Source organism: Xenorhabdus littoralis, from assembly GCF_033949345.1.
In the GTDB taxonomy this organism is placed as follows: domain Bacteria; phylum Pseudomonadota; class Gammaproteobacteria; order Enterobacterales; family Enterobacteriaceae; genus Xenorhabdus; species Xenorhabdus littoralis.
Window position 1 is genome coordinate 115,344 of sequence record NZ_VCDP01000025.1, and the last position, 57,671, is coordinate 173,014.

50 protein-coding genes and 3 pseudogenes (2 of these 53 cut by a window edge) are annotated in these 57,671 nt (G+C 44.2%); 25 read left to right on the forward strand and 28 right to left on the reverse strand.

Features of this window, described 5'->3' with window-relative positions; all coding sequences use genetic code 11:
• Positions 1-2,014 carry the 5' portion of an SbcC/MukB-like Walker B domain-containing protein gene (locus FE394_RS07590; protein WP_319925792.1) on the reverse strand. The gene continues 1,667 nt to the left of window position 1, outside the view, so only the first 2,014 of its 3,681 coding nucleotides appear in the window; its start codon is at positions 2,012-2,014; its stop codon lies beyond the left edge, outside the window.
• 17 nt (positions 2,015-2,031) lie between these two features.
• Positions 2,032-3,249 carry an exonuclease subunit SbcD gene (sbcD, locus tag FE394_RS07595; protein WP_319925890.1) on the reverse strand — a complete coding sequence of 406 codons (1,218 nt, stop codon included), beginning with the start codon at positions 3,247-3,249 and terminating at the stop codon, positions 2,032-2,034.
• 273 nt (positions 3,250-3,522) lie between these two features.
• On the opposite strand from sbcD, the gene phoB reads away from it, so the two are divergent.
• The 3 genes from phoB to brnQ all read left to right on the forward strand — a co-directional run bounded on the left by phoB (position 3,523) and on the right by brnQ (position 7,298).
• A complete protein-coding gene (phoB, locus tag FE394_RS07600) occupies positions 3,523-4,212 on the forward strand; it encodes a phosphate regulon transcriptional regulator PhoB (RefSeq protein ID WP_319925793.1) in 690 nt (229 codons plus the stop codon).
• Between the two features lie 40 nt (positions 4,213-4,252).
• A complete protein-coding gene (gene phoR / locus FE394_RS07605; RefSeq protein WP_319925794.1) occupies positions 4,253-5,563 on the forward strand; it encodes a phosphate regulon sensor histidine kinase PhoR in 1,311 nt (436 codons plus the stop codon).
• Positions 5,564-5,945: 382 nt separating this feature from the next.
• Positions 5,946-7,298 (forward strand): branched-chain amino acid transport system II carrier protein, encoded by a 1,353-nt coding sequence (brnQ, locus tag FE394_RS07610; RefSeq protein ID WP_319925795.1) that lies wholly within the window; start codon positions 5,946-5,948, stop codon positions 7,296-7,298.
• A 163-nt stretch (positions 7,299-7,461) separates the two neighbouring features.
• Here the strand turns inward: brnQ and ggt are convergent, their stop codons facing one another.
• The 3 genes from ggt to FE394_RS07625 form a co-directional block, all read right to left on the reverse strand.
• Positions 7,462-9,222: a gamma-glutamyltransferase gene (gene ggt / locus FE394_RS07615; protein ID WP_319925891.1), complete on the reverse strand. Its 1,761-nt coding sequence runs from the start codon at positions 9,220-9,222 to the stop codon at positions 7,462-7,464.
• Positions 9,223-9,519: 297 nt separating this feature from the next.
• A complete protein-coding gene (locus FE394_RS07620; RefSeq protein ID WP_038238524.1) occupies positions 9,520-10,122 on the reverse strand; it encodes a peroxiredoxin C in 603 nt (200 codons plus the stop codon).
• Positions 10,123-10,278: 156 nt separating this feature from the next.
• Positions 10,279-10,902: an acyl carrier protein phosphodiesterase gene (locus FE394_RS07625; RefSeq protein ID WP_319925796.1), complete on the reverse strand. Its 624-nt coding sequence runs from the start codon at positions 10,900-10,902 to the stop codon at positions 10,279-10,281.
• Positions 10,903-11,163: 261 nt separating this feature from the next.
• On the opposite strand from FE394_RS07625, the gene queA reads away from it, so the two are divergent.
• The 11 genes from queA to pgpA all read left to right on the forward strand — a co-directional run bounded on the left by queA (position 11,164) and on the right by pgpA (position 21,205).
• Positions 11,164-12,249 carry a tRNA preQ1(34) S-adenosylmethionine ribosyltransferase-isomerase QueA gene (gene queA, locus FE394_RS07630; RefSeq protein WP_319925797.1) on the forward strand — a complete coding sequence of 362 codons (1,086 nt, stop codon included), beginning with the start codon at positions 11,164-11,166 and terminating at the stop codon, positions 12,247-12,249.
• 111 nt (positions 12,250-12,360) lie between these two features.
• A complete protein-coding gene (gene tgt / locus FE394_RS07635) occupies positions 12,361-13,485 on the forward strand; it encodes a tRNA guanosine(34) transglycosylase Tgt (protein ID WP_319925798.1) in 1,125 nt (374 codons plus the stop codon).
• 155 nt (positions 13,486-13,640) lie between these two features.
• Positions 13,641-13,979, forward strand: coding sequence for a preprotein translocase subunit YajC (yajC, locus tag FE394_RS07640; protein ID WP_319925799.1), 339 nt, complete (start codon positions 13,641-13,643; stop codon positions 13,977-13,979).
• A gap of 28 nt (positions 13,980-14,007) precedes the next feature.
• The gene (gene secD / locus FE394_RS07645; protein ID WP_319925800.1) at positions 14,008-15,855 is read left to right on the forward strand and encodes a protein translocase subunit SecD; all 1,848 of its coding nucleotides are present in this window, start codon (positions 14,008-14,010) and stop codon (positions 15,853-15,855) included.
• Between the two features lie 10 nt (positions 15,856-15,865).
• A complete protein-coding gene (gene secF, locus FE394_RS07650; protein WP_319925801.1) occupies positions 15,866-16,834 on the forward strand; it encodes a protein translocase subunit SecF in 969 nt (322 codons plus the stop codon).
• Between the two features lie 136 nt (positions 16,835-16,970).
• Positions 16,971-17,420: a transcriptional regulator NrdR gene (gene nrdR, locus FE394_RS07655; protein ID WP_273553189.1), complete on the forward strand. Its 450-nt coding sequence runs from the start codon at positions 16,971-16,973 to the stop codon at positions 17,418-17,420.
• Positions 17,421-17,451: 31 nt separating this feature from the next.
• Positions 17,452-18,558, forward strand: a complete 1,107-nt coding sequence (gene ribD / locus FE394_RS07660; protein ID WP_319925802.1) for a bifunctional diaminohydroxyphosphoribosylaminopyrimidine deaminase/5-amino-6-(5-phosphoribosylamino)uracil reductase RibD — start codon at positions 17,452-17,454, stop codon at positions 18,556-18,558.
• 98 nt (positions 18,559-18,656) lie between these two features.
• The gene (gene ribH, locus FE394_RS07665) at positions 18,657-19,127 is read left to right on the forward strand and encodes a 6,7-dimethyl-8-ribityllumazine synthase (protein ID WP_319925803.1); all 471 of its coding nucleotides are present in this window, start codon (positions 18,657-18,659) and stop codon (positions 19,125-19,127) included.
• 29 nt (positions 19,128-19,156) lie between these two features.
• Positions 19,157-19,573 carry a transcription antitermination factor NusB gene (gene nusB / locus FE394_RS07670; protein ID WP_319925804.1) on the forward strand — a complete coding sequence of 139 codons (417 nt, stop codon included), beginning with the start codon at positions 19,157-19,159 and terminating at the stop codon, positions 19,571-19,573.
• A 101-nt stretch (positions 19,574-19,674) separates the two neighbouring features.
• Positions 19,675-20,721: a thiamine-phosphate kinase gene (thiL, locus tag FE394_RS07675; RefSeq protein WP_319925805.1), complete on the forward strand. Its 1,047-nt coding sequence runs from the start codon at positions 19,675-19,677 to the stop codon at positions 20,719-20,721.
• Positions 20,714-21,205 carry a phosphatidylglycerophosphatase A gene (pgpA, locus tag FE394_RS07680; protein ID WP_319925806.1) on the forward strand — a complete coding sequence of 164 codons (492 nt, stop codon included), beginning with the start codon at positions 20,714-20,716 and terminating at the stop codon, positions 21,203-21,205. Before thiL ends, pgpA begins: the two co-directional genes overlap by 8 nt.
• Before the next feature lie 130 nt (positions 21,206-21,335).
• Here the strand turns inward: pgpA and pcp are convergent, their stop codons facing one another.
• From pcp to FE394_RS07695, 3 genes and pseudogenes are all read right to left on the reverse strand, one after another.
• Entirely contained in the window at positions 21,336-21,983 is a 648-nt protein-coding gene (gene pcp, locus FE394_RS07685) for a pyroglutamyl-peptidase I (protein WP_319925807.1), read from the reverse strand.
• Positions 21,983-22,398: pseudogene (locus FE394_RS07690) on the reverse strand (DUF3156 family protein). The gene pcp and the pseudogene FE394_RS07690 overlap by 1 nt, the downstream one beginning before the upstream one ends.
• Positions 22,391-22,778, reverse strand: a pseudogene (locus FE394_RS07695) (APC family amino acid permease); the annotation flags it as partial. The pseudogenes FE394_RS07695 and FE394_RS07690, both read right to left, overlap by 8 nt.
• Positions 22,779-22,833: 55 nt before the next feature.
• Here FE394_RS07695 and FE394_RS07700 point away from each other — a divergent pair.
• Positions 22,834-23,091 (forward strand): annotated as a pseudogene (locus tag FE394_RS07700) (helix-turn-helix domain-containing protein); the annotation flags it as partial.
• A gap of 4 nt (positions 23,092-23,095) precedes the next feature.
• Here the strand turns inward: FE394_RS07700 and FE394_RS07705 are convergent.
• The 9 genes from FE394_RS07705 to xseB form a co-directional block, all read right to left on the reverse strand.
• Entirely contained in the window at positions 23,096-24,115 is a 1,020-nt protein-coding gene (locus FE394_RS07705) for a DUF979 domain-containing protein (RefSeq protein ID WP_319925892.1), read from the reverse strand.
• A complete protein-coding gene (locus FE394_RS07710; protein WP_319925808.1) occupies positions 24,112-24,840 on the reverse strand; it encodes a DUF969 domain-containing protein in 729 nt (242 codons plus the stop codon). Before FE394_RS07710 ends, FE394_RS07705 begins: the two co-directional genes overlap by 4 nt.
• Positions 24,841-25,459: 619 nt before the next feature.
• Positions 25,460-26,686 carry an MFS transporter gene (locus FE394_RS07715; protein WP_319925809.1) on the reverse strand — a complete coding sequence of 409 codons (1,227 nt, stop codon included), beginning with the start codon at positions 26,684-26,686 and terminating at the stop codon, positions 25,460-25,462.
• A 14-nt stretch (positions 26,687-26,700) separates the two neighbouring features.
• Positions 26,701-27,417 carry a 2OG-Fe dioxygenase family protein gene (locus FE394_RS07720; protein ID WP_319925810.1) on the reverse strand — a complete coding sequence of 239 codons (717 nt, stop codon included), beginning with the start codon at positions 27,415-27,417 and terminating at the stop codon, positions 26,701-26,703.
• 12 nt (positions 27,418-27,429) lie between these two features.
• Entirely contained in the window at positions 27,430-28,791 is a 1,362-nt protein-coding gene (locus FE394_RS07725; RefSeq protein ID WP_319925811.1) for an ATP-grasp domain-containing protein, read from the reverse strand.
• A 98-nt stretch (positions 28,792-28,889) separates the two neighbouring features.
• Positions 28,890-30,059: a KamA family radical SAM protein gene (locus tag FE394_RS07730; protein ID WP_319925812.1), complete on the reverse strand. Its 1,170-nt coding sequence runs from the start codon at positions 30,057-30,059 to the stop codon at positions 28,890-28,892.
• Positions 30,060-30,396: 337 nt separating this feature from the next.
• The gene (dxs, locus tag FE394_RS07735; protein WP_319925813.1) at positions 30,397-32,262 is read right to left on the reverse strand and encodes a 1-deoxy-D-xylulose-5-phosphate synthase; all 1,866 of its coding nucleotides are present in this window, start codon (positions 32,260-32,262) and stop codon (positions 30,397-30,399) included.
• 163 nt (positions 32,263-32,425) lie between these two features.
• Complete coding sequence (gene ispA, locus FE394_RS07740; RefSeq protein ID WP_419836317.1) at positions 32,426-33,343, reverse strand: (2E,6E)-farnesyl diphosphate synthase; 918 nt, start codon at positions 33,341-33,343, stop codon at positions 32,426-32,428.
• 4 nt (positions 33,344-33,347) lie between these two features.
• Positions 33,348-33,605, reverse strand: coding sequence for an exodeoxyribonuclease VII small subunit (xseB, locus tag FE394_RS07745; protein WP_319925814.1), 258 nt, complete (start codon positions 33,603-33,605; stop codon positions 33,348-33,350).
• A gap of 242 nt (positions 33,606-33,847) precedes the next feature.
• On the opposite strand from xseB, the gene thiI reads away from it, so the two are divergent.
• A complete protein-coding gene (gene thiI / locus FE394_RS07750) occupies positions 33,848-35,296 on the forward strand; it encodes a tRNA uracil 4-sulfurtransferase ThiI (RefSeq protein ID WP_319925815.1) in 1,449 nt (482 codons plus the stop codon).
• A 70-nt stretch (positions 35,297-35,366) separates the two neighbouring features.
• Here thiI and yajL read toward each other — a convergent pair whose 3' ends face one another.
• The gene (gene yajL / locus FE394_RS07755; RefSeq protein ID WP_319925816.1) at positions 35,367-35,963 is read right to left on the reverse strand and encodes a protein deglycase YajL; all 597 of its coding nucleotides are present in this window, start codon (positions 35,961-35,963) and stop codon (positions 35,367-35,369) included.
• Positions 35,923-36,843 carry a 2-dehydropantoate 2-reductase gene (gene panE / locus FE394_RS07760; RefSeq protein WP_319925817.1) on the reverse strand — a complete coding sequence of 307 codons (921 nt, stop codon included), beginning with the start codon at positions 36,841-36,843 and terminating at the stop codon, positions 35,923-35,925. The genes yajL and panE overlap by 41 nt, the downstream gene beginning before the upstream one ends.
• 175 nt (positions 36,844-37,018) lie before the next feature.
• Here panE and FE394_RS07765 point away from each other — a divergent pair, with 175 nt between their 5' ends.
• Positions 37,019-37,510 (forward strand): YajQ family cyclic di-GMP-binding protein, encoded by a 492-nt coding sequence (locus FE394_RS07765; protein ID WP_319925818.1) that lies wholly within the window; start codon positions 37,019-37,021, stop codon positions 37,508-37,510.
• A gap of 186 nt (positions 37,511-37,696) precedes the next feature.
• Here FE394_RS07765 and FE394_RS07770 read toward each other — a convergent pair whose 3' ends face one another.
• The 9 genes from FE394_RS07770 to FE394_RS07810 all read right to left on the reverse strand — a co-directional run bounded on the left by FE394_RS07770 (position 37,697) and on the right by FE394_RS07810 (position 47,559).
• Positions 37,697-39,064: an MFS transporter gene (locus tag FE394_RS07770; RefSeq protein WP_319925819.1), complete on the reverse strand. Its 1,368-nt coding sequence runs from the start codon at positions 39,062-39,064 to the stop codon at positions 37,697-37,699.
• 143 nt (positions 39,065-39,207) lie between these two features.
• Positions 39,208-40,092 carry a heme o synthase gene (cyoE, locus tag FE394_RS07775; protein ID WP_319925820.1) on the reverse strand — a complete coding sequence of 295 codons (885 nt, stop codon included), beginning with the start codon at positions 40,090-40,092 and terminating at the stop codon, positions 39,208-39,210.
• Positions 40,093-40,104: 12 nt separating this feature from the next.
• Entirely contained in the window at positions 40,105-40,437 is a 333-nt protein-coding gene (locus FE394_RS07780) for a cytochrome o ubiquinol oxidase subunit IV (RefSeq protein WP_319925821.1), read from the reverse strand.
• Entirely contained in the window at positions 40,437-41,048 is a 612-nt protein-coding gene (locus tag FE394_RS07785) for a cytochrome o ubiquinol oxidase subunit III (protein WP_319925822.1), read from the reverse strand. Before FE394_RS07785 ends, FE394_RS07780 begins: the two co-directional genes overlap by 1 nt.
• On the reverse strand, positions 41,048-43,030 hold the full coding sequence (cyoB, locus tag FE394_RS07790) for a cytochrome o ubiquinol oxidase subunit I (protein ID WP_319925823.1): 1,983 nt from the start codon (positions 43,028-43,030) through the stop codon (positions 41,048-41,050). Before cyoB ends, FE394_RS07785 begins: the two co-directional genes overlap by 1 nt.
• 4 nt (positions 43,031-43,034) lie before the next feature.
• Positions 43,035-44,000, reverse strand: a complete 966-nt coding sequence (gene cyoA / locus FE394_RS07795; protein WP_319925824.1) for a cytochrome o ubiquinol oxidase subunit II — start codon at positions 43,998-44,000, stop codon at positions 43,035-43,037.
• A gap of 348 nt (positions 44,001-44,348) precedes the next feature.
• Positions 44,349-45,116 (reverse strand): nucleoside-specific channel-forming Tsx family protein, encoded by a 768-nt coding sequence (locus FE394_RS07800; RefSeq protein WP_319925825.1) that lies wholly within the window; start codon positions 45,114-45,116, stop codon positions 44,349-44,351.
• Positions 45,117-45,370: 254 nt separating this feature from the next.
• Positions 45,371-46,900: a muropeptide MFS transporter AmpG gene (ampG, locus tag FE394_RS07805; protein WP_319925826.1), complete on the reverse strand. Its 1,530-nt coding sequence runs from the start codon at positions 46,898-46,900 to the stop codon at positions 45,371-45,373.
• A 71-nt stretch (positions 46,901-46,971) separates the two neighbouring features.
• Entirely contained in the window at positions 46,972-47,559 is a 588-nt protein-coding gene (locus FE394_RS07810; RefSeq protein WP_319925827.1) for a lipoprotein, read from the reverse strand.
• 239 nt (positions 47,560-47,798) lie between these two features.
• On the opposite strand from FE394_RS07810, the gene bolA reads away from it, so the two are divergent.
• The 8 genes from bolA to FE394_RS07850 form a co-directional block, all read left to right on the forward strand.
• A complete protein-coding gene (gene bolA / locus FE394_RS07815) occupies positions 47,799-48,122 on the forward strand; it encodes a transcriptional regulator BolA (protein WP_319925894.1) in 324 nt (107 codons plus the stop codon).
• Between the two features lie 381 nt (positions 48,123-48,503).
• Entirely contained in the window at positions 48,504-49,808 is a 1,305-nt protein-coding gene (gene tig, locus FE394_RS07820) for a trigger factor (protein ID WP_319925828.1), read from the forward strand.
• A gap of 262 nt (positions 49,809-50,070) precedes the next feature.
• The gene (gene clpP, locus FE394_RS07825) at positions 50,071-50,694 is read left to right on the forward strand and encodes an ATP-dependent Clp endopeptidase proteolytic subunit ClpP (protein WP_319925829.1); all 624 of its coding nucleotides are present in this window, start codon (positions 50,071-50,073) and stop codon (positions 50,692-50,694) included.
• Between the two features lie 152 nt (positions 50,695-50,846).
• Positions 50,847-52,118, forward strand: coding sequence for an ATP-dependent protease ATP-binding subunit ClpX (gene clpX / locus FE394_RS07830; protein WP_319925830.1), 1,272 nt, complete (start codon positions 50,847-50,849; stop codon positions 52,116-52,118).
• Positions 52,119-52,450: 332 nt separating this feature from the next.
• Complete coding sequence (gene lon / locus FE394_RS07835) at positions 52,451-54,805, forward strand: endopeptidase La (protein WP_319925831.1); 2,355 nt, start codon at positions 52,451-52,453, stop codon at positions 54,803-54,805.
• Positions 54,806-55,061: 256 nt separating this feature from the next.
• Complete coding sequence (gene hupB / locus FE394_RS07840; RefSeq protein ID WP_319925832.1) at positions 55,062-55,337, forward strand: nucleoid-associated protein HU-beta; 276 nt, start codon at positions 55,062-55,064, stop codon at positions 55,335-55,337.
• Between the two features lie 175 nt (positions 55,338-55,512).
• Positions 55,513-57,393, forward strand: coding sequence for a peptidylprolyl isomerase (ppiD, locus tag FE394_RS07845; protein WP_319925833.1), 1,881 nt, complete (start codon positions 55,513-55,515; stop codon positions 57,391-57,393).
• 148 nt (positions 57,394-57,541) lie between these two features.
• Positions 57,542-57,671 carry the start of a ComEA family DNA-binding protein gene (locus tag FE394_RS07850; protein WP_319925834.1) on the forward strand. Its footprint extends 263 nt past the window's final position, so 130 of the gene's 393 nt are visible here — the first part of the coding sequence; the start codon lies at positions 57,542-57,544; its stop codon lies off the right edge, out of view.

Genomic DNA, 57,671 nt, shown 5'->3' on the forward strand with positions numbered 1-57,671 from the left:
ATTCGGCCAGTTTAGCGCTAAATTGTGTCATCTTTTGCTGTAACTGTTCGCTATGTTGCTGCTGAATCTGTTGTTTCTGCTGTAGGGCTGTGCGATTTTCTTGTAGTTGCTCGATCTGTTGACGTAGGATCTTCAATCGTTCTTCTGATTGTGGCAGAGCGATGTTTTGATATTCGCTGATTAGAGGGTGGTGAGTTGAACCGCAGAGAGGGCAGGATTCCCCCTCTTTTAATTGTGTCCGTTCTTTTTCCAGACTGGCGATCCGCTGCTCCAGACGAATGCGATTGTTGAGATCATCATAGTGTTGCTGCTTTTCTGCTAATTGTTGATTAAGGCCTGTTATCTGATCCGGTAATGATTTCACTAATTCCTGTGATCGTACCCATTGAATTTGATCGTCATTGATCGAGGCTTGTAACTGCTGGATCTGTGGGAGTAAAATCTCCAACTGGTTCTGTGAAACCAGTTTTTTCTGATAATTTAATAAATGATTCTGTAACTGCTCCAATGGGTGTTTTTTCTGTAAAGCAGCGAGCTGACTTTCGGCGGTGCCAAGGTTATTGTGCAGTGTTTGGCTCAGTTTTCTTTGCGTTGCGAGTTCGGCATCTAACGTATTTAAATGATTGGTTGTGCGGCTGATTTCCGTCGTGATTTGCTGGCTATTTTGTATAAGTTGATTGATTTTTGTTTGCCGTTCTTTCTGACGGGTAAATAATTGCTTCCATTCAGGCAGTTTACTGTCCAGATTTCGGTAATAGGGATGTTGCTCGTAGTAAGATTCCAGCTCTTTTTGTTCTTTGTGCAACGTCTCAGTATGTTTCTGCGCAGCTTGGTATTGGGAATGAAGATCAGAATATTCGCGGTTTTGCCCTGAGGTGTCTTTCTCAAGTGTCAGGAGATCTTTGGTTTGAATATCAATTTTATGATCGAGCGGCATAATTTGCTCTAAGATGAGCTTTTCCTGCTGATTCTGATATTGTTGGTGCTCTCCCCGCGCTTTTTCCAATAGCGTAAGTTGTTGTTCGATTGGGCGCAGTAGTGCAATCTGCTGCTGGCGTTCATGTTCTATTTTTGTGCGCTGTTCAGTGAGTCGCTGTTTTTCATGAAGGCTGCGATTTTGTGTTTCCCACAATGGACGGATTTTTTCTGCCGGTTCACTGGCTGCCAGTTGTTGTAATTGAGGTTGTGCCTCTTGAATTGCAAGCGCAGATTGCTGCAAAAGAGAGGTATTGTTTACCTGCGATTGCTGAAGTTCATTGCGCCTGAAAAGCCACTGTTCGGCAACTTGTAATGCTTTAATTTGCTGGCTGAGCAGGGTTTCTTCTGCAATAAGCTGTTGTTGCTGGTTTTGGTACGCTTGTTGTTGTTCTGGTGTGAGTAATTCAATGGAAGACGCTTTGGCCTGTTGAATATTCAGCTCTGATTGTGCCTCTTTATGGCGCTGATAAATTTCCTGGGACAGAATGCCGTAAATTTCTGTGCCTGTTAACTCTTCCAGTAGATCTGCCCGATCTTTATCCTGAGCATTCAGGAATGCAGCAAACTCGCCCTGCGACAAGAGCATGGATTTGGTAAAGCGACTAAAGTCCAGTCCTGTTATTTCAGCGATTTTTTCTTTTTTCTCTGGGATCTTGTCGGCTAAGATTTTTCCATCTTCTTTGAGCGCTAACTCTCCTTTTGGCTGTTGGAGCTTGCCATCGGCTTGGTTACGAGCGCGACGCTGACTCCAGAATGCCCGATAAACGACGCCTTTGACTTCGAACTCTACTTCCGCAAGGCATTCAGCGGTATGGTGGGTCATTAACTCATTTTGTGATAGGGAGATAGTCTTGAGCCGTGGTGTTTCATGATACAGCGCGAGACAAATGGCATCCAGCAAGGACGTTTTTCCTGCGCCAGTTGAACCAATGATGGCAAATAACCCGTTGCTGGCAAAAGGTTCTGCCGTAAAGTCAATTTTCCATTCACCTTTCAGAGAATTGATATTTTTCAGCCGTAAGCTAAGAATTTTCATGGCATAGGTTCTTCATGTTATTGCTGAGAAATATCATCCAGCGTTTGCTTAAACAGGGTGGTCAGGCGTTGTTTCTGAGTTGTGTCGTCTATTTCAGCCAGTGCCAAACGTCGCTCAAAGACTTCATTTACACTCAATTCGGTGAGGGTTTCTTTATTTTTTTCAGCCAGTGACAATTGACGGGCGCTTTTGCTGCGGCGTAACAGGATGATTTCAACGGGCAGATCTTCACTCAGGGTTTGGATGCGTTTTTGGATATCGTGTAGGTAATCTTGTGTCGCCACTTCAATATCCAACCAGACAGGACGCTCTCCTTGATAATCCTTGAAAACCTGTAATTGTTTTTCTATTTGTTTCAAATCGCCACGAATAACCTGCATTGGCTGATAACGAGGGATCGGCAAAAGCGTGATGCAATCGAGTTTGTCAGCCCTGAAGTCAACTAAGCAGACACTTTTTTCCTGACCCACTTCATCAAAACTCAGCGGAATAGGAGAGCCACTGTAACGAACATGCTCCGATTTACCGATAACTTGTGGTCGGTGGATATGCCCCAGTGCGATGTAATCGGCCGGGGGGAAAGCTTGGGCGGGGAAAGCATCCAATGTGCCAATGTAAATATCTCGAACGGAATCTGTCGTGGAAGCCCCCACAGTAGTGAGGTGCCCTGTGGCAATAATCGGCAGTGGCTGACCCATTTTTTCTCGCAATGCGCAGGCTCGTTGATGGAGCTGGTGATAGTATTCGGTAATGGCATCCTGTAGCGCGTGCTGTTTTTGTATACCTGATTGCCCCGCCTTACTGGTCATGATGTCTCGTGGACGGAGGTAAGGGATCGCGCAAAGAATTGCTCCCGCATTGCCGTCCCGGTTATTCAATACTTTTATTTGTTGCTCTATTTCTTCAGTGTCAGCATGGGCGATCACTGTTGTATTCAGGTAGGAGAGCAGGGCTTTTGACTCATTGAGCGTAGCAACTGAATCATGGTTACCCCCAAGAATAACAAGCTGGCAGCCTGTAGGCTGTAGGGCGACGATGAATTGGTTATAAAGCTCACGGGCATAACTGGGCGGAGCGCCTGTATCAAAAATATCTCCGGCAATAATCAGTGCATCAACCTGATGCTGCATGATTTGTGCAATAAGCCACTGCAAAAATTGCTTATGCTCTGCGGCACGGCTTTTGGTAAAGAAGTGCTGGCCAAGATGCCAGTCGGATGTATGAATGATTCGCATGTTTTCCTGCCATTGCCGGTGTGGTCCGCTCATTATAAGCGCTAATTATAATGGGTGCGTGAAGGATGTCCTGTGTAATTCAGCTCCCATTATTGAATTTTCGAGACGATTCGCATTCAAAATGAAATATGACAAAGGTGTAATACATTTTCTGCGAGTCAGGTTGCAGCTTGCTGATTGAGAGATAAGGGTTTTCATAAAATTGTCATAAAATTGACTCATAATGACCTAAAGTAAATCTCTCTGACTTCAATAATATTGACAGGATTGACCATGGTTAAACGTATTTTGGTAGTTGAAGATGAAGTGCCGATTCGTGAAATGGTTTGTTTTGTACTGGAGCAAAACGGTTATCAGACTGTTGAAGCCGAAGATTACGATACAGCAATAAGGCGTTTGTCAGAGCCTTATCCTGATTTGGTGTTATTGGACTGGATGATTCCCGGTGGTTCGGGAATTCAGCTTATTAAGCAAATGAAGCACGATAATAATACCAAGACGATTCCTGTCATTATGGTGACTGCTCGCGCAGAAGAAGAGGATCGGGTGCGTGGCCTTGATGTCGGGGCGGATGATTATATCACCAAGCCTTTTTCACCCAATGAATTGATCGCACGAGTCAAAGCGGTCCTGCGTCGTATTGCGCCTATGGAAGCGGAAGATATTATTGATATGGAAGGGTTAATACTGAACCCATTATCTCATCGCGTTTCCAGTCAGGGGCAGGATGTGGAAATGGGACCAACCGAATTCAAACTCCTCCATTTTTTCATGACACACCCGGAGCGGGTCTATAGCCGCGAACAGTTACTCAATTATGTGTGGGGAACGAATGTTTATGTAGAAGATCGTACTGTTGATGTCCATATCAGGCGTCTTCGCAAGGCTCTGGAAGTCGGAGAGCACGATAAAATGGTGCAGACTGTTCGTGGTACAGGATATCGCTTTTCTACCCGTCATTGATGGTTCTCGTTCCTAATGTTTTCATGCCGGAGAAAATAGCGTGCTTGAACGTTTATCTTGGAAAAAATTGGTATTGGGACTCGTGTTTTTCTGCTTTCCTGCGGTCATTTTGTCTCTTTTTGTTGGTTATTTAGCATGGTTGCTGGTTATTGCGCTATTTTTAGCTTTGGTGTGGCATGGTTATAATTTGCTGAAACTATCCGATTGGCTATGGTTGGATCGCAGTATGCTCCCCCCTGCGGGGCAAGGTGGATGGGAACCCATCTTTTATGGTATTTACCAAATGCAGCAGCGCAATCGCAAACGACGTCGTGAGCTTGCGTTATTGATAAAGCGATTCCGTAGTGGTGCAGAGTCGCTGCCGGATGCCATCGTGATGATGACCACGGAAGGCAATATTTTCTGGTGCAACCGTCTGGCCCAGCATTTACTGGGGTTTCGCTGGCCGGAAGATAATGGGCAGCATATTTTCAACTTACTTCGTTATCCCGATTTCAGTCGCTATATCATCGCGAGTGATTTTTCCCGTCCTTTAACCATCGAATTGAACAACGGCAATATGGTGGAATTCCGGATCATGCCTTATTCAGAAAGGCAGTTATTGATGGTGGCTCGTGATATTACCCAAAAGCGATTGCTGGAAAATTCCCGCCGGGATTTTTTCGCCAATGTCAGCCATGAACTCAAGACACCACTCACTGTACTGCAAGGCTATCTGGAGATGATGGATGGTCAGGAGCTGAACAGTAAGGTCAACCAGAAAGCGGTCGGTACGATGCAAGAGCAAATCCGGCGAATGGATAGTCTGGTTACGCAACTGCTGCATCTTTCTAAAATTGAAGTGGGGCCACAAGTGGATATGAATAAGGTGGTTGATGTTCCAATGATATTAAAATTATTGCAGCAGGAAGCGGTGGCTTTAGGTCATAACCAGTACGACATTGTATTTAATATTGATAAAAAATTGAGAGTTTTCGGGAATGAAGAGCAATTGCGCAGTGCCATGTCGAACCTTGTTTATAACGCGATTAATCACACTCCGGCAGAAACACGGATTGAGGTTAGTTGGCGCAGTGTCCCTCAGGGAGCGCTATTTAAAGTGGAAGATAATGGCGGCGGAATTAGCATAGAGCATTTGCCACGCCTGACAGAACGTTTTTATCGTGTTGATCGTGCCCGCTCGCGGCAAACAGGAGGGAATGGATTAGGGCTTGCGATAGTGAAACATGCGTTGCATCACTATAATACCCATCTCGATATTTCGAGCGTATTAGGAAAAGGTTCTACTTTTAGTTTCCTATTGGCATCCCGGCTGATTGTGTCCGACAAAAATAATTTGATTAAAAAATGATAAGTTTAAGGAAGTTAAATGGTAACAATACCGATAAAAAATTATTTATTAATCAATGTGGATGTAAAAAGTACAAATCATATAGGGTGTATTCAGTGATAGATAACCATAACCACTAATTTTAAAAATTAGTTTGAAATATTGTTCTGGTTTTTGGATTGCCGCTTGCCTTTTGGCACTATAAAAGTTTTACTTGGGGGCAGTTGTTGGCGATTCTAGCTGTAATTACCACTATCATTCTGTATCTTGCGATTATCAGTGAATATTATATTGATCACTGACTGTTAAATCAGAATTCAGTCTCGCCAGTGAAAATTCAAGTATTTGTGATACTTGCTATCGCATATGCAATTCTTTTGGCAATCATACATTAATAATCATTATGGCATACCGTTTATCATCTAAGGATATTTGGGCATTAGGTTTTATGACCTTTGCCTTGTTCGTTGGTGCGGGAAATATCATTTTTCCGCCTATGGTTGGCTTGCAAGCGGGAGAACATGTTTGGACCGCAGCTCTTGGCTTCTTGCTAACTGCTGTTGGCCTGCCAGTCATTACTGTGATTGCGTTGGCAAAAGTTGGCGGTGGCATTGAAGCGCTTAGCTCTCCGATTGGTAAAACCGCAGGTTTGATTCTGGCGACTATCTGCTATATGGCTGTTGGCCCGCTGTTTGCAACACCCAGAACAGCAACGGTTTCTTTTCAGCTGGGAATTGCACCACTCACCGGAACTGGTGATCTTCCTCTATTCATCTATAGTGTTATTTATTTTTCATTGGTGATCCTGATTTCACTGTATCCGGGAAAATTGCTGGATACCATTGGGCATATACTGGCTCCAATCAAAATTCTGTCTCTGGCAATTCTGGGTATCGCTGCGCTGCTGTGGCCTGCTGGTAGCCCTATTCCTGCTGTTCAACGCTATCAGGAAACGCCATTCTCAAATGGTTTTGTGAATGGTTATCTGACCATGGATACACTGGCCGCAATGGTGTTCGGTATTGTGATTGTCAATGCAGCCCGTTCCAGAGGTGTTGAAACTTCCACTCTCCTGACCCGCTATGCTATGTGGGCGGGCCTGATTGCTGGCCTGGGTCTGACGCTGGTTTATCTCTCCCTGTTCAAGCTGGGAGAAAGCAGTGGTACATTGGTCCCTACAGCAGAAAATGGTGCGGAGATCCTGCATGCTTATGTGCAGAATATCTTTGGCAGCTACGGAAGTTTCTTCCTTGCGGTATTGATTTTTGTTGCCTGCATGGTTACGGCTGTTGGTCTGACTTGTGCCTGCGCGGAATTCTTCAGCCGTTATTTACCGTTGTCTTATCGTAAGCTGGTATTTATTCTGGGCACTTTCTCCATGCTGGTTTCTAATCTGGGTCTGAGCCACTTGATTAAGTTCTCAATTCCAGTGCTGACGGCGATTTACCCGCCATGTATCGTACTTATTTTACTGAGCTTCACAATAAGCTGGTGGAAGAACTTTACGCGCATTTTGGCTCCGGCAATGGCGGTTAGTCTGCTGTTTGGGATTTTAGATGCGGTGAAATCTTCTGAATACCTGACTCACTTACTGCCAGAATGGGCGAAACATCTGCCTTTGGCAGATCAAGGTCTGGCATGGTTACTGCCGACTTTGCTGGCTATCGTTGTGTGCGCTATCTATGACCGTATCGTAGGAGGCGTAAAGCTCCCAAAGTATGAAATGCAGCATGAAGAGAAGCAGGAACAAAATTAATGCTCTGTAAGTGGTGATCCACGAACTTCATGACTTGATTTACAGCAAGGGATTTGTAAAGAGGGTGAGCATGCTAAAACAGCTCACCCTCTTTTATTTATTCATTTGCCGCTAATTGGTGAAATCTATTTGGGTAAAATCTATTGGGTATCGACAGGCTGGCTCAATAACCAATAGCAGCACCAGCAGGTCGTCTGACATCATTAGAGCCGTAAATATAACCCTCGCGCACAACACCTGACACGGCTGAATCATTGCCTGAGTTAGCTGGGCTGACGCCGGCTGCACCCGGCAACCCAATCATGATTAACTCCGTTGCTCCCCAAGGTGTCTGTTCAATCATCTTGTAACCCATTTTTTCCAGTAAATTCAGGGTGTCTTTTGACAGGCCTCGTTGTTCATAATAGACCTCATCAGGCAGCCATTGATGGTGCATGCGCGGACTATTGACGGCTTCTTGTGGAGGCATGTTGAAATCGATGATATTCAGGGCACTCTGTAGTGTAATGGAAATAATGCGCGAGCCTCCCGGAGATCCCAAGACTAAAAAGATTTTGTTATCTTTAGTCACGAGTGTCGGGCTCATTGATGATAGTGGGCGCTTACCCGGTGCGATTGAATTGGTTGCTCCTTGTACTAGCCCATATAGATTTTTCTCGCCGACTTTAGTCGTGAAATCATCCATTTCATCGTTCAGGAAAAAGCCTGTTCCCGGTGCAATGACAACAGCACCAAAGCGTCCATTGATGGTATAAGTCGTAGATACCGCATTACCCGCTTTATCCACCACGGAATAATGCGTAGTCTCTGGTTTTTCGTGAGGGCCAATGCCAGGCTGAACATTCGTTGATGGCGTGGCTTTATTGGGTTGGATCTCTTTCCTTATGGACTCCGCATAGCTTTTACTTAATAACCGATCAAGCGGGTTATTAACAAATGCAGGGTCGCCTAGGTAAGTGTTTCTATCCATATAGGCGTGACGCATTGCTTCTGTCAGTGTATGGATATAAGCCGCAGAATTAAATCCCATGGATTTAAGGTCATAACCTTCAACAATGTTTAATACTTCACATAACGTAACCCCACCAGAGCTGGGAGGTGGAGAAGAAATGAATTTGTAGCCGCGATAACTACAGGTGACAGGTGCAGTTTCTGTAATGTAGAAATTGGCAAAATCTGCTGCGGTGATAATTCCTCCTGATTTTTTTGATGTTTCTTCAACCAATTGGGGAATTTTGCCGTGATAGAAAGCATCTGGCCCTTGTTTGGCAATCATTTCCAGTGTGTTGGCCAAATCGGTTTGGACGAGTCTGTCGCCGGGTTCGAATGGCGTACCATCTTTACGCAGGAAAATACGGGCAGCTTCAGGATCTTGAGCAAAGCGCTTGACCGTGGTGTCCAGAATATCGGTATCACCACGGGTCAGAATATAGCCTTCGCGCGCCAGTTTGATGGCAGGAGCCATAACTTGTTCGCGGCTCAAGGTTCCATACTTTTTCAATGCCTCTTCAAATCCCATAACTGTGCCCGGAACACCAACCGCTTTATAGCCATACAGACTGGCACCTTTTATGACATTGCCATCTTTATCCAGATACATATCAGCGCTGGCTGTGGCGGGAGCAGTTTCACGGAAATTAATGAAGGTATCCTTGCCATCAGCCAGATGGATGGTCATAAAGCCCCCGCCACCAATATTGCCGCAGCAGGGATTGACTACTGCTTGGGCATAACCAACAGCAACTGCTGCATCAATGGCGTTCCCTCCCATTTTGAGAATATCGATGCCTGTTTGTGAAGCAAGGCGTTGTGAGCTGACAACCATGCCTTGCTTGGCTTCAACAGCAGGTTCAGTGGCAGCATAAAGTGAGGTGGAAACGAGTAGGGATATAGCGATAAAGGGTATTTTCCATGCTTTAAACATATATGTTTTTAACATGTGTTGTTCTCCTAAGCGTGAGTTTATGACAAAGAGACTCAATTGTTTGTGGTGTTTTTGTTAAAATATTGTAACTCACCTTATCGAAAGCTCAGGATTTTGGAAAGATGATTTTCTGAGGAGGAATAGATCTATCTTATAGATGAAAAATATAAGATAAGGGATTTCAGAGAGAAGACTACAACTTGAAAGACGAAGGGTATCGATAGAAAGAAACCAGCCACTCAATGGCTGGTTTCGGATGATTCATAACATGATGAACCAATTTAAAGCTGAAAAATATTACAGTTTATCAGCATTTTTGGTCAGGTATTTTGCTACGCCTTCTGGGGAAGCACCCATACCTTCTTGACCTTTTGCCCATTGTGCCGGACAAACTTCGCCGTGCTCTTCGTGGAATTGCAGGGCATCAACCATACGTACCATTTCATCAATGTTACGGCCCAGTGGCAGGTCGTTAACCACTTGATGACGAACAACACCATTTTTGTCGATCAGGAAAGAACCACGCAGAGCAACGCCAGCTTCTGGGTGCTCAATGCCGTAAGCTTTCATGATGTCACGTTTGATGTCAGCAACCATTGGATATTTGACTTCGCCGATGCCGCCTTCGCTGATTGGGGTTTTACGCCATGCGTTGTGAACGAACTCAGAGTCGAAAGAAATACCGACAACTTCAACGCCACGCTTCTGGAATTCTTCATAGCGATGATCGAAAGCGATCAGCTCAGAAGGACAAACAAAAGTGAAGTCCATTGGCCAGAAGAAAATAACGGCAGGACGACCGTTCAGGTGCTTTTTCAGGTTGAAGTTATCAACGATTTCGCCGTTACCGAGAACTGCAGCAGCTGTAAAATCAGGGGCTTGGCGGGTGACTAAAACCATATTTGACTCCTGTGATTTTAAAAATATGTTATGTAGAAACGGGTTACAGCATAAGGAATTAGGGTATAGCAATAAAGGACAAAATACCAATTGATTTAATAGGTTTTATCTATCAATAGCCAGATTTTGATTTCCTTTGGCCTACATAAGATAAAACTATTTAGGAAAAGTGCAAGGTTCTGGAAAAATTTCCTGTTCAAACTGATGATTATTTAACGCCAGTGTCATCATCTGTGGATAGAATTGCCAAAACAGTGCTTCAAAATCAAAGTAATGCTTTTCTATATCCTGATATGATCCTGCCAGCGCGGATAATTTTGGTCGCCTGCGTGCCATGCTTTGTAACACATTGGCAATGCACGACATATCTGCATAACGAATAAGCAAGTTTTGCGACCAGAGATATTTGTTCAATTCTTGAAATTTTTCAGGAGTTGAACTGAGATGAGGTTCTATATTACTGCGGGCAAGGTTGACAAATTCGGGCAGAGAGTAATTTTTCTCAATTTTGTCCCAATGCAGGGAAAGAAAGTGATCCCAGATAATATCGAGGGTGATTGGGGCAACGCGCCGATACTCGCAGCGGAATAAGCGACGAGCTTCAATGATGAGCGGGTGTCTGTCCGTTAGACTGTCTACCCGGCGATGCATACGGATACCTGCTACAACGTCGGGGCTGAATAATCCGTCTGGAGAGCCTCGGACAAAATCAGCCATCAGGTTGCCCAGCAAGGAACTTTCCGATAATGCAGCTAAATGAAGGTGTGCGAGAAAATTCATAGTATGACTATACCGTAAAGTATGACTATACCGTAAAGTACGACTATACCGTAAAGTACGACTATGCCGTAAAGTACGACTATGCCGTAAAGTACGACTATGCCGTAAAGTGCGGCACCGTAAGACACCGTAAAAAGTATGTCGTAAAAAATATGCAGTAAAGAATATACCCTAAATAGTTAAACTAGTTGCTTCTTTGTTGCACCCTTGCGCTTGCAGCACTAGACTAGTCCGCCTGTTTTTTTGAATGATACAGATAAAATGCGTGTCGCTGATTTTACTTTTGAACTGCCAGAAGAGCTGATTGCTCACTATCCTCAGCCGCAGAGAAGTGGTTGTCGCTTGCTTTCCCTTGACGGTGAAACGGGGAAACTGACGCACGGTATTTTTACTGATGTGCTGAATAAATTGGAAACCGGGGATCTGTTGGTTTTCAATAATACTCGCGTCATTCCTGCGCGCCTGTTTGGTCGCAAGGCGACGGGAGGCAAATTGGAAGTTTTAGTCGAAAGGATGCTGGATAATAAGCGAGTACTTGCCCATGTCCGTGCCTCCAAGGCACTGAAAGAAGGCGCCGGGCTGATTCTCGGTGAAGATGTTTTAGGTGAGGAGCGGAGCATTAAGGCAACCATGCTGGCGCGCCACGATACCTTATTTGAAATCCGTTTTGATGATGAACGTGACGTCTTGACCATTTTGGATCTAATTGGTCACATGCCGTTGCCACCTTATATCGCACGTCCTGATGAAGATGCGGATCGGGAATTATATCAGACGGTCTATAGTGAACGTCCGGGAGCAGTGGCTGCACCGACTGCCGGATTGCATTTTGATGAACCTCTTCTGGCTGCTTTGCGTGAAAAAGGCATCGAAATGGCTTTTGTTACTTTGCATGTTGGTGCCGGTACTTTCCAGCCTGTTCGAGTGGAAACCATCGAAGATCATGTGATGCATGCTGAATACGCAGAAGTGCCGCAAAACGTGGTGGATGCCGTGTTGGCATGTAAAGCGCGTGGCAATAAAGTCATCGCCGTGGGAACAACGTCAGTTCGTTCATTGGAAAGTGCCGCAAAAGCTTGTCAGGATGGGATTATCGCGCCATTTTTTGATGATACCCAAATCTTTATCTACCCAGGATTTAAATATCAGGTTGTAGATGCGCTGATTACCAATTTCCATTTGCCAGAATCCACGCTCATCATGCTGGTTTCTGCATTTGCCGGTTATAAAAATACGATGAATGCTTACAAAGAAGCGGTAGCAGAAAAATATCGCTTTTTCAGTTATGGCGATGCGATGTTTATCAGTTGCAATATGCAGGCATCAAAAGAAGTCGTGTTGAAATAAAGATATTGCAATAAAATATTTTAAGTTCAAAAAGATCGTCATTTCAGCTTCGCTGGTTTGAACGGTATGTAAACATAGCATCAGACTGTTTTTCTGATGTCTGGAGGTTAAGTGAAATTTGAGTTACAAAAGACGAATGGAAATGCTCGTCGTGGCCGTTTGATTTTTGATCGTGGCGTAGTCGAGACTCCGGCATTTATGCCTGTGGGGACTTACGGTACGGTAAAAGGGATGACTCCGGAAGAGGTGAAAGAAACCGGTGCGCAGATCCTGCTGGGAAATACTTTCCATCTCTGGTTGCGTCCGGGTCAGGAAATCATGAAATTACATGGTGACCTGCATGATTTTATGCAGTGGCAAGGGCCGATTCTGACAGATTCTGGTGGTTTCCAGGTTTTCAGTCTCGGTGCGATGCGTAAAATCAAGGAAGAGGGGGTTCATTTCCGTAACCCGATCAATGGGAATCCTGTTTTCCTCAGCCCTGAAAAATCCATGGAAATCCAATATGATTTGGGTTCCGATATCGTTATGATTTTTGATGAATGTACGCCATACCCGGCTGATTGGGATTATGCGAAGCGTTCCATGGAAATGTCACTGCGCTGGGCTGCACGCAGTCGTCAACGTTTTGATGAGCTGAATAATAAAAATGCCTTGTTTGGTATTATTCAGGGCAGTGTCTATGAAGACTTACGTGATGTTTCCGTAAAAGGACTGGTGGAAATTGGTTTTGATGGCTACGCTGTGGGGGGTCTTGCTGTCGGTGAACCAAAAGAAGACATGCACCGTATTCTGGAACATGTTTGTCCGCAAATCCCGCAGGATAAGCCCCGCTATCTGATGGGCGTCGGTAAGCCAGAAGATTTGGTTGAAGGCGTTCGTCGTGGTATCGATATGTTTGACTGCGTGATGCCAACGCGTAATGCCCGCAACGGTCATCTGTTCGTGACAGAAGGGGTCATCAAAATCCGCAATGCCAAACATAAAGAAGATACTTCTCCGTTAGATGAGCATTGTGACTGCTATACTTGTCGGAATTATAGCCGTGCATACCTGCATCATCTTGATCGTTGTAACGAAATTCTTGGTGCAAGGCTGAATACGATACATAATTTAAGGTATTATCAACGTTTGATGGCCGGAATTCGCAAAGCCATTGAAGAAGACAGACTGGAACAGTTTGTCGAAGAGTTTTATCAGCAGATCGGTAAACCCTTTCCGCCGTTAAATATATAATTTGGCGTGACTAATCAGCCTCAATATGTGTAGCATATTGGGCTGGTTTTTGATCGAGCCACTGTCGATTTTCGACAACGATATTTTTGATAACACTATTTTTCGATAACAGTGTGTTCGATAACAATGTTTTCGATAACAATGAGGGATATTTGATGAGTTTTTTTATTTCTGAAGCAGCGGCAGCCTCTGGTGCGTCAGCGCAATCTCAGGGAAGCCCATATTCTCTGATTATTATGCTGGCTGTTTTCGGTTTGATTTTCTATTTCATGATCCTGCGTCCACAACAAAAACGCACCAAAGAACATAAAAAACTGATGGAGTCTATCTCTAAAGGAGATGAAGTGTTGACTTCTGGTGGTTTGGTTGGTCGTGTCTCTAAAGTGTCTGAAACAGGCTATGTTGTGATTGCTCTGAATGACACAACAGAAATAACTGTCAAACGTGACTTCGTCGCTGCCGTTTTGCCGAAAGGTACAATGAAAGCTATTTAATTTTCCGATTTTCCCGAAGGGAACTGCCGTGTTGAACCGTTATCCTTTGTGGAAGTATCTGATGCTGATCGCTGCGATCCTCATCGGTTTGCTTTATGCACTTCCCAACCTGTATGGTGAGGATCCGGCTGTACAAATCACTGGCGCGCGAGGCATCGCCGCCAGTGAAAAAACGCTGGACCAAGTCCGTAATGTTTTAGAGAAAGATCAAATTCATAGCAAGTCCATTGCATTGGAAAATGGAGCTATCCTTGCCCGTTTCAGTAGCACTGACGTGCAGCTCCGCGCCCGTGAAGCGCTGGTTTCTGCATTGGGCGAACAATATGTCGTGGCACTGAACCTCGCACCCGCGACACCTATCTGGTTAAGAACAATTAGCGCTGAGCCGATGAAGCTGGGGCTTGACCTGCGTGGCGGTGTTCACTTCCTGATGGAAGTGGATATGGAAACCGCACTGAGCAAGTTACAGGAACAAAATATTGATAGCCTGCGCTCTGAATTACGTGATCAAGGCATCCCATATTCAACCATCCGCAAAATTGATAATTACGGTGCCGAAGTCCGTTTCCGCGACAACGATGCTCGTTCTAAAGCGGAAAGCTATCTTGAACCCCGTCACCGGGATTTAGTGTTCTCTACGGGCACAAATAACACTCTGAAAGTTGTCATGAGTGATGAACGCCTGCGTGAAGCCCGCTCTTATGCAGTGCAGCAGAACATCACTATCCTGCGTAACCGTGTAAACCAATTGGGGGTTGCAGAACCTCTGGTTCAACGTCAGGGTGCAGACCGTATCGTTGTTGAGTTACCGGGTATTCAGGATACCGCTCGTGCGAAAGAAATTCTGGGCGCAACGGCAACACTGGAATTCCGTCTGGTTAATAGCAACGTTGACCAGAATGCCGCGTTATCAGGCCGCATTCCGGCTGATTCAGAATTGAAATATAGCCGGGATGGTGCTCCTGTTGTGCTGTATAAGCGCGTTATTCTGACGGGTGACCATATCACTGACTCAACTTCCAGCACTGATGAAAACGGTTATCCGCAGGTTAATATTTCGCTGGATAGTGCTGGTGGTACGGCGATGTCTAATTTCACCAAAGATAATCTGCAAAAACCAATGGCAACGCTGTTTGTGGAATACAAAGACAGCGGTAAGAAAGATGCCAACGGTCGTACGCTTTTGGTGAAGCAAGAAGAAGTCATCAATATTGCCACCATCCAGTCACGTTTGGGTAACAGTTTCCGCATTACGGGGATTAGTAACCCGGCTGAAGCTCGTCAGTTGTCACTCTTACTTCGTGCTGGTGCCTTGATCGCGCCAATCCAGATCGTGGAAGAGCGTACAATCGGGCCAACTCTGGGTATGCAGAATATCCAGCAGGGCCTTGAGGCGTGTCTGTGGGGCTTGATTGCGTCCATCTTGTTCATGGTGATTTACTACCGTAAGTTTGGCCTGATTGCGAGCAGTGCTCTGCTGGCCAACTTGGTGCTGATCGTCGGCATTATGTCCTTACTGCCCGGAGCGACGCTGACTATGCCGGGAATTGCCGGTATCGTCCTGACACTGGCTGTAGCGGTGGATGCGAACGTCTTGATTAACGAACGTATCAAAGAAGAGTTACGCAACGGTCGAACGGTACAACAGGCTATTCACGAAGGTTATAAAGGTGCGTTCTCCAGTATCATCGACGCAAACCTGACTACGCTGATTACTGCCATCATCCTGTACGCGGTGGGCACTGGCTCGATCAAGGGCTTCGCGATCACCACCAGCATTGGTGTGGCGACTTCGATGTTCACTGCGATTGTGGGAACACGTGCAATCGTGAACTTGCTGTACGGTGGCAAGCGTATCAATAAGTTGTCAATTTAAGGAGCACGTTGTGGCACAGGATTATACTGTTGAACAATTAAACTATGGGCGTAAAGTCATCGACTTTATGCGCTGGGACAACGTTGCCTTTGGGATTTCGTTCCTGCTATTGGTCGCTTCTATCGTCATGATAGGAACCCGTGGGTTTAACTGGGGTCTTGATTTTACCGGTGGTACGGTAATTGAGGTTAACCTGAGTAAGCCAGCGGATCTGGATAAGATGCGTGATAGCCTGACCCAGAATGGTTTTGCTGATCCTCTTTTGCAAAATTTTGGCAGCAGCCGTGATGTGATGGTTCGTATGCCACCCGTGACAGGTAATGCGGGGCAAGAGCTGGGTAATAAGATTATTTCGGTTATTAACCAGAATATCGATAAAGATGCGAAGGTCAAACGTGTTGAGTTCGTAGGCCCGAGCGTAGGTAGCGAACTGGCGCAAACGGGTGCGATGGCACTATTGACTGCCCTGATCTCTATCCTTATTTATGTCGGTTTCCGCTTTGAATGGCGTCTGGCATTAGGTGCAGTTATCGCGCTTGCGCATGATGTGGTCATTACATTAGGGGTACTGTCGTTATTCCGTATCGAAATTGACCTGACTATCGTGGCATCGTTGATGTCCGTCATCGGCTATTCGTTGAATGATAGTATCGTTGTTTCGGATCGTATCCGTGAAAACTTCCGCAAGATACGTCGCGGAACATCGTATGAAATCATGAATGTTTCCCTGACCCAGACTCTGAGTCGTACGATCATGACTTCTGCGACCACGTTGTTGGTTGTGGTGATGCTGTACATTTTCGGTGGTGAAATGCTGAAAGGCTTCTCACTGGCAATGTTAATCGGTGTTTCTATCGGTACAGTATCTTCCATCTATGTTGCGTCTGCATTAGCCCTGAAATTGGGTATGAAGCGTGAACATATGATCCAGCAGAAAGTTGAGAAAGAAGGAGCAGATCAGCCTTCCATCCTTCCTTGATGGATTAGCATGGATGGTTTAGCATGATCGAGCTCTGATATAACTTAAACACCCTGTGAGTACTTACTGACAGGGTGTTTTTCATTATCACTTCAAGGTACACTGTTATTCCTTCGGTCAACTGTCAGGAAACGATATGCATTGCCCATTTTGCGCAGCCGTTGATACTAAAGTTATTGATTCCCGCTTGGTTGGGGATGGCTCACAAGTGCGCCGTCGCCGTCAGTGCTTAGAATGTCATGAACGCTTCACTACATTTGAGGTTGCAGAGCTAGTGATGCCGCGAGTCATTAAAAGTGATGATATTCGTGAGTCTTTCGACGAAGAAAAATTGCGTCGTGGCATGCAGAAGGCACTGGAAAAACGTCCTGTCAGCTCTGATGATGTAGAAACAGCAATCAGTCATATCAAATCACAAGTACGGGCAACAGGGGAACGTGAGATCCCGTCCAAAATGATTGGAAACTTTGTTATGGATGCGCTGAAAAAATTAGATAAAGTGGCTTATATCCGTTTCGCATCTGTTTACCGTAGCTTTGAGGATATTCGTGAATTTGGCGAAGAGATTGCCAGATTACAAGACTAAACAATAAGACTCAACGACAAGACTAAATACCATGACACTTGATGAAATATATATGTCCCGGGCGCTGGAGCTGGCGAATCAGGGACGTTTTACAACATCTCCGAATCCGAATGTAGGTTGTGTTATTGTCAAGGATGATCAGATAGTCGGGGAAGGTTTCCATTTACGTGCAGGTGAACCTCATGCAGAGGTTCATGCTCTCCGCATGGCAGGTGAAAAAGCCAGAGGCGCTACCGCCTATGTCACGCTTGAACCATGTAGTCATCATGGTAAGACTCCTCCCTGTGCTGATGCATTGATTGCCGCCGGTTTAAGCCGTGTTGTGGTTTCGATGCAAGATCCCAATCCGCAAGTTGCTGGTCGTGGTTTGTATAAATTGCAGCAGGCGGGTATTGCTGTTGAACATGGTCTGATGATGGCGCAGGCTGAATCCTTGAATAAAGGATTTCTCAAACGTATGCGTACAGGCTTTCCTTATCTTCAATTGAAGTTAGGAGCATCATTGGATGGCCGTACTGCGCTGGCCTCGGGAGAAAGTAAGTGGATTACCTCACCGGAAGCCCGTCAGGATGTACAGAGTTTGCGGGCAAAGTGCAGTGCCATTCTGAGCTCCGGCTCAACAGTACTGGCTGATGACCCTTCACTGACTGTCCGGTGGAATGAACTTGATGCTGAAACACAAGCGGTTTATCCTCAGGAACTTCTCCGTCAACCCATCCGTATCATTACTGATAGCCAAAATCGTATCACACCAGAGCATCAGGTTATCCAGCAAGCAGGGCAATGTTGGTTAGCACGTACTGACAAAAATGAACAACAATGGCCTGATAATGTCGAACAGATTTTATTGCCGGTACATGGTGATGGTGTCGATTTGGTACTGTTGATGATGCAGCTTGGCAAACGTCAGATTAATTCAGTTTGGGCGGAATGCGGCCCAACTCTGGCCGGGGCTTTATTATCTCTGGGGCTGGTAGATGAATTAATCCTGTATATCGCCCCTAAAATATTGGGAAATAATGCCAGAGGATTGTTCGCCATCCCTGAATTGCAGAAATTATCCGATGCACCCGAATTCACTCTGTTTGATGTGCAACAGATTGGGCCTGATGTTCGTCTTCGTTTGCGTCCTGTCTGAGAGTCCTGATTCAAGTTTGGACATAAACCAAGACGCAGAGAAAAATAATGTGATAAGATCCGCGCCCCTGCGGATATGAATAAAGTATAAGGAAGGCTATGAACGTAATCAAAGGTGTTGTTGCAGCTCCTGAAGCCCGCATTGCTATTGCGATTGCCCGCTTTAACAACTTCATTAATGACAGCCTGCTGGAAGGGGCCGTAGATGCGCTGGATCGCATCGGTCAGGTCTCTTCAGACAATATCACCGTAGTATGGGTACCGGGTGCCTATGAGTTGCCATTGGCAGCCAAGGCTCTGGCTGAATCCGAAAAATATGATGCGGTTATCGCTTTGGGTACGGTTATCCGTGGCGGTACAGCCCACTTCGAATATGTTGCTGGCGAGTGTAGCTCTGGTTTATCCAGCGTGGCGATGTCCAGCAATATTCCTGTTACATTTGGTGTTTTGACAACCGAAAATATTGAACAGGCGATTGAACGCGCTGGCACTAAAGCGGGTAATAAAGGTGCGGAAGCTGCCTTGACCGCATTGGAAATGATCAATGTAATTAAAGCCATTAAGGCTTAAGTTTTTTAGTTTTAATTAAGGGGAATTTTGTGAAACCTGCTGCTCGTCGTCGTGCTCGTGAGTGTGCTGTTCAGGCAATTTATTCATGGCAATTATCTAAAAACAGCGTTGCTGATGTTGAATTGCAGTTTCTGTCGGAGCAGGACGTAACTGGTGTTGATATCACCTATTTCCGTGAGTTGCTGTCTGGGGTAGCGGTCAATGCTACAAAATTGGATGCCTTGATGGCTCCTTATCTTTCCCGCCAGCTCGAAGAGTTAGGTCAGGTGGAAAAAGCTATCTTGCGCGTTGCGATGTTTGAACTAAGCTTTCGTGATGATGTTCCCTACAAAGTGGCTATTAATGAAGGCATCGAGCTGGCAAAAACGTTCGGCGCTGAAGATAGCCATAAATTTGTGAATGGGGTATTGGATAAAGCTGGCCCGGCAGCACGCAAGAAAAAGTGATTGCTTGTCAGGAGTTCCCCATTATAACTCGATGATTTTATTCATAAGGCCGGTTATCCGGCCTTATGTACTCATCGTCAGTCACTTTTTGGAATTCTATTATGGCATGTGGTGAATTTGACCTCATTGCACGTTATTTCAATCGCCATATCACTCGCCGCCGTGATGTAAGTCTAGGCATTGGTGATGATTGCGCGCTGATGACCGTTGCAGATAAGCAAGAATTAGCAGTAACAACGGATACTCTGGTTTCTGGCGTTCATTTTCTTCCTGATATTTCACCGGAAGAGCTGGCCTATAAGGCATTGGCTGTCAATATCAGTGATCTGGCTGCTGTCGGGGCTGATCCGGCCTGGGCATCTCTGGCATTAACGTTACCTGACGTCAATGAGGATTGGTTAAAGCGATTCAGTGATAGCCTTTTTGAGCAACTGAACTATTACGGTATGCAGTTGATTGGTGGGGATACCACAAAAGGCCCCATGAGTCTGACCTTAACCGTACATGGTTTGGTTCCGGCAGGCAGGGCGCTGCGCCGATCAGGGGCGAAGAACGGTGACTGGATTTATGTAACCGGAACACTGGGTGATAGTGCCGCAGGACTTGCTCTGTTGCAAAAACGTCTGACTGTTGAAGATACTGCGATCCACAATTGGCTGGTGAAACGTCATCTTCGTCCGCAACCACGGGTTTTACAGGGGCAGGCACTGCGCAATCTTGCTTCCTCTGCGATTGATTTGTCTGATGGTCTGATTTCTGATCTCAACCATATTCTGACGGCTAGTCAATGTGGCGCACGTATTAATCTGGATGCGTTACCTTATTCAGAAGCCATGCAGCAATATGTTTCTTCAGAACAGGCATTGAAATGGGCGCTGAGCGGTGGAGAAGATTACGAATTATGCTTTACCGTACCTGAACTTAACCGTGGTGCATTAAATATGGCATTGGCCCATTCTGGTGCCAGCTTCTGCTGTGTTGGGCAAATCAGGCCAGAATCAGAAGGTATCCGCTACTTTAACAACAACGAAGAAATCGAGCTGGATCTGAAAGGCTTTGACCATTTTCAAACAGATAAAAAACTAATAGTATCTTGTCCGGCAGGGCAGTTAGCCAAAAATGACCAGACGGAGGGAACGCATGGATGATGCAAAACGCCACTTAAAAATGAGCAATCCGTGGCATTTGTTGGCGACAGGATTCGGAAGTGGCTTATCGCCAATTATGCCGGGCACAATGGGTTCAGTGGCAGCAATCCCTTTCTGGTTACTGCTGACGCAGTTGCCGACTTGGGGAATATGGTTGGTTATTTTGCTGGGAACGGTCATTGGTTGCGTGATTTGTCAGAAAGCTGCCGATGCCATGAACGTAGACGATCCGGGTTGTGTTGTTTGGGATGAGTTCATTGGTATGTGGATCACACTGATGGCAATCCCGGTACTCAACTGGCAATGGGTTTTGGTGGGCTTTGTGGTATTCCGCATTTTCGATATGTGGAAACCGTGGCCGATTCGATGGTTTGACCGCTATGTGAAAGGCGGTATTGGCATTATGCTGGATGACATTATCGCCGCGATTTTTGCGGTTGCCGTTATCTGGTTGTTGAACTTCTACCAGTTGCTGCCTTTCTAAAAACAGTGATTTTCTCATATATTAGCCACTGACAACCAGTGGCTATATTCAGTCGATTTCAAGAACTAATGGATCTCAGGATTCATCCAACAAAGCTTGCAATCTGAAAGATGACAGGTTTATTTCTTTTTCAGTTTGTCGTCCCGCCTGTAACAGCAATATCCTTTGCATTCTTCAATACAGTTGCCATTGCTATTTCCAACGCTGCCGTCATCACTTCTACAGACATGCTTGCGATATCTGAATATCTTGCTGCCTGTTCTGGCAAATAAGGTACATGGATAAATCCGCCCCGCACAGCCGGGTAATGTTGATTAAGATAATGCAAAAGGCCATACATGACATGGTTGCAGACAAAAGTTCCGGCAGTTTGAGAGATGTTTGCTGGGATACCCGATTTACGCAGGTCACTGACAATGGATTTAATCGGTAAAGTAGAAAAATAAGCCGCCGGTCCATTGATGATAACCGGAGTATCAATAGGTTTTTTGCCTGCATTATCAGGAATACTGGCATCGTTAATATTGATTCCGATGCGTTCTACGGTGATATTTGTTCTGCTTCCTGCTTCCCCTATTGAAATCACGACTTCTGGTTTAACTCGTTCAATTGCAGCATAAAGGTGTTCCAGAGAAGTATCGAAAACACAAGGGAGCTGACAAACCTCAACATGAGCGCCATCAATCTGGCATCCTTGTAATGGCCTGACGGCTTCCCATGATGGATTTATTGACTCACCACCAAAAGGCTCAAAAGCAGTGACTAAAATAGTTTTCATTAGGGTTCCTTTTTATTTTTCATTAATTGGTTTATCAAGTTTAATGCACTCAGTAAATGATAACGCTGGTCAGGGGTTAAACGCAGGTAACGGCTGGTAGCCGGAAATCCAGTTCTTCTAAGGTCTGCCGTATAACGGGATATTTCTCCAGTTGCTGAATTAATGTAAGCCCATCATCCTGTTTTGAAACAAAACGTATCTGTTTTTTGCACAGACTGCCGCCCGTTTTCACCTGTATATCGACATTCTGTATATCAATATTAGAGGGATATTCAATTGTGCCGGAGACTGCAAACCTTGTATAAACAATAAACGCCATAAACAGAATATTCACTCTTTCACTTACACGTATTGTCAACTGCTCTTCTGGCTTAATAAGTAGTTCGCCCGGCCTTGTCCACTCATAGCAGCGCATAACTTGCTGTCAGACTTAACATAATCACGAAAGGAATATAAACATCTGCTTTGTTCATACCCGGTGGAGTTATATAAACAATGGCCAGAATAATTCCTACACTTGAAATAATCTGCGGCAACGGGAAAAACGGTGATTTATAGGCCCGGTGCAGATCAGGACGGCGAATACGCAGCAGGATCACCGAGATAGTGACCAGCAAATAAGCGGTTCCCCATGAGCATACGGCTGCTAATACCAATGGGATAATACGGTTCAGACAGCAGCCCGATACCAATCCAGTATTTACCGAAATCACCCATTACCTGTCCGGCAAAAGCAGGGATCGCCATCGGCGTTACCAGTTCACAGCCGACAAACATAAACATCGCCATGCCAATCAGGCTTATTTAGAGCATTTTCATCAGTCAGAACCACTCCACCCGGATCATTTCAGAAATGATGAGACTCAATGCTATTCTTTCCGTCGCAGAGTTGATGCCTTCCGATATTTTGCCGGACTTACTGATTTCATTCACACCGAAAGAACAGCAAATTATTCATCTGGTCAGAGAAGGTGCCAGTCATAAACGTATTGCTTTACAGCTTGGTATTTCGCTTTCCACCGTGAAAATGCACCTGCGCAATATTTTTACTAAGGCCAATGTCACTAACCGGACAGAATTAGTCTCTTCAATTCCTCGCTGCGTATAAGCTTTTATTTGTACATAAGAAAATAGAGTAAGAACACGTTGGTTATCAATAAAGCACAACCCGTAGGGATTTGTGCCTTGATGACGGCATTGCGGTCGGGTAACTCTAACAGTGCAGCAGGTACGATATTAAAATTTGCCGCCATTGGTGTCATCAACGTACCACAATAGCCGGAGAACATACCGATAGCGGCCATTACGGCTGGATTGCCCCCGTGCTGTAAGATCAAAATCGGAATCCCGATACCGGCCGTGATGATAGGAAAAGCAGCGAAAGCATTTCCCATAATCATCGTTAGCAGAGCCATGCCAAGTACATAAGCTGTTACTGCAATAAATCGATTATCGACAGACAAATAATTTTCGGTCAGATGGGAAATTACCGTGCCGACACCTGCTGCGGTAAATAATAATCCAAGTGTTGCCAGAATTTGTGGCAGGATAAATACACAACCAATTGAATCCAACAGGCGGCGAGTTTCTTGTATCGGTTGTGTTATGGGACCCCGACTCATGCTCAATGCGATAATTAATCCAGCCAGACAACCGAGAGTAACAGAAAAGAGTGTCACCAGAGTAGAGTGATTACCCGCACCAAAAACAGCTTGTTGCAAGCCAGGAATATGGTTAAACATCAAAACGCCGAGCATGGTGACAATGGGGATCAGCAAGGCGGGTAGAAATAACCGATTGCCAAGACGCTCAGCATCTTCTTGCCGTTGTTCTGTTGTGCGTTGATGATAATTTCCCAGACGAACCCCACCAAATCCTGCCAGCAGCGCCATAGCAATCACTAACACACCAACACTGACATGAGCAATTTTCTGGGCATAGAGTTCATCGCTGATCCAGATAGCCGCCAGATAGCCGCTCCATTTACCGGCCAGAAAAATGAAACCGTACAATGCCCAGAACAGGCCTGTCGTTAAGCGGCGAGGATTGGCTTTATCACGCCATGACATAATGGCAACAGCAATCAAGATAAGCCCTGCCAGCACATAGAGATACTGTAATTGAAACATTATTTTTTCTCCTTGCTGTTCAATTTGTTGTGATTCAGAGAATTAAGTTCATTGGCAAGGTGATAATCAAGGCGATATAACCGAACGGCGTGGATCAAAAAAGCACAAATAGCGGTAGGAATTCCCCAGAGGGCGATATGCAGTGGTTCGGTGTGAATACCTCCCGATTCCAGCATGAAATTGTGCATAAAGATAATCGCGCCAAAGGCGACAAAAATATCCTCACCGAAGAACAGACCGGTATTATCCGTTGCGGCAGACATTGCACGAATACGATGACGAACTGAGTCCGGCAACTCGCCATATTGATTTTCGGCCGCACCTTCAGCCATAGGAGCCAACAAAGGGCGAACCATTTGTGGATGTCCGCCTAAACTGGTTAGCCCCATTGCCGCAGAGGTTTCGCGTATAAACAGATAGATAATCAATAAACGTCCGGCGGTAGCGGTTTTGATATGGGCAATGGATTTCTGGGCTCGTTCTTTTAATCCATGTCTTTCCAACAGGCCGATAATGACCAGAGGAAACAGGAGAGTGAGAGTCAGATTCAGGGTATTGATAAATCCGGCACCTAGCTTTTCCAGAATTTCGATAATTGGCATGTGAGCGGCTAATCCTGTGACCAGGCCGGCAATGGTCACAACCAGAACAGGATTAAACCTGATGATAAAGCCAATGATAATGACAACGATACCCATTAGGGGCCAAAAATTGATGGCTTGCTGCATACTTTACTTCCCCATAGATAAATGTGCTGTTGTTGTATTGTTGGTTCAAACAAACATCATTGTTAATTCATTGTTTTTATATTGTTGAACAATAAATAGAATGTGGTTAACGAATAGGCAAATAAAATTCGCATTGGATTGTAAAAATGGAATGAAGATCACTTATGGAGCGGAAACGAGTTTGCCCGCGAGAAATGTTTTGTCAGTCGTAATAGCATTTTTGAGAGATACATAGATAAGTTGGGAAGTCTTTGGTTCTTTAAGGGAGGTTTAATTTCAAACAATGTACTGTTTTAAATGAGATATTATTCATTTTTTAAGAGGCTGAAATAGATAAAACCGATACCGTGATCCTGCATAGGCTCTAAATATCGGTATTAACTTTATTTCTCGTGTTTAAAAACTCTCTCCGAGGCGTATAACGATAACTTAGGTTGACGTTTCCTTTTGTCGTTACTGCCAAGATTTGAGATTCAAACCAATATTCTGCTTTCAGATTGCAAAAATCTTTCTGGTACATAGAGATCAAAATTATTAAAGCGACAGTATTCTTCCAATTGTTGGGTAGAGCTTACACCTGCCTTTTTATAGATCTGTGCTAATTATTAAGTTTTCAATTTTACACTTTGTTTGCAGTAACACGTTTTACCCAAAGCAAAACCAGCACCAATACCGTCAGTGGTAAGCCGTGGAATATCAGGATGACGATGGAAGGTGGCAGCCAGACGTAGAATGGTGCAACCAGTAGCATACCTATCCCGAAGCCGGTCATTTGTAACAGCGTCAGCAAACTGAAAATCGGCAGACGTAAACTTTCCGGCTCGCTTTGCGCTCGTGATATCAGACTGACTTCTGCAATTCCATCTCCGATTCCCGCCCAGACAGCAAACAGCAGCAGCCAGAATATACTGCTTTGCTGGAAGGTAAGAATAAATCCCGTCGACATCAGGGCTACGCCGATAAAGAACAGTTTCTCCATTTTCAGTAGGTTGCGGCTGCGCAGTAAATAGCTCGCCAATCGTGCGCCACTGAATTTCCCTATCGCCCATGTTGCCAGTAATAAACCCATTGTGGTGCTGGCATTATCGGGAGTAAGGAGTTTTGAAATGATGGGGAAACCTACATTATGCGCTGCGCTGCCCAGTGTATCCGCAAGGCTCAAGAACAACATTCCTGCCAGCATTGGCGCACTGCGTAAACCTAGGCGTAATTCGCGCCACTCATTACTAAGTTCTCTTGACGTTTTTTGTTCCGGTAAAGAGAGGAAACGCAGGGGCATAATCAGGATCGCAGCCAGCAGATAAGTAATGATATTGACGGTAAATACCATTTCATAACCGCTGCTTGCGACCAGTAATCCTGAAACCAGACTGCCAAATACGGCCCCCGTTGCAGCAACGGAGGTAAGCCAGGAATTTGTTGAGATACGTCGGGAAGCATGTACCCAATAAGGCAATTGGCTGTTTAGTCCGATAGCAAACATTGAATTGCCTAATCCAATGCCGAAGGCGATTATTGGCAAGATCAATAGTTGTTGTGAGGCAGGGATCACCAATAACAGGGACAACAAAATGACACGTACGAGATCAAAAAAGACCAACGGCCATCTTCCCGTAAACCGCCTGAAAAATGGAGTTCCGATCAGGCTGGCGATGAGGCCGCCTGCTACACGGCAGGCAAGAAAAATGCTGACGTGCATGACACTGTTACTGAGTAAGTACACATAGGTGGAGAGTGCCACCATATTCAGAAACGCACCAAAATCGGAGACGAATCGGGCACTGACGATAAATAAGGCATTAAGACCGGACCAACGCAAATTCAAACTATTTTCCTGGCTTGACATTATTATTAGCTCTCTTATTGTTCAGGAAGTTGCCGGAAAGTGACCAACAATAGATCCCGAAATGCCGCGTTTGTAGGAGATGCTTGCCGAACATTGCTTGCCCGATGATAAAGTCGTTTATCATTTATGGCGAGTGTTTCAAGAAAGTTCTCCATTGCAGTATGTAGCAAAGGCGGAGCTTCATGTTCTGCTGCATACACTTCGGAAATGACGGGTTCGGTATTGTGCCTTTGGATGAAGTGCATAAAGATCCAATCTTGACCGTCTTGATGAATTCCTGACGTTGTCGGGCTTTCCTTACCAGTCTGTGCCTTTACGCGAAATTGATGAATATCAATCGCATAATGACTTTCCTTCGTTAATTGGTCACCTAAAATCGCAATGTCCTTTGCAAGTATGCGGCACATGATGGGGTTAGTTATGAATTCTTCTTCAGCATAGCTGAGTTGATTGGCACCTTGCTTATATTCAATGTCATAGGTGATGGATGAACGATATTCTGTATCCCGATTGAGTTGAAGCGGGCTTTCTTGGGCTGGACGGTAAGAATAGCGCAGGATACGCCTTTCCCGGTGAGTATAGTCTTTAAAATTCTGATCCAATGCAAGATTATTCCAATGATCTTTAAATGTTTTCATCTCTTTTGGATCATAGGAAATCAACTTACTGAAATGTGGGATATGGCAATAATGCTCATTCATTAAACGCGCCGAGATATCTGCAATTTGCATATTTTGGCTACCTTATGGAATAGGGATGATAATGGGTTTAACGTGTTCCAGCATTTCTTGATGTAGTGCATAGGCATCGGAAGCATCGTTGACCTTTGCCCAGCATCTGAACAAGTAATGTTCTTCGGTTTCCGCATTGATGTAGTAGTCAGCGGGTTGAGGAATACATTCGATCACATTTGGATGATTTTTCATGTGTTCTATGTTTTCAATGCCTTGAAAATACCCGCTCTGTTCGGGGTACATGGCTAACATTGAGTAATGTTGCTTGGCCGAAGTCGCTCGTTGTTGGGCGAGGTTTAACTGTGTATCAATGTCTTGTTCTTGCAAGAGGATAGAGAGATAGAGTTGGTATGGATCTAATCCGGCAATATCACGGAAAGCCGAATTGACAAATAATCCACCAAGACGAGGATTAATTTCAATGACAACAGGGCCATTGCTGGTCATACGGAATTCAAGATGAGCAATGGCATAGTTCAGGCCTACAGCTTTTATACAATCTATGGCGTAGTCTCTGATTTGTTCTTGTTCTGAAGGTGAAAATGAAACAGGTGGGCAAATCAGCAGGTTTTCCAGAACGGTATTTTCTTTCTCAGTTAAGATCAATTTTTCATTGATCAATACCGGATGCACTTCATGTTGGCTCATAGCACATTCAACAGTACCTTCAATGCCATCAAGGTATTCTTCCAGTAGCAGGCTTTTACCCGGGATGCTGATATGTTTTTCACCTTCTGAAGTAAAGCATTCTTGTGTATCTCCCATAAAGTCGATGTAAATAGAATGGGCATAATGAGTAGTAAATGCGTGGTAATGTGCTTGGAGTTCAGCCCAGTTACGGCATTTTTTGATAAAGGCTGAAGCTGCCCCGAACGGGGGTTTTGCAATTAGGGGATAGCCAACTATATCTGCGTGTAAGCGCAGTTCTTCTTCAGTGTGACACAGGGCATGACGTATTGACCTGACCCCCTGTTTTTGCAGCGCCTGACGCATCAGAAACTTATTGTTGCAGACAGCAATGGCGGAAGAGGAAGCATTAGGTATTCCAACATCTTGACAAACTTCTGCAACGATGCAGCCAACTTGGCCGATAGTGGAAGCGTGGCCCGCGTAACATAAAATACTGCGCAAGGTGTAGCGCTGCTGCAATGCTGTGACGAGTTCTTGCAAGTCATTTTGTGTGAGTGATTCCAGATAGAAAACTTCATCACTATCGACAGAAAGACGTTCTGTATGCTGGTGCCCTTTCAATGCTGCCGTCAGGCAGTGTATGCCCATATCTTTAGCTGCGGCGAAATGGGTTTCCCGATATCTGTAGCGCGGAATTTTGGCATCATCAATATCAACAAACAAAATTGCATTTGGTTTCATTTTGTATTCTCGAAATAAATAGGTTTTATCCCCGTTATATTTCAAGCTGCATTTTGAAATTCACGGGGCATATCGTTGATTGATAAATTCGGGATAACTTAGTTATCCAGCCACTCGCATTGTTCATTTTTCCAGTTGATAAAGCGGTAATAACGTTTGCCATTGATGGTTTCGAAATAAGGCATTTCTTCCGGATGAGTGAATAAGGGCACGGTGAATTTACCTTTCATATGTGGCAGGACATATTCCGGTAAGGCAATATTGGAAACGCGACGCTTGAGCTTGCCCATAATGGTGATGGCATCATTAATTGAGGCTTTATATTCTGAAGAACCAGGAGAGAAAGGCATAAAATGGTAGAGATAATAAGGTTTCACGCCTATTCGGTATAGATCGATAAACAGCTTGTGGAGGGTTTCTTCATTATCATTGATACCACGTAAGAAGGGCATATTGGAAAACACAATGGGGACGACACTTTGGATGCGGCGCACAGCATGTTGGAATTCTTCGCTTAACTCGTGCGGATGGCAGATATGAACGCCAAAGGCATTGACGCGATGTTTTTTCAGGGTTTCGAGCAAGGCAGCGGTAATGCGATAAGGGTTGAATGTCAGAGCACGGGAATGAACGCGAATTAGCAGGTCTTCTCTGATTTCCCTGATGGCGGCTAACGATTCATCCAGTTTGTTATCTGTCAGCATTAAGGGATCACCGCCGCTTAGGATCACTTCTTCCACTGAAGGCGTATTTTTGATGTATTCAAGGGATTGCTGAAAGGAAGTGCGTCCGGCATTTGATTTATCTGAATCGACCTTTAGTGTTCGCAGCGCTTCAAAACAGAATTGACAGTAAGAATTACAGGCATTTACCATCCGCAAAATTACGCGGTTGTCGTATTTATGCTGGCAGATAGGGGTTTTCATCTCCTCATTGAGTTCCCAGTTCTCGGATTCTCCGTCATAGCCATTAAGTTCTTCTTCATTCCAAAATGGAACCACTTGCCGCCAAAGTGGATTTGTCGTGATATCGTCAGATTGGCTGGTGGTCAGAATTCTACTGAGATAATAGGGTGTGATTTGCATTTTCTGACCCTGTAGATTCTGTTGAATACGTCGAGTTATTTCATCATTCCACCCGCCACAAGCAATACGTAACGATTCTTCATCACGTAATGCGTTTTTTTGCTGCCAGCGCCAGTCAGTCCAGTTTTTGTTAAATTCAGGAAGGAGTTGTTGTGACTGAGATACGACATTGATGTTATTCATTATGATTCCTTAATATTTAATATTTAATATTTAATATTTAATATTTATTATTTAATTTTTTATTGCTGTTTCAGGAAAGATATTAATAACTATTCAAAACCAATGGTTATTATGTTTGTTTTTTGATCTGATTGGTGTGTTTAGTTTGAAATGTGGGACGTGATTCACGAATATCGAACAATTAGATATTGATATTAATGATTATTTTTTGAAACGTTCCTGAGAAAATATCGATAAAAATTCAGTTACTGGGAATAGAGAGGTTTGAATAGAATAATAATGAATATGGAGAAAAATAGATGGATGTTTAACAAAAACATCCATCCGATATTAATGGTTATTTAGCCAGATATTTCTCGATGCTGTTTTGGATACCCGCTGAATCCAGACCTAAATCAGCATGCAGTTCTTGCTGTGTACCTTGCGGTATAAAGTGATCGGGTAAACCAAGATTTAATACAGGAACAGGTTGTTTTTCCTGCATCAAAAGTTCGTTAACACCACTGCCGGCACCGCCCATAATGGCGTTTTCTTCTAAAGTCACCAGTAATTCATGGCGGGTTGCCATTTCCAGAACCAGTTCTTTATCCAGTGGTTTGACAAAGCGCATATCAACGACGGTTGCATTCAGTTCTTCAGCCGCTTGCAGGGCATAAGGCAGCAATGTGCCAAAGTTCAGGATCGCAATGCGCTCTCCCGGGCGGCGGATCACGCCTTTGCCAATCGGCAATGCTTCCAGTGGTTGAAGTTCAGCGCCAGTCCCTGTTCCGCGAGGATAACGGACAGCAGTAGGGCCTGCTTGATATTGATGTCCCGTATGCAGCATCTGGCGGCACTCATTTTCGTCGCTGGGTGTCATGATTACCATGTTTGGGATACAGCGCAGGAATGAAATATCGAATGCGCCCTGATGGGTTTGTCCATCCGCACCAACAATGCCGCCTCGGTCGATGGCAAACAAGACCGGCAGTTTTTGGATGGCAGCATCGTGGATCACCTGATCATAGGCGCGTTGCAGGAAAGTGGAATAAATAGCAACGATCGGTTTGTAGCCGCCGATAGCCAGACCTGCCGCAAAGGTAACAGAATGCTGTTCGGCGATAGCGACATCAAAATATTGGTCAGGATACTCGCGGGAGAAACGCACCATGCCGGAGCCTTCTCGCATGGCGGGGGTGATCGCCATCAGTTTTTTGTCCTGAGCCGCTTCTTCACACAACCAGTCACCGAAGATCTTGGAAAATGTCGGGCGAGTATCTGCACTTTTTGGCAAAGATCCGGTAGCAGGGTCGAATTTCGGAACGGCATGCCAACTGATGGGATCTTTTTCCGCAGGCGCATAACCACGGCCTTTTTTGGTCATGATATGCAGAAATTGTGGCCCTTTCAGTTCACGCATATTTTTCAGGGTCTGGGTCAGGGCCAATACGTCATGACCATCAACAGGCCCGATGTAGTTGAACCCAAGTTCTTCAAATAACGTTCCGGGGACGACCATGCCTTTGAGGTGTTCTTCGGTCTTCTTTAGTAACTCTTTGATAGGCGGAAGATTAGAAAAGACTTTCTTGCCGCTTTCACGCAGGGTTGTATACAGTTTACCTGACAGGAGTTGTGCCAGATGATTGTTCAATGCCCCGACGTTTTCAGAAATAGACATCTCATTGTCGTTAAGGATCACCAGCATATCAGGATCGATATCTCCCGCATGGTTCATAGCTTCGAAAGCTATACCCGCAGTGATAGCGCCATCTCCGATAACGCATACTGTTTTGCGGTTTTTGCCTTCGTGCTTCGCAGCAATTGCCATACCCAAGCCAGCACTGATTGAGGTGGATGAGTGACCGACGCACAAGGTGTCATATTCACTTTCATCCCGCCACGGGAAAGGGTGAAGCCCGTTTTTCTGGCGAATGGTATTAATGCGATCACGACGTCCGGTTAAAATTTTATGTGGGTAGGCTTGGTGACCAACATCCCAGACTAAATTGTCAAAGGGAGTTTTATAAACATAGTGAAGTGCGACTGTTAATTCGATTGCGCCAAGGCCGGAAGCAAAGTGACCACTGGAGCGGCTAACACTGTTCAGCAAAAATTGACGCAGTTCATCGCATAACTTTGGCAAAGTGTCTTTGGGTAGCAGGCGAAGTTCTTCTGGAGTTTCCGCCAATGCCAATGTTGGATATTTCGCTATATCAATGCTCATGCTATGCCTGTATAAAATGCTATACCCGTTAGAAGTTGAATATTAAGAACCCTGTTATTATCAGTATGTAATTTTTGGGTTCACCCCATGAGATACTTTTATTGATTATGGGTTTTTATATAACTGGTGACCATATTAATCGATGACTAATATGACCGTTTTTTTAGCTGTTTCTCTCAATGATAAAACCAGCCAGTTTTTTTAAAGTTGCGGTGTTATACGACTGTTTTTCCAGTTCTGTGAGTGTGGTAAGTGCTTCTTCATACAGATCTCGGGCTTTTTTCTGGGCTTGCCCTAAACCTAATAAGGCAGGATAGGTACTTTTGCCAAGCTGCTGATCGTTGCCCTGACGTTTACCAATCACTTCAGTATTTCCAATGACATCCAGAATATCATCATGTACCTGAAATGCGAGGCCGATGGCTTGGGTATATCGATCCAGCAAAGGCATCACTTCACGACCACGTTGTCCCGCGCTGTAAGCACCCAGTCGGGCAGCTGCACGTATTAATGCCCCCGTTTTATGCTGGTGAATTTGTTCCAGTGAGGCGAGGTCGATTTGTTTACCTTCGGCTTCCAAATCCAGTGACTGACCGCCGCACATACCAGCAAAACCGCTGGCATTTGCCAGCTCAGCAACCATGGCAAGACGATCGGATAAAGCGATATCAGGCATGTCATGATTTGCCAGAATTTCAAAGGCCAATGACTGTAACGCATCACCCGCTAAAATGGCCTGACTTTCACCAAATTTGATATGACAGGTGGGTTGACCACGGCGCAAATCGTCATTATCCATCGCAGGTAAATCATCATGAATCAATGAATAGGCATGGATGCATTCTAAGGCAAGTGCAGCAGCATCAAGACTCTTTTTGGTGAGGCCGAACATTTCGCCCACGCTGTAAACTAAAAACGGCCTCAGCCGCTTCCCACCCAGCACAGCTCCATGCTGCATTGCTGTGCCTAATGGGCTGTCTAAAAAAGGTAATGAAGAGAATATTGCCGTCAGTTTGTCATTGACATGTTGTTGACAAGTGAGCAGCATCTCTTCAAAAGGAGTCTCATATTGTTCAGACATAAATTTACTCAGGTTCGGACGAAAATTCATCAAGTGGTGACTGCGCATCATGGTTCAATAAAATTTGCACTCGTTGCTCCGCCTGCTGAAGAGTTTTCTGTCCCTGTCTTGCAAGTTGAATACCGCGTTCAAATTCGTTCAATGCATCTTCTAATGGGAGTTCCCCTGATTCCAGCCGAATAACAATTTCTTCCAGCTCTTTCAGAGAAGTTTCAAATGCCGGTTTTTGTTCGGTTTCTGATGTTTGATTTGCTTTAGACATAATGACTTAACTTATGGTTATTTAACGAATTACAGCAAAGCAAGTTCGTTACAGAATTGCAGAGTACCCTACTACACCAAGAAAAATAAATCATGTGTTACCGCTGTTTTTTTACAGGCCATATTTTTGAGGCTATGTAGCAAGATGATGTTATACTCTGCGCCCTATCCAACTGAACACTTAAGAATCATCCGTGATATTGCTCGTGATGGTTCAACATTGAATGACTACTATATCTTACTATGAAGTTTATCATTAAATTATTCCCAGAAATTACGATTAAGAGCCAGACCGTCCGGTTGCGCTTTATTAAAATTCTTGCCAGCAATATCCGCAATGTACTTAAAACATTCGGAGAGGGCATTGCTGTTGTTCGCCATTGGGATAATATCGAAGTTAGAGTGAAAGATGATAACCTTGGCGCAGAAATTTGTGATGCACTGACACGTATTCCGGGTATTCATCATATCCTGCAAGTAGAAGAGCGGGATTTTCGTGACTTGCATCATATCTTTGAACAAACATACGAAACGTACGGTCATTTATTGCATGGCAAAACGTTTTGTGTCCGTGTTAAGCGCCGTGGAAAACACAGTTTTACGTCCAATGAAGTTGAACGCTATGTCGGCGGTGGCCTGAACCAGCACATTGAATCTGCCAAAGTTAAATTGACTCAACCTGATGTAACGGTAAATTTGGAGGTTGAGCAGGATAAATTGATTCTGGTTAAGGCTCGTCATGAAGGGATTGGCGGTTTTCCAATCGGCACACAGGAAGATGTGTTGTCACTGATTTCCGGTGGGTTTGACTCCGGTGTTTCCAGTTATATGCTGATGCGTCGTGGTTGTCGTGTGCATTATTGTTTCTTTAATCTTGGCGGCTCAGCCCATGAAATTGGGGTGAAGCAGGTTGCCCATTATTTGTGGAACCGGTTTGGCAGTTCTCATAAAGTCCGGTTTATTGCAGTCGATTTTGAACCTGTTGTGGCTGAAATTCTGGAAAAAATTGATGATGGCCAGATGGGTGTCGTACTGAAAAGAATGATGGTCAGGGCATCTTCCAGAATTGCTGAGCGCTACGGAGTTCAGGCAATCGTAACGGGCGAGGCTTTGGGGCAAGTATCCAGTCAGACTTTGACTAACCTGAGACTGATAGATAATGCTTCTGATACATTGATCCTCCGTCCTCTGATTTCTCATGATAAAGAGCACATCATTAAACTGGCTCGTGAAATTGGCACTGAAGATTTTGCCCGCACCATGCCGGAATTTTGTGGCGTAATCTCAAAAAGTCCGACAGTGAAAGCGGTCAAGGCTAAAATTGAAGCGGAAGAAAACAACTTTGATTTTGAGATTTTGGATCGTGTCATCAGCGAGGCTCAAAACGTAGATATCCGCCAGATTGCGGAGCAGACCAATGAGCAGGTTGTTGAAGTAGAAACAGTCACGGAGTTTTTCTCTAATGATGTGCTGCTGGATATCCGTTCTCCTGATGAGCAGGATAATCGCCCATTAAGCATGGATGATATTGAAGTTCAGTCATTGCCTTTTTATAAGCTGAGTAGCCAGTTTGGTGACCTGCCAAAAGAGAAAACATATTTACTCTATTGTGATCGTGGTGTGATGAGCCGTTTGCAGGCGCTTTACTTGCGTGAGCAAGGTTTCGAAAATGTGAAGGTGTATCGGCCTTGATTTGAAATCAGAACATCGGGCGACTTATCGTTTATTATAAGTCGCCCGATGTTTGGATTTATTGCGGTGCTTACTGGATATTCTGGTAGTTATTAACGCCGGGCGGTAAAACCAGTTGAGCGGCAACTTCCGCTGCTTTTTCTTTTCCCTGTAATAATTCAATGAGCTTCAGGGCGAAATCAAAAGCGGTAGCAGGCCCTTGGCTGGTCAGCAAATTGACCCTTTCATCGAAGTATACTCGTTTATCTATCCATTTTTCGGGCGCAATTTTATCTTTCATACTGGGATAGCCAGTCATGTTCCCGACAGGAAAAAGCTGATGATGTTCCAGTACGATCGCAGGAGATGCACAAATGGCAGCGATGATTTTTCCTTGGCTTTGTGCAATGCGAATTTTTTCTACCACCAATAAACTGTCACGAAAACATTCTGCGCCTTTTATCCCTCCGGGTAAGATAATGGCATCGAAATCTTCATCAACGACATCAACCAAAGGTACATCCGCAACGATTTTGACGCCGCGTGAGCAGGTTAGGGTGAGACTGCCATCGGTTTCGGTACTGGCTATGGTCACATTAACTCCGGCCCGAATAAGCAAATCAATAGTGGTGACCGCTTCGGTTTCTTCACTGCCGTGAGCCAGAAAAATGAGGGCTGATACGCTCATATTCTTCCTCCTTACGTTTAATACTTTGATAAATTATGAAGTTTTCTGCGATTGTCAGCCCGTGCATACGGGCCCGGCGCAGTAGAAAGCCTGTGATGTAGTCTATCTCTGTATGCCGCTGTGCGCGTATATCTTGCAGCATCGATGAGTAATTTTCCGATGTCTGCTCAACCACATTCATGACGTAATCAATGAGTGTCTGTTTGGATGTATGGATACCATCATGTTCCATGACTTGGTGAATTTCGTCACACAATAACTGAATCTGTCCGCGATAATGCTGTAATTCACCATTTTTACAATCATGGATTGCTGTGAGTGGGTTAATGACACAGTTAACAGCCAGCTTCATCCAACTGATGGTGTATATTTCATTATGCCATGCTACATCGGGCAGGGCGCGATGCAGAATATCTGCCAATCTGCTGAGCTTATACGCATTTGCTGTCACGGAACCAATATGGGTTATGCCTTGTGATTTGTGATAAACAACGCCATTTTTCTGATAAGCGCCATGAGTGGTCACGCCAAGTAAAATGGGATTGGGTAAAGGCAGGAACTCTTCTTGTGCACCCATTCCATTATGTAATAACAGGATGGGACAATGAGGAGAAAGTTTGGTTGCAAGGTTATTAATCGCGTCAGAAACTTGCCATGCTTTTAAACAAACGAGGAGCAATTCGCTTTCAGCGAGATGTTTTTCGTCATTGGCTGGAAACTGTTGATTAAATTTTTTTCCCTTATTGTTTAAATTCTCGATCTGGACGGAAATAAAGGGCTGTGGAACTCTCAGCCATCCCTGAATGCTATGATCCTGTCGGGATAAAGCGGCAAGCCACAATTTACCTATAGCGCCACAGCCAAGAATGGTTATTTTCATATTTCTTCCTTGAGGGACGCTTTCATGGGGAAGCTTAGGATCGTAATGTCATGCGGAATGACCTCAAAATAGGATAAATTCCGCAAGATCACAAAGCCTCTTGAGTATAGAGCTTTTGCCAGTAATGGAAAGCGGTTATCATGCCGATTTATTGATTAGCCGGAGGTGACGGGTAATGCCATCATTTGATATTGTTTCAGAAGTTGATATGCAAGAAGTGCGTAATGCGGTAGAGAACGCACAGAGGGAGTTAACCAGCCGTTGGGATTTTCGCAACGTCAGCGCGAGTTTTGAATTAAACGAAAAGAATGAGTCGGTCAAAATAGCGAGCGAATCTGATTTTCAGGTGAATCAATTGGTTGATATTCTTCGTGAAAAATTTTCTAAGCGTGGAATTGATGGTTCTGTGCTGAATATCCCTGAAAATATGGTTCACAGCGGTAAAACATACAGTGTAGAAGCAACTATGTTGCAAGGTATTGATACACCGTTGGCGAAGAAGATTGTAAAGCTGATTAAAGATAGCAAGCTGAAGGTACAGGCTCAGATTCAGGGCGAACAAGTGCGGATAACAGGTAAAGCCCGTGATGATCTGCAAAGTGTCATCGCATTGGTTCGTGGCGCAGAGCTGGGACAACCTTTTCAGTTTACTAATTTCCGCGACTAACTTCTGTCATAGGCAATAATGAAACGGGCACCTCTTCATCATATTTTGCTGATGTATTCAGCATGGCTCACTGAAGCCGATTTGGGGAGGTATCCGTTTCATTACGCCCCGTGCGCAATATGTAACCACATCACCTTTGGGTAATTTGGAAATTCAGTCCATTGGCTAAGTTACAAATATCGCAAATTATTCATGGGATAATACAATCTGCTCTAACTGTTCACGGTTGGTCAGTTTGGTATCGACTTTAATATAGGCACTGAATTCTTCTGATGCGATAACGACATCTTTTACGCCCGCCTGCGCCAATATTTTTTTCGCCAAAACTTCAGGGGTGTTGAGTTGCTTTGGCAAAATGATCCTGATACTGCTGACATATGGAGGCTGACGTAATGTTAGGCTGATAATAAACCAGAGCGCAGTCAACGCGATACCACCCATAAAGACCAATGATGCTCCTTGCAGTTCGTAAAGCATTCCACCAAGGCCTCCCCCCAACGCAACACCCAGAAATTGGCTGGTAGAGTACACGCCCATGGCTGTGCCTTTGTAACCCGCTGGTGCCTCTTTACTGATAAGTGAAGGCAGAATGGCCTCCATGATATTAAATGCAAGGAAGAATATTTGAATACCGACAAAGATCCCCCAAAGATGTGAACCTTGTGACCATAAGACGGCTTCAGCAATGAACAACATACCGATGCAAAGTAAAAACACCTGCTTCATGCGGCGTTTAGTTTCTGCATAAATAATAAAAGGCAAAACAGCAACAAAAGAGATAAGTGTGGTAATTAAATATACTTTCCAGTGTTGTTCTGGAGGAAAACCGACTTTCTCCATGATGAGGGGCAGGGCAACAAAGCTCGACATCAATAAAGTATGCAGGCTAAGAATACCGAAATTGAGTTTTAATAGCTGAGGATCGGATAGCACACGCTTAAAACTGTCTCGGGCGATCCCGGATTCGCGATTCAGTAAATGCGTCTGGGTATTTGGTACTGCGAATAGAGTGATCAAAATTCCACATCCAGCCAAGACAGCGATTGCCCAGAATAAACCATTTAAGCCGATGTGGTGGGTAATAATAGGGCCAACGACAATAGCAAAAGCAAATGTAATACCAAAGCTAATACCAATAAATGCCATGGCTTTTGTTCGGTTCTGTTCGCGGGTTAGATCAGAAATTAATGCCATGATTGCGGCGGATATCGCCCCTGTACCCTGCAAGGCTCTACCGATAATAATGCCCCAAATGGAATCGCTTAATGCGGCAATAATACTCCCTAATACAAAAATGAGTAGTCCACCGATAATTAAGGGCTTTCTGCCTATTTTGTCTGAAAGCAGGCCAAATGGGATTTGAAATATTGCTTGTGTTAACCCGTATATACCAATGGCAATCCCGATCAGTGCTTCGGTTGCACCATGTAATTTCAGGCCATAGGTGGTCAGAACAGGTAAAACCATGAACATGCCTAACATGCGCAGAGAGAAAACGGAACCTAAGCCCCATGTCGCCCGAAGTTCAAGCGGAGTCATTTTATTATCGTTCATGGATACCTCAAAAAAGCTGGTATGACATTTTACTTTGATGGGGGCAAACTAAAAAAACATATTTGCAACCGAATCATTTGCCATTGAATAAAAGCGATAAGGGAAAGGAAAAGATGGCAGGGAGATCCCTGCCATCTTTGAGATTACCAGACGTAAGTCAGTAGGTTTTCTGGCGATGCTGATGAATCTACAGACATCATGACGCTTAATGACATGATAGCGACAATAGAAAACATAAATAGTTTACGAGCCCAAATACGGTCATCAGAGGTTTTATAACCTGATAATGCCATACCCAGCCACCAGATACTGACTGCTGCGGCTACGATAAGGTATTTATAACCAGCATAGCCACTGATAGTCAGCATTAAAGTGGCTACCATAAAGGCCAGAATGTACAGAGTGATGTGGTTTTTCGCGACGGAAATACCTTTAATCACCGGTAATACTGGAATGTTAGCGGCTTGATAATCTTTGAACCGAAAAATAGCAATGGCGTAAGAGTGGGGCATTTGCCACAAGCTGAAGATCAGCAATAAGATCAGCGCACCTGTATCAAAGTGCCCTGCTACCGCACAGTAACCAATTACGGGAGGTGCTGCGCCTGACAAGCTACCAACCAGTGTGCCGTACACAGATTTCCTTTTCATGTAGAGGCTATAAACCCCGACATAGATAATAAATCCGATAATAGCTAACTGCATTGCTAAGGCATTGGCTGCTACATAGAGCAGCACGATGCCAGCAATACCTAGCACTGCGGCATAAATCAGGCTGATTTTCGGGTCTATAAGCCCTTTCACAAGGACTCTTTCTTTCGTTCTTTCCATGATACGGTCGATATCGCGGTCGATATAGTTGTTGAATACACAACCTGATGCTACCACCAGCGATACCCCGACCATCGTTGCAAAGAATAAGGGGTAATCTATTACGCCCCTGGAAGCGAGTAGAAAACCACCAATCGCAGAAATTAGATTTCCGAAAATAATTCCTGGTTTGGTCACTTGCAGGTATTGCTTAATCATTCAAATCAACCCTTAATCAACCATCATATTGATGTTCAGGTTGTACATAATCCACAGGGAGCCAACAACAACGATAACGATGACCAGTAATGTGAATAGTAAAGCAACGAGATTCCAACGCTCTTCAGACGATGTATTCATATGCAGGAAGCAGATGAAATGAACAAAAATCTGAACGACAGCCATCGCGACTACTGTTACGAGGATGGTGCTGTGTGAAGCTGTACCTTCCATCACCATCCAGAATGGGATCACGGTCAGAATGACTGACAGTACAAAACCAATCATATAGGTTTTGAAGCTACCGTGGCTGGCGCCGGAATGAGAAGTATTTGGATGACTCATTACATAGCTCCCATCAGATAAACGACAGTAAATACACAGATCCATACCACGTCAAGGAAGTGCCAGAACAAACTCAGGCAATTCAGACGAGTACGGTTCATGTCAGTCAGACCACGACGTGAAACCTGAACGATCAGAACGATAATCCAGATCAGGCCGAAGGTGACGTGCAGACCGTGAGTAGCAACCAGTGCGAAGAAGGAAGACAGGAATGCGCTACGATCCGGACCAAAGCCTTCTGAGATCAGTTTATGGAACTCATACACTTCCATTGAAACGAAGCCAAGGCCGAACAGGAAGGTAATGAACAGCCACAGGTTAACCTGTGCAACTTTACCTTTGTTCATGTTCAGCATAGCGAAACCATAGGTAATACTACTGAACAGCAGCAGGAAGGTTTCGACTAGAACAAAATCCAGTTCAAAAATATCTTTACCTGTTGGGCCGCCAGCAGTGCCGTTAACCAGCACTGCATAGGTAGCGAACAGACTTGCAAACAGAACCAAGTCACTCATCAGGTAGATCCAGAAACCAAATACTTTATTGGCACCTGTATCGTGATGCCCATGATCGTCATGGGCTACTGTGTTATTAAGGGTTTGAGTCGACATTATTTCACACCTGCCTTTCTCAGTTCTTCGTAACGCTGATTTTCAACTTTCTCGACTTCAGCTACAGGGACGTAGTAATCAACGTCTTCGTCAAAGCTTTTCACGATGCAACTGATAACGATGCCAGCAAAGCTTCCAATAGCCATCCACCAGATATGCCAGATAAAAGCAAAGCCTAATATCAGACAGAATGCGCTGATGACCACGCCTGCTGCTGTATTTCTAGGCATATGAATTTCTTCATATTTGGCAGGCCGTTTATATTCAGTGCCTTTTTCTTTTATATCCCACCACGCATCACGAGTCTGAATGTGTGGAACTTCAGCAAAATTATAGAATGGAGGTGGAGATGAAGTTGACCATTCAAGGGTACGAGCACCCCATGGATCACCCGTCAGATCACGGTTTTGTTCACGGTCACGGATACTGACGTAGAACTGGATAACCTGACACAGAATACCCAAGGCGATTAAGACAACGCCGCCAGCGGCAACAACCAGCAGTGAGTGGAATTCTGGGTTGATATCTTGGCTCAGACGACGGGTCATACCCATGAAGCCCAGTGCGTACAGCGGCATGAAGGCAACGAAGAATCCAGAGATCCAGAACCAGAATGCGCGGACACCCCATTTTTCGTTCAGTGTGAAACCGAACGCTTTCGGGAACCAGTAAGTAGTACCTGCGAAGCAGCCGAATACCACACCGCCGATGATGACGTTATGGAAGTGAGCAATCAGGAACAGACTGTTGTGCAGAACAAAGTTCGCGCCAGGTACTGCCAGCAGAACACCAGTCATACCACCAATGGAGAAAGTGACCAGAAAGCCGACAGTCCACAGCATCGGGGTTTTGAATTCGATACGCCCACGGTACATAGTGAACAGCCAGTTGAAGATCTTAACCCCGGTTGGGATAGAGATAATCATCGTGGCGATACCGAAGAAGGCGTTGACGTTCGCGCCGGAGCCCATGGTAAAGAAGTGGTGCAACCATACGATGAACGACAGGATGGTAATAACGATTGTCGCCCACACCAGTGAGGTATAACCAAACAGGCGTTTTTTCGAGAATGTTGCAGTGACTTCAGAGAAGATACCAAAGACAGGCAGAACCAGAATGTAAACTTCAGGATGACCCCAAGCCCAAATCAGGTTGATGTACATCATCATGTTGCCGCCCATATCGTTGGTAAAGAAATGGGTGCCCAGATAACGATCCAGAGTTAACAGTGCAATGGTGACTGTCAGGATTGGGAACGCAGCAATGATCAGTACGTTGGTGCACAGTGAAGCCCATGTAAAGACAGGGAGTTTCATCATGGACATACCTGGTGCACGCATGCGCAGGATGGTCACGAAGAAGTTAACACCTGTCAGCAATGTACCTACACCGGAGAGCTGAAGACTCCATATCCAGTAATCGACCCCGACCCCGGGATTATATTCCAGACCGGACAGAGGCGGATAGGCTAACCAACCCGTTTGTGCGAACTCACCGACCCCCAGAGAGAGGTTGATCAGTACTACACCAACAACAAACAGCCAGAAGCTTAAAGAGTTCAGGAATGGAAATGCAACGTCGCGCGCACCGATTTGCAGAGGAACAACAATGTTCATCAGACCGACAACGAAAGGCATTGCCATGAAGAAGATCATGATAACGCCATGGGCGGTAAAGATCTGATCATAATGGTGCGGGGGTAGGAAGCCTGCTTCACCAGCAGAAGCGAGGGCTTGCTGTCCACGCATCATGATGGCGTCAGCAAAACCACGAAGCATCATTACCATGGCTACGACGATGTACATGACACCGATTTTCTTATGGTCAACGCTGGTTAACCATTCACTCCAGAGCCATTTCCATTTACGGAAATAGGTTAAGGCACCAGCAACCGCCAGCCCCCCAAGCAAGATCCCAAGCAATGTCACCACAATAATGGGTTCATGCAATGGGACCGCATCCAGTGTTAATTTTCCCCACATGCCTTTATTCCTCAACACCTGCATGAGCCGGCTGACTCATATTCATATTATGACCCGCAGCTTCACCATGTTCTGTTTTACTATGGCTTGATACACCAAACATACCACCATGGCCCATATCACCCATGAATTTGGCGATAGTTTCTTGGAACAGTTTTGGTTTCACGCTTGAGAAGTGTTCAACAGGATTGTTTTGGCTCTGTTTAGCCAATTCATTGAATGCTTCTACGGTATCCAGGGTTTTAGATGATGCTTTAACTTTCTGCACCCACTCTTCAAAACCTGCACGATCATCAGTTGCAGTTGCAGTGAATTTCATGCCTGAGAAGCCATGACCACTATAACTTGCTGAAAATCCGTCGTATTTACCCGAAGAATTAGCAATCAGGTGCAGTTTTGTTTGCATACCTGCCATTGCATAAATCTGACCACCTAACTGTGGGATGAAGAAAGAGTTCATCACAGAGTCTGAGGTGATTTTGAAGTTAATCGGAACATCTTTAGGGAATACAATTTCATTTACGGTAGCAATACCCTGCTCCGGGTAGATGAACAGCCATTTCCAGTCAAGGGAAATAACTTCTATCGTCACCGGTTTTACATCACTGTCCAGTGGCTTATATGGATCGAGCTCATGAGTCGTTTTCCATGTAATGGTCGCCAGGACGATGATAATCAGGACAGGTACAGTCCAGACGACAAGCTCAATTTTATTTGAGTGTGCCCAGTTTGGACGATAAGTTGCAGATTTATTGGCTTCCCGGTAACGCAAGGCAAAAACGATTGCCATTACAATAGCCGGGATAACAACGATCAGCATCAAGCCAAACGCCGTCAGTATCAGCGTTTTTTGCTCAACGCCGATCGCCCCTTTGGGATTCATCAATACCATATCACAACCGCTTAGCATTAAAGTGGCTGCAAGTAATGACGATAACCCAATAGTTTTTTTGTATTTCATAAGTCTCATTGAGCGACCCCAGATAACAAAAGCTTTATTGTCGTTTCATCAGTGGGGGCATTCTACGGTATGGTTACCGGAGTGTAAACAATTGTAATGGAAGCAGGATGGCTTGTAGGCTTTTTATGTTAGAGGGATCACATGTGATATTAAATTTAACAAAACGTTAATTTCACACTGTTATTTGCACAAAAAATCAAAACCCGCAATGTTTTTAATGTAACTAACTATTTTAAAAGATAAAAAATTAGTTAAAATCAAAGAAAAACTACTTGGATATGCTTTTTAATAATAGGATAACTATTATTTATGAGTATCGATGAGCAGCGAAAGGCTGCTCATCTGTTAAATTAGTTGTTAAAAGTTATATTTTACACTGTAAACAATACCATCCTGTAGGAAATCTTCTCCCAATTTGTTATCTGCGTAGCGGTATTGAATTCCTGTTGTAAAAGAAGGATGTGGAGTCCACCACAATGCGATAGCACCGTTAACGCCTTCGCGTCCGCCGTTGCCGTAGCGCTTATTGCGGTTCAATTCAACTTCATTCCAGTTTGTAACACTGAATTTTTGTTCCCAGAGATTAAAATCGTATCCAGCTACCCAGCCTACGACATAGCCGTTATTTCCTGAGTAGAAAGTTTGGTCAACATAATGAAGTGCGACGAAAGGTTTGAACCACAAACCAGCAAGAGTAGTATTGTAGCCCAGTCCATAAAGTGTATTGACTTCATGGAAGTTACCACCGTTAGCTTTACCCGGTAGTGAATAGGTTCCATAAACATGACCGTACAGGTTGAAACCAGTATCACCCAGATAGAAGCGACCCGTTGTTTTGAAAGTATAGCGTTGGTTGTCACCCGGTTGTGCAGTTTTGCTGTTAAATGGATTTTCTAAATCAGCGAAACCATATAGCTCACCCCAACTGAACCCTGCGCCACCTTCTAATTCCAGATAAGCAAAGTCGTCTTTATGTGAGGTCTGACCGGTTTTGTGTGTGGTGTGTTCGTTCCAGTCAAGGTAGTTCATGCTGACATTAGCAAATCCCGACTGGTATTCCGCACAAGCTGAAGCAGAAATCAAGGCAGTAGCAGCTGCAGTGAGTGTCAAAATATGTCTTTTCATAAATTCCCTTTATATGGCTTTAGGATAATAAAAATATTTCGAATAGTTCGAAATAAAATAGGTTCAAATAATAATATTTGTTAGTGTGAATATAAATAATCACGCCCTGAAAAAGATGTTTTTCAAGTCACATAATTGTGGTTTTTTATTCTACTTGTGATCTTTGTCACTAAAAAAATGCAACAGAAGACTGAACTTTGTCGGCCTTCTGTTGTAACTAAATGCTGGAAAGGAACGGAAATGGAGGAAATAAGTTAAGCCAATTTGCTTTTCTTCAACGCTAAATAATCCAGCATTCCTCCCAAGAGAAGACCTGAGACTCCAATGATTACACTCAAGGATAACATCGGGGATATCCAATCACTTAAATTGTTCATATATAGAATATGTTGTGAAGATATTGCATATATCAGGGGTACAAAATGCGTGACGGAAAATAACAGGATGCTGAGGATCAACCAAGCGATAAACAACAGAGCTGCGAGTATCATGATAATAAAGGCAGACTGATAATATTTTTTGAATAGGGTCCGCGCAATAAAACTGTCCGTTTTTTGAGTGTAATCAAGCGTCTTACGGCAGGCAAACAACAGTACGAGCCCAGGTAATCCGATAATAACAGAGAATAAATAAAACATTGGCCAACCATTCTCTTCTGCGAACCATCCAGCCATGGGGCCAACATATATTCTACCAACGGCTGATAATGCTGAAAGCAAAGCGAACTGGGTTGCTGAGAATGACTTATTGCACAAGGTCATCAATAGAGCGACAAATGCCGCAGTTCCCATACCACCACAGATATTTTCTATAAAAATAATTGCTCCCATTGAATAGATATCTTTAGGAGTAACAGCGAGTATCCAGTAACCGAAGTTTGAAACGGTTTGAAGAATACCGAATATCATCAAGGCGCGGAACAGGCTCAGCTTATGCATCAAATACCCACCGTACAACGCGCCAATAATAGTAGCCGCGAGTCCGAATGTTTTATTGACCATGCCGACCTCCGGGGGATCGAAGCCGACACCACGAATAAGGAATGGCGTACTGAGGGAGAGAGCAAAAGCATCAGCCAATTTATACAGCACAATTAACAGCAGGATAAGCCAGGCATTATTTCGACTGAAAAAATCTGACAAGGGTTCGAATACGGCCTGACTCAATGTTTTTGGTGGGGCTGTATTAATTTCTGGTTCTTTGGCTGTCAGAGTGGCGTAAACACCAATCAGCATTATACCCGCCATAACCCAATACATACTTTGCCAGCTAATATAAGCTGTCATTAATAAAGCAAGACCACCCGAAGTCAGCATAGCCAACCGATACCCCAGTACAGAGATAGCAGCTCCTGAGCCTCGTTCTTCTTGTGTCAGCAGGTCGGTTTTATAAGCGTCAAAAATAATATCCTGGGAGGCGGAGAAGAACGCTACCGAAACGGCTAATGCAGCGAGCCACCATAAATGTTGGGATGGTTGGAGAAAACCCATTGCCGCGATACTGGCTATCAATAAAAGCTGAGTCACGAGCATCCATCCTCGCCGTCTTCCTAAAAACGAGGGAGAATATCGATCCATGGCGGGGGCCCAGAGGAACTTAAAAACATAAGCCTGACCAACCAAAGTGAAAAAACCGATAGTCCGGATATCGACGTTTTCGACAGTCATCCATGCTTGTAACGTTCCTGCGGTGAGTGCCAACGGTAGGCCTGAAGCAAAGCCCAGCAATAGAAGAGCCCGATATTTACGTAATGCAGATAGGTTTAAATAACGATGATTAGTCATGAGCCTTCCAAAAACTTTCTGCATAACATCTGATTTGCCAGAATCAGGCAGAAAGTTTACTCCTTATCCGGTTAGCGGACGTTTTGTTTAATAAAGGTGCTGATTGACGAATCCTGAGCCATATCTGCGATTACGTCGGATAAGACAGTATTTACTGCATCCGCAATTTTTGCGTTTGTTGCACTTAATGGCCCCTGAACGTTGTAGCTGGTACGGTAATTTTTGATTTGTTTACTACCATCTTGTGCATAAACAATAATCGATATTTCTGCTTTTGTTGAAATATCATGACGCAGGCTACCTTCTTTCACGTCGGCATAGAGCTGATTCACGATAACTTGCAAATTAGCATCAGCAGGAGAACCTATCATATAGCCACGGGCTACCATTTGTTTTTCCAGGGCTTCTTGCAGTAAAAAACGTAAATCTCGGGAAGGAACTAATGTGACTAATCGTGCATCACGATTAATTTGAGCCAGGGCTTGAGATTGGCGATGATCGGCCCCACTAATATTGATTGTTATCGCTTTCATTGTTGGATCTGCTGGCGGCAAGGTAATTTTGGGCTGAATAGCTAATGTATTGCCTGAGCCTGCACAACCAGATAAGGCCGCTAAAAAGAAAAGCGTAATCAATGGAATAAATATTTTCTTTAGCATTTTAGGTTTCTCAATTCAAGATACGGATACCCGATATATTAATACAGGTAGTATAAACCGTCGCAATCATAGCATTGCCAGTAGTGGCGGCATATCCCTAATGATTGAAACATAGGGGAAAATACCTAAAGTAAATTCTGTTGAAGAGATTTGTTTATCCCGATGTTATAAATCACGGGAAATAAACTAGAATCAGTTATGTGGTTGATAAATAACCTTTGGTGATTAAGGAGAATGAGATGGTTCGTCAGGAAATAGAAAGAAAGTTACAGGCGGCATTTAAGCCTTCTCATCTGGAAGTGGTCGATGAAAGTTATCGTCACAATGTGCCTGCGGGTTCTGAAAGCCATTTTAAAGTTATTGTAATAAGTAATGACTTTGTTGAACAAAGAATACTCAATCGCCATCGCTCAGTATATAGTGTTTTGGCTAAAGAATTGGAGGAGGGAGTGCACGCTTTGGCGCTCCACACTTATACGGAAAAAGAGTGGGCAGAATTGGGCGATAGCGTCCTGTCTTCACCTGCGTGTCGTGGCGGGAGTAACACGACGTCAATTTTTTGATATTTTCAGGCTAATCTAATAGTCTCTTCATTTTTATTTTATTACTCTAGATTTAATTTTAGATTGCAGCTTTCGGGCTGTATTTTTGTTTATATTCATAGCGCATAAACAATATCGTGATGTAGTCATTGGGCAACGTTTATCACATAAGTCAACGAATCTTGCATGCTTTTGCCTGCAATTCTCGACTCATACTGTCTGCGTCGCTATAATGTTGCGTCTAAATTTTTAGAATGGTTTCGGGACGCTTCTGATCACAGGGATTCTCGGTTTTTAAATGCGACCGCCCCGGTTCTTAAAGAGTACTGCGATTAACTGAGTGTTAACTATTGCAGCTATTCTGAAGTTGATCGAGCACTATGATTTTTTTGAGGTAACAAGATGCAAGTTTCTGTTGAAACAACTCAAGGCCTTGGGCGTCGTGTGTCAATCACCGTTCCTGCTGCCGATATCGAAAAAGCAGTTAGCAGTGAATTGGTTAATGTAGCAAAGAAAGTCCGTATCGACGGCTTCCGTAAGGGCAAAGTGCCAATGAAGATCGTTCAGCAGCGTTACGGCGCTTCTGTTCTTCAGGATGTTCTGGGTGATCTGATGCAACGTAATTTCATCAATGCGATTATTGAGCAGAAAATCAACCCAGCCGGCGCACCAAGCTATAAACCAGAACAGTTTAAAGACGGTGAAAACTTCACTTACGCAGTTGAGTTCGAAGTTTATCCAGAAATTGAACTGAAAGGTCTGGAAGAAATTGAAGTTGAAAAACCTGTTGTTGAAGTAAAAGATGCAGACGTTGACACCATGCTGGATACTCTGCGTAAACAGCAGGCAACTTGGAAAGAGACTGATGAAGCAGCAACAGCGGAAGATCGCGTAACTGTTGATTTCACTGGCACTATCGATGGTGAAGAGTTCGAAGGCGGTAAATCAACTGATTTCGTTCTGGCAATGGGCCAGGGCCGTATGATCCCAGGTTTTGAAGATGGTGTTGTTGGTCACAAAGCCGGTGAAGAATTTACCATTGATGTGACTTTCCCAGAAGATTACCATGCAGAGAACCTGAAAGGTAAAGCGGCGAAGTTTGCTATCAACCTGAAGAAAGTTGAGCAGCGTGAACTGCCAGAACTGACTGAAGAGTTCATCAAACGTTTTGGTATCGCTGATGGTACTGCTGAAGGTCTGCGTGCCGAAGTTCGTAAGAACATGGAACGTGAACTGAAAAATGCAGTTCGTAACAGCATCAAAACTCAGATTCTTGATGGTTTGGTTAAAGCTAACGAAGTTGACGTTCCTGCAGCAGTTGTTGATGGTGAAATTGACGTACTGCGTCGTCAGGCAGCTCAGCGTTTTGGCGGCAACGAGCAACAAGCTCTGGAACTGCCACGTGAACTGTTCGAAGAGCAGGCGAAACGCCGCGTTGTTGTTGGTCTGCTGTTAGGTGAAGTTATCAGCAGCAATGAACTGCAAGTCGACGAAGATCGCGTTAATGCGCTGATCGAAGAGATGGCGGCAGCTTACGAAGATCCGAAAGAAGTTGTTGAATACTACAGCAAAAATAAAGAAATGCTGAACAACGTTCGCAACATTGCTTTGGAAGAGCAGGCCGTTGAACTTGTTCTGAGTAAAGCAAAAGTTTCTGAAAAAGAAACTGGCTTTAATGATCTTATGAACCAAAATCAAATGGCATAAGTTTCATTTATTGATTGCCTGAGATGATGAAATCTCACTTTCAATAGAAATAAACCCGCAGGCTATGCTTGCGGGTTTTTTATTGCTCTTGAAAAAAAACAGATTTAACCTCATATCCTTTCTTACTATTATGTAAGAGCTTACTACTTTTTAGAGGGGAAAAAGCCCCTTGTTAGTTAACTTTGGATCATGGTCATCATCGCTTATCTCAAGTAGAATCAGTTATGAATGGCACCAGCGTGAGTTCTATTAGGAGACGGAAATGTCATACAGTGGCAAGCAAGATCAATATGCACCTAACATGTCTTTGGTGCCGATGGTGGTTGAACAAACAGCGCGTGGGGAACGTGCATTTGATATTTATTCCCGCTTATTAAAAGATCGTATTATTTTTCTGACTGGCCAAGTCGAAGATCATATGGCGAACCTGATTGTCGCTCAAATGTTATTCTTGGAAGCAGAAAACCCAGAAAAAGATATTCATCTATATATCAACTCTCCGGGTGGGGTCATTACGGCAGGAATGTCTATTTATGACACGATGCAGTTTATCAAACCTGATGTGAGTACTATTTGTATGGGGCAGGCCTGCTCAATGGGCTCATTCCTACTGGCCGCTGGAACAAAAGGCAAGCGTTTCTGTCTGCCAAATTCCAGGGTTATGATTCACCAGCCACTAGGTGGTTTCCAAGGGCAGGCGACTGACATTCAAATCCATGCTCAGGAAATACTTAAGGTTAAAGCCCGTATGAACGAATTGATGGCGAAACATACCGGGCAATCACTTGATAAGATTATTGAGGACACAGAACGTGACCGTTTCTTATCAGCTGCGGAAGCCGTAGAATACGGACTGGTTGATAGTATATTCACCCAGCGCAACTAATTATTGACTTATTGACAATTACTTTATTACTCCGATGAAACCCTTTTTAGGGCGTTTTTTTGTGTTGACGTCTTGCTAGGCGGAGTAATAACAGCGTTTTTTCTGTTATGCCAGATACACTGGGATAACAGTTCATAAAGTGAGGTTGACTGATGACAGATAAGCGCAAAGACGGTTCAGGAAAGCTGCTGTATTGCTCTTTCTGCGGGAAAAGCCAACATGAAGTGCGGAAATTAATAGCTGGCCCGTCAGTGTATATCTGCGATGAATGTGTCGATTTATGTAATGACATCATTCGCGAAGAAATTAAAGAGCTAGTGCCACATCGTGAGCGTAGTACATTGCCTACCCCTCATGAAATTCGTCAACATCTGGATGATTATGTCATTGGTCAGGAACCGGCGAAAAAAGTATTAGCAGTGGCTGTCTATAACCATTACAAAAGACTGCGTAATGGTGACACCAGCAATGGTGTGGAATTAGGCAAAAGTAATATTCTGCTGATTGGCCCGACAGGTAGTGGTAAAACCCTGCTTGCTGAAACACTTGCCCGTTATTTAGACGTTCCATTTACTATGGCTGACGCCACGACGTTGACTGAAGCGGGTTATGTTGGGGAAGACGTAGAGAATATTATCCAGAAACTTCTGCAAAAATGTGACTACGATGTGCAGAAAGCACAACGTGGTATCGTGTATATAGATGAAATAGATAAGATTTCCCGTAAATCCGATAACCCTTCCATTACGCGTGATGTATCGGGAGAAGGGGTTCAGCAGGCTCTGCTGAAACTGATTGAAGGCACTGTGGCAGCAGTTCCGCCTCAAGGTGGCCGTAAGCATCCGCAGCAGGAGTTTCTGCAAGTTGATACTTCCAAAATCCTGTTTATCTGTGGTGGTGCATTTGCAGGCTTGGACAAAGTGATCAGCCAGCGTTTGAATGTCACTTCAGGTATTGGTTTTAGTGCTACAGTTAAGGGTGAATCGGAGAAGGCAACAGAAGGCGAGTTGCTGGCTCAGGTTGAACCAGAAGATTTGATCAAATTTGGATTAATTCCTGAATTCATTGGTCGTCTGCCCGTTGTGGCAACATTGACTGAACTTAGTGAAGAAGCCCTGATTCAGATCCTACAGGAACCGAAAAATGCGCTGACCAAACAGTATCAGGCCCTGTTTAATCTTGAGGGCGTAGAACTGGAGTTCAGGAAAGAAGCTTTAACTGCCATCGCGAAAAGGGCAATGGCGCGTAAAACAGGTGCCCGTGGTCTTCGCTCAATTGTTGAAGGTGTTTTGCTGGATACAATGTATGACCTGCCATCAATGGAACATATAGAGAAAGTTGTTGTTGATGAAACGGTTGTTGAAGATAAATCCGCACCATTATTGATATATAGCAAGCCGGATGCCCAAGTTTCTGGTGAGTGAAAAAATGGGGCAGGAAATACCGATTATCAGTATGCACTGAAAAAAATAAATGAGGGGTTCTCCCTCATTTTGCTTTTTGCAGGTATAGGCTATTGAATGTCAGATTCCTGTCCCCATATATTTTATATTCTTTGAAGTGAAACTCGTGAAAACCGTGTTTCACGAGATTCCTAAAAACTGGCGAAAGCTGTACCCAATAGATTTCGAGTTGCATCGCGGCAGCAAGTGAATGAATCCCCGAAAACATAGCTGACTATGTGATTTGGATGAATGAGCTCAGTCAACAAAGAGGCAGCTTAAAAGATGAAGGGTATAAACGAAGAGAGAGCTCTATGAATCCTGAGCGTTCTGAACGCATAGAAATCCCTGTATTGCCTTTGCGCGATGTAGTGGTTTACCCACATATGGTGATCCCTCTGTTTGTTGGGCGTGAGAAGTCGATTCATTGCCTGGAAGCAGCAATGGACCATGACAAGCAGGTCATGTTGGTCGCGCAAAAAGAAGCATCCACTGATGAACCGGGAGTCAATGATCTTTTCTCCGTAGGTACAGTAGCTTCTGTTTTACAGATGTTAAAATTGCCAGATGGCACAGTAAAAGTTCTGGTCGAAGGCTTACAGCGTGCCCGCATTACCACCCTGACGGATAATGGTGAGTATTTTTATGCTCAGGTTGAATATCTTGAATCCCCTGATGTCGATGAGCGTGAGCAAGAAGTTCTGGTAAGAACCGCTGTTAATCAGTTTGAAGGTTACGTCAAACTGAACAAAAAGATCCCACCAGAAGTATTGACATCATTACACAGTATTGAAGATGCGGCAAAATTGGCTGATACCATTGCCTCACATATGCCTTTGAAAATCGACGATAAACAGGCTGTTTTAGAAATGTCTGATGTTGTTGAGCGCATTGAATATCTGATAGCCATGATGGAGTCAGAAATCGATCTGCTACAGGTAGAAAAACGTATCCGCAATCGCGTTAAAAAACAGATGGAAAAAAGCCAGCGCGAGTACTACCTGAATGAGCAAATGAAAGCGATTCAGAAAGAATTGGGTGAGATGGATGATGCACCTGATGAGTATGAAACGCTGAAACGTAAGATCGAAAATGCGAAAATGCCTAAAGAGGCACGCGAAAAAGCAGAAGCTGAACTGCAGAAATTAAAAATGATGTCTCCGATGTCAGCTGAAGCGACGGTTGTCCGTAGCTATATCGACTGGATGGTACAAGTTCCTTGGGTCGCGCGTAGCAAGGTAAAAAAAGATTTAGTGAAAGCTCAGGAAGTGCTGGATATAGACCATTATGGTTTGGAGCGCGTCAAAGAGCGTATTCTTGAATACCTTGCAGTACAAAGCCGTGTCAGCAAAATCAAGGGACCGATACTTTGTCTGGTAGGGCCGCCGGGCGTAGGTAAAACTTCATTGGGTCGTTCCATCGCGCGTGCGACTGGGCGTAAATATGTACGTATGGCATTGGGTGGCGTACGTGATGAAGCTGAAATTCGTGGACATCGCCGTACCTATATTGGTTCCATGCCGGGCAAATTGATTCAGAAAATGTCCAAGATTGGGGTTAAGAACCCACTGTTCCTGTTGGATGAAATTGACAAAATGTCATCTGACATGCGTGGTGATCCGGCTTCAGCTTTATTGGAAGTCCTTGATCCTGAACAAAACGTGGCATTCAACGATCACTACCTTGAAGTAGATTACGATCTGTCTGATGTAATGTTTGTAGCAACGTCTAACTCCATGAATATTCCAGCGCCATTGTTGGATCGTATGGAAGTCATTCGTCTGTCGGGCTATACCGAAGATGAAAAACTGAATATTGCCACACGTCATTTGCTGCCAAAACAGACCGAACGTAATGCTCTGAAGAAAGGCGAGTTGAGCATAGATGACGGCGCAATTCTCGGCATTATCCGTTACTACACCCGTGAGGCTGGCGTTCGTAGTCTGGAACGTGAAATCTCTAAATTGTGTCGTAAGGCAGTTAAAGCATTGTTGATGGATAAGACGCTCAAACACATTGAAATCAATGCTGATAATCTGAAAGATTATCTTGGTGTGCAGCGAGTGGATTACGGTCGTGCCGATACAGAAAACCGTGTTGGTCAGGTAACTGGTCTTGCATGGACCGAAGTGGGTGGCGATCTGCTGACGATTGAAACAGCCAGTGTTCCGGGTAAAGGCAAATTGACCTATACCGGTTCATTGGGTGAAGTGATGCAGGAATCCATTCAAGCGGCATTAACAGTGGTTCGGGCTCGTGCAGATAAATTGGGCATCAGTTCTGATTTTCATGAAAAACGTGATATCCACGTTCATGTACCTGAAGGAGCGACACCAAAAGATGGTCCAAGCGCGGGTATTGCAATGTGTACTGCGTTGGTTTCCTGTCTGACGGGTAATCCGGTTCGCGCTGATGTCGCAATGACAGGGGAAATCACTCTGCGTGGCTTGGTTCTGCCTATTGGCGGTTTGAAAGAAAAACTACTGGCAGCGCATCGTGGCGGAATTAAAACTGTCATGATTCCAGATGAAAATAAACGCGATCTGGAAGAGATCCCTCAGAATGTGATTCAAGATTTAGATATTCATCCCGTTAAGCGCATAGAAGATGTTTTATCTATTGCTTTGCAGGAGCCTGTATTTGGGGCAGAAGCAGTTTCACTAAAGTAGTACAAAAATTAAATAGTACAAAAATAGTGAGCTAACTCAAGAATTGTATATAAAATTTAAGCTGGCGAGTAAATTCAGACTTGCCAGCTTTTTTGTGGCATTAAGTTAGCTTAGTCTAATTATCTGATTAAATATTTTGCTGTTCCATGATTTCTTGCTAATACTGGAAAGGATTGATATGACGGAATAACTGCTGTGTTGTCCGTTATAAATCAGTTTTTGTTACAATAGTAAAAACTAAATGGGGATGATAAGAGTGAATAAGTCACAACTGATCGACAAAATTGCTGCTGATGCGAGCCTTTCCAAGGCAGCAGCCGGACGTGTAGTAGATGCATTCATTTCTTCAGTATCTGATGCATTGAAAGACGGTGATGATGTCGCTTTGGTAGGGTTCGGTACTTTTACTGTGCGTGAACGTGCTGCACGTACAGGGCGTAACCCCCAGACAGGCAAAGAAATCGAGATCGCAGCAGCAAAAGTGCCTGCTTTCCGAGCCGGAAAGGGTCTGAAAGATGCTGTTAACATTTAATGAATAGAAATCTGGTCTTTCAGTTTGACTATTGCATTAAACTTCAACTGACTAGACTGGGTTGATAGGTTAGAATATAAGCGCATCAATTGATTGGTGCGCTTTTTTTCTCTTAACGTTTGAATTAGCGTAATATGACAGTTTCTTTTTCACTAAAGCGGAGTTTTACGTCTTTATGATGGACAACCTACGCACGGCGGCAAACGGTCCTGTGCTTAAAATTGTGTTGGCTCTAATTATCCTGACCTTTTTATTGACAGGTGTAACAGGCTACCTGTCAAGCGAAAGTGGTAGTTATGCTGCCAAAGTGAATGGTCAAACCATTAGTCGTGCTCAGCTGGAGCAGGCATTTCAACAAGAAAAAAATGCATTGCAGGAGAGACTGGGTGATCAATTCTCAACTTTGTTAAGTGATGAACCGAGAATACAGCAGATTCGGCGTCAGGCATTGGATCGCCTTATCAATGCGGCTCTGGTTGAGCAATACACACACAAGCTGGGTTTATCAGCCAGTGATGAACAGGTTACTCAGGAAATACGTAGCTTAACTTTCTTCCAGACTGACAATAAATTTGATAACAACAAATATCAGAATTATTTGAGCTGGCTTACCCGTTCAAACATAAGTCCAGATAGCTTTGCTGAACAGATTCGTCAGGATCTGATCAACCGTCAATTGAGTCAAATATTGATAGGTTCAGAAATTGCATTACCGACTGAAGTCAAACAGGAATTCTCGCTTCTTTTACAAGAAAGAACTGTACGTTATGCGACACTTGAATTGAAAAAAATTGAAGCACAGCAAAAAGTCACGGATGAAGAACTGAAAAACTACTATGACGCGAACAGTAAGCATTTCACTGTGCCAGAAAAGGTAAAAATCAGTTACATCAAGATGGATGCTGCGGATGAACTGAAAAATGTCACCGTATCTGATGCTGATATTGATAAGTATTATAAAAACAATCTGTCGCAATATACTGAATCTGAAAGGAAAAAATACAGTTTTATCCAGTCGGACTCAGATTCTGCAGCTAAATCGATTTTGGATGAATTAAAGAAAGGTGCTGATTTCAGTCAATTGGCATCAGAAAAATCGACAGATAAATTTTCTGCTCAGAAAGGAGGGGATCTCGGTTGGATGGAAGAGAGTTCTCTGCCTAATGAGCTCAAATCGACCAACCTGTCAAAGCAAGGGCAACTTTCTGATATCGTAAAATTATCCAATGGGTATGCTATTTTCCGTTTGGATGATATCAAACCGCAGGTAGTCAAATCATTGGCGGATGTCCGTTCGGACATAGAAAAAATCGTTAAGCAGGAAAAAGCAGTTGATGCGTTTTATGCATTGCAGAGAAAAGTAAGCGATGCCGCAGCCAATGATAATGAATCTTTAGTAGCAGCAGAAAAAGCAGCGGGCTATAAAGCAGTGGTTACTGACTGGTTTGATCGCGACAATGTTCCTGCAGATATCAATTTCAGTCAGGTTGTTCAGGCTATTTTCTCTGGTAATTTGGTTGATGATAAAGGAACGACAGGCGTTAACTCTGACGTAATTTCTGTTGATGGTGACAGAGCCTTCATTGTGCGCGTGGACGACTTTAAACCGGAAACAGTTCAGTCGCTTGAACAGGCTAAAACTGAGGTTGAGGAACTGGTAAAACGCCAGAAAGCGGAAAAGCAGCTTCAGGTTGAAAGCGAAAAACTGCTGGCTGCCCTGAAAGAGGGTAAAGGCGAACAGGCATTGAAAGATGCGGAGATTCAGTTTGAGCAACCTACAGTGATAAAACGCGCATCACAAACCAATCAGGCTAGTGATGTGGCATTCAATTTGCCTCACCCTAAAGATGGTAAGGCTGAATATGGTGTAGCACAAGATGAGCTGGGTAACACGGTTCTTATCCAATTGGATAAAGTGGTTCCGGGTTCGATGACAGACGACCAGATTAAACAGTCTATAGACGGTTATCAGTACCAAATTGGTAATATCATGTTGGAATCCCTGATGAATAACTTGCGTGATAATGCTGATATTAAGTACGGTCAAATCGAATAAAATTGCGAAGTCACTCGCAATAGTTTTTGCAAAACAGTAATTGAAAAAGGCCACTTTCGTGGCCTTTCGCATATTTGAATCTTGCCTATTGTCCAGAAATATTGTTATGGCAATCTCTTCTCCGTCAACAAAACATGGAGAGATTTACATGAAGTATTTAAGGATATTATTCAATTCATTCATTATGGCTTTTTGTATCAATATACCGTTATCTCATGCAACCACGGTGAACGAACCTGTCGATAAAACAGTAAAGCAGACGATTAGTCAGCAGAAAA

Bases quoted from the DNA above. Each gene is read 5' to 3' on its own strand.
- sbcD (WP_319925890.1), bottom strand. From the start codon at position 3,249: ATGCGAATCATTCATACATCCGACTGGCATCTTGGCCAGCACTTCTTT.
- phoB (WP_319925793.1), top strand. From the start codon at position 3,523: ATGGTTAAACGTATTTTGGTAGTTGAAGATGAAGTGCCGATTCGTGAA.
- brnQ (WP_319925795.1), top strand. From the start codon at position 5,946: ATGGCATACCGTTTATCATCTAAGGATATTTGGGCATTAGGTTTTATG.
- ggt (WP_319925891.1), bottom strand. From the start codon at position 9,222: ATGTTTAAAGCATGGAAAATACCCTTTATCGCTATATCCCTACTCGTT.
- FE394_RS07620 (WP_038238524.1), bottom strand. From the start codon at position 10,122: ATGGTTTTAGTCACCCGCCAAGCCCCTGATTTTACAGCTGCTGCAGTT.
- FE394_RS07625 (WP_319925796.1), bottom strand. From the start codon at position 10,902: ATGAATTTTCTCGCACACCTTCATTTAGCTGCATTATCGGAAAGTTCC.
- queA (WP_319925797.1), top strand. From the start codon at position 11,164: ATGCGTGTCGCTGATTTTACTTTTGAACTGCCAGAAGAGCTGATTGCT.
- yajC (WP_319925799.1), top strand. From the start codon at position 13,641: ATGAGTTTTTTTATTTCTGAAGCAGCGGCAGCCTCTGGTGCGTCAGCG.
- nrdR (WP_273553189.1), top strand. From the start codon at position 16,971: ATGCATTGCCCATTTTGCGCAGCCGTTGATACTAAAGTTATTGATTCC.
- ribD (WP_319925802.1), top strand. From the start codon at position 17,452: ATGACACTTGATGAAATATATATGTCCCGGGCGCTGGAGCTGGCGAAT.
- ribH (WP_319925803.1), top strand. From the start codon at position 18,657: ATGAACGTAATCAAAGGTGTTGTTGCAGCTCCTGAAGCCCGCATTGCT.
- thiL (WP_319925805.1), top strand. From the start codon at position 19,675: ATGGCATGTGGTGAATTTGACCTCATTGCACGTTATTTCAATCGCCAT.
- pgpA (WP_319925806.1), top strand. From the start codon at position 20,714: ATGGATGATGCAAAACGCCACTTAAAAATGAGCAATCCGTGGCATTTG.
- pcp (WP_319925807.1), bottom strand. From the start codon at position 21,983: ATGAAAACTATTTTAGTCACTGCTTTTGAGCCTTTTGGTGGTGAGTCA.
- FE394_RS07710 (WP_319925808.1), bottom strand. From the start codon at position 24,840: ATGCAGCAAGCCATCAATTTTTGGCCCCTAATGGGTATCGTTGTCATT.
- FE394_RS07715 (WP_319925809.1), bottom strand. From the start codon at position 26,686: ATGTCAAGCCAGGAAAATAGTTTGAATTTGCGTTGGTCCGGTCTTAAT.
- FE394_RS07720 (WP_319925810.1), bottom strand. From the start codon at position 27,417: ATGCAAATTGCAGATATCTCGGCGCGTTTAATGAATGAGCATTATTGC.
- FE394_RS07725 (WP_319925811.1), bottom strand. From the start codon at position 28,791: ATGAAACCAAATGCAATTTTGTTTGTTGATATTGATGATGCCAAAATT.
- FE394_RS07730 (WP_319925812.1), bottom strand. From the start codon at position 30,059: ATGAATAACATCAATGTCGTATCTCAGTCACAACAACTCCTTCCTGAA.
- dxs (WP_319925813.1), bottom strand. From the start codon at position 32,262: ATGAGCATTGATATAGCGAAATATCCAACATTGGCATTGGCGGAAACT.
- ispA (WP_419836317.1), bottom strand. From the start codon at position 33,343: ATGTCTGAACAATATGAGACTCCTTTTGAAGAGATGCTGCTCACTTGT.
- xseB (WP_319925814.1), bottom strand. From the start codon at position 33,605: ATGTCTAAAGCAAATCAAACATCAGAAACCGAACAAAAACCGGCATTT.
- thiI (WP_319925815.1), top strand. From the start codon at position 33,848: ATGAAGTTTATCATTAAATTATTCCCAGAAATTACGATTAAGAGCCAG.
- yajL (WP_319925816.1), bottom strand. From the start codon at position 35,963: ATGAGCGTATCAGCCCTCATTTTTCTGGCTCACGGCAGTGAAGAAACC.
- panE (WP_319925817.1), bottom strand. From the start codon at position 36,843: ATGAAAATAACCATTCTTGGCTGTGGCGCTATAGGTAAATTGTGGCTT.
- FE394_RS07765 (WP_319925818.1), top strand. From the start codon at position 37,019: ATGCCATCATTTGATATTGTTTCAGAAGTTGATATGCAAGAAGTGCGT.
- FE394_RS07770 (WP_319925819.1), bottom strand. From the start codon at position 39,064: ATGAACGATAATAAAATGACTCCGCTTGAACTTCGGGCGACATGGGGC.
- cyoE (WP_319925820.1), bottom strand. From the start codon at position 40,092: ATGATTAAGCAATACCTGCAAGTGACCAAACCAGGAATTATTTTCGGA.
- FE394_RS07780 (WP_319925821.1), bottom strand. From the start codon at position 40,437: ATGAGTCATCCAAATACTTCTCATTCCGGCGCCAGCCACGGTAGCTTC.
- FE394_RS07785 (WP_319925822.1), bottom strand. From the start codon at position 41,048: ATGTCGACTCAAACCCTTAATAACACAGTAGCCCATGACGATCATGGG.
- cyoB (WP_319925823.1), bottom strand. From the start codon at position 43,030: ATGTGGGGAAAATTAACACTGGATGCGGTCCCATTGCATGAACCCATT.
- cyoA (WP_319925824.1), bottom strand. From the start codon at position 44,000: ATGAGACTTATGAAATACAAAAAAACTATTGGGTTATCGTCATTACTT.
- FE394_RS07800 (WP_319925825.1), bottom strand. From the start codon at position 45,116: ATGAAAAGACATATTTTGACACTCACTGCAGCTGCTACTGCCTTGATT.
- ampG (WP_319925826.1), bottom strand. From the start codon at position 46,900: ATGACTAATCATCGTTATTTAAACCTATCTGCATTACGTAAATATCGG.
- FE394_RS07810 (WP_319925827.1), bottom strand. From the start codon at position 47,559: ATGCTAAAGAAAATATTTATTCCATTGATTACGCTTTTCTTTTTAGCG.
- bolA (WP_319925894.1), top strand. From the start codon at position 47,799: ATGGTTCGTCAGGAAATAGAAAGAAAGTTACAGGCGGCATTTAAGCCT.
- tig (WP_319925828.1), top strand. From the start codon at position 48,504: ATGCAAGTTTCTGTTGAAACAACTCAAGGCCTTGGGCGTCGTGTGTCA.
- clpP (WP_319925829.1), top strand. From the start codon at position 50,071: ATGTCATACAGTGGCAAGCAAGATCAATATGCACCTAACATGTCTTTG.
- clpX (WP_319925830.1), top strand. From the start codon at position 50,847: ATGACAGATAAGCGCAAAGACGGTTCAGGAAAGCTGCTGTATTGCTCT.
- lon (WP_319925831.1), top strand. From the start codon at position 52,451: ATGAATCCTGAGCGTTCTGAACGCATAGAAATCCCTGTATTGCCTTTG.
- ppiD (WP_319925833.1), top strand. From the start codon at position 55,513: ATGATGGACAACCTACGCACGGCGGCAAACGGTCCTGTGCTTAAAATT.